General features: G+C 69.2%; 47 protein-coding genes, 1 tRNA gene, 2 pseudogenes and 1 riboswitch (1 of these 51 running past the window's edge). Of the genes and pseudogenes, 28 read left to right on the top strand and 22 right to left on the bottom strand.

Going from position 1 to position 57,671, the window contains the following annotated elements; genetic code table 11:
• A protein-coding gene (locus tag AW271_RS36990) for an MBL fold metallo-hydrolase (RefSeq protein WP_062342828.1) crosses the window boundary here: on the bottom strand, positions 1-446 show its 5' portion. 322 nt of this gene lie to the left of the window's left edge; 446 of the gene's 768 nt are visible here — the first part of the coding sequence; it begins with the start codon at positions 444-446; its stop codon lies beyond the left edge, outside the window.
• Positions 447-482: 36 nt separating this feature from the next.
• On the opposite strand from AW271_RS36990, the gene AW271_RS39260 reads away from it, so the two are divergent.
• A complete protein-coding gene (locus AW271_RS39260; RefSeq protein WP_062436544.1) occupies positions 483-662 on the top strand; it encodes a hypothetical protein in 180 nt (59 codons plus the stop codon).
• A 9-nt stretch (positions 663-671) separates the two neighbouring features.
• Here AW271_RS39260 and AW271_RS36985 read toward each other — a convergent pair whose 3' ends face one another.
• The 4 genes from AW271_RS36985 to AW271_RS36970 all read right to left on the bottom strand — a co-directional run bounded on the left by AW271_RS36985 (position 672) and on the right by AW271_RS36970 (position 9,959).
• On the bottom strand, positions 672-1,877 hold the full coding sequence (locus tag AW271_RS36985) for a L,D-transpeptidase (protein WP_062342826.1): 1,206 nt from the start codon (positions 1,875-1,877) through the stop codon (positions 672-674).
• Between the two features lie 133 nt (positions 1,878-2,010).
• Positions 2,011-4,218: an SF1B family DNA helicase RecD2 gene (gene recD2 / locus AW271_RS36980; RefSeq protein ID WP_062342873.1), complete on the bottom strand. Its 2,208-nt coding sequence runs from the start codon at positions 4,216-4,218 to the stop codon at positions 2,011-2,013.
• A 776-nt stretch (positions 4,219-4,994) separates the two neighbouring features.
• Entirely contained in the window at positions 4,995-5,600 is a 606-nt protein-coding gene (locus AW271_RS36975) for a response regulator transcription factor (RefSeq protein WP_062342824.1), read from the bottom strand.
• Between the two features lie 243 nt (positions 5,601-5,843).
• Positions 5,844-9,959 carry an AAA family ATPase gene (locus AW271_RS36970; protein WP_157555030.1) on the bottom strand — a complete coding sequence of 1,372 codons (4,116 nt, stop codon included), beginning with the start codon at positions 9,957-9,959 and terminating at the stop codon, positions 5,844-5,846.
• 96 nt (positions 9,960-10,055) lie between these two features.
• Between AW271_RS36970 and AW271_RS36965 the strand changes: the two genes are divergently transcribed.
• The 3 genes from AW271_RS36965 (at position 10,056) to AW271_RS36955 (ending at position 13,195) form a co-directional block, all read left to right on the top strand.
• Positions 10,056-10,553, top strand: coding sequence for a hypothetical protein (locus tag AW271_RS36965; RefSeq protein WP_062342820.1), 498 nt, complete (start codon positions 10,056-10,058; stop codon positions 10,551-10,553).
• A 268-nt stretch (positions 10,554-10,821) separates the two neighbouring features.
• Positions 10,822-12,165, top strand: coding sequence for a serine hydrolase domain-containing protein (locus AW271_RS36960; protein WP_062342818.1), 1,344 nt, complete (start codon positions 10,822-10,824; stop codon positions 12,163-12,165).
• Positions 12,166-12,285: 120 nt separating this feature from the next.
• Positions 12,286-12,490, top strand: a riboswitch (cyclic di-AMP (ydaO/yuaA leader).
• 12 nt (positions 12,491-12,502) lie between these two features.
• Positions 12,503-13,195 (top strand): CHAP domain-containing protein, encoded by a 693-nt coding sequence (locus AW271_RS36955; protein WP_062342816.1) that lies wholly within the window; start codon positions 12,503-12,505, stop codon positions 13,193-13,195.
• Here AW271_RS36955 and AW271_RS41960 read toward each other — a convergent pair.
• The 3 genes from AW271_RS41960 to AW271_RS36940 are packed head-to-tail and all read right to left on the bottom strand — an operon-like array spanning position 13,192 to position 15,687.
• Positions 13,192-13,926, bottom strand: coding sequence for an SRPBCC family protein (locus tag AW271_RS41960; RefSeq protein WP_062342814.1), 735 nt, complete (start codon positions 13,924-13,926; stop codon positions 13,192-13,194). The genes AW271_RS36955 and AW271_RS41960 overlap by 4 nt on opposite strands.
• Positions 13,927-13,936: 10 nt before the next feature.
• Positions 13,937-14,725: an ABC transporter permease gene (locus tag AW271_RS36945; RefSeq protein WP_157555028.1), complete on the bottom strand. Its 789-nt coding sequence runs from the start codon at positions 14,723-14,725 to the stop codon at positions 13,937-13,939.
• Entirely contained in the window at positions 14,722-15,687 is a 966-nt protein-coding gene (locus tag AW271_RS36940) for an ATP-binding cassette domain-containing protein (RefSeq protein WP_245653386.1), read from the bottom strand. The genes AW271_RS36945 and AW271_RS36940 overlap by 4 nt, the downstream gene beginning before the upstream one ends.
• Before the next feature lie 34 nt (positions 15,688-15,721).
• Between AW271_RS36940 and AW271_RS36935 the strand changes: the two genes are divergently transcribed.
• From AW271_RS36935 to AW271_RS36925, 3 genes are read left to right on the top strand one after another with little or no spacing between them, the layout of a single operon-like run.
• Positions 15,722-16,492 carry a TetR/AcrR family transcriptional regulator gene (locus AW271_RS36935; protein ID WP_062342811.1) on the top strand — a complete coding sequence of 257 codons (771 nt, stop codon included), beginning with the start codon at positions 15,722-15,724 and terminating at the stop codon, positions 16,490-16,492.
• Between the two features lie 7 nt (positions 16,493-16,499).
• On the top strand, positions 16,500-17,369 hold the full coding sequence (gene sigJ / locus AW271_RS36930; RefSeq protein ID WP_062342809.1) for an RNA polymerase sigma factor SigJ: 870 nt from the start codon (positions 16,500-16,502) through the stop codon (positions 17,367-17,369).
• 52 nt (positions 17,370-17,421) lie between these two features.
• Positions 17,422-18,552, top strand: coding sequence for an NAD(P)/FAD-dependent oxidoreductase (locus AW271_RS36925; RefSeq protein ID WP_062342806.1), 1,131 nt, complete (start codon positions 17,422-17,424; stop codon positions 18,550-18,552).
• A gap of 6 nt (positions 18,553-18,558) precedes the next feature.
• Here the strand turns inward: AW271_RS36925 and AW271_RS36920 are convergent, their stop codons facing one another.
• Together AW271_RS36920 and AW271_RS36915 are read right to left on the bottom strand one after the other, a co-directional pair.
• Positions 18,559-19,866, bottom strand: a complete 1,308-nt coding sequence (locus AW271_RS36920; RefSeq protein ID WP_157555027.1) for a PP2C family protein-serine/threonine phosphatase — start codon at positions 19,864-19,866, stop codon at positions 18,559-18,561.
• 53 nt (positions 19,867-19,919) lie between these two features.
• Positions 19,920-20,594, bottom strand: a complete 675-nt coding sequence (locus tag AW271_RS36915; protein ID WP_062342802.1) for an NAD(P)-dependent oxidoreductase — start codon at positions 20,592-20,594, stop codon at positions 19,920-19,922.
• Positions 20,595-20,673: 79 nt separating this feature from the next.
• Between AW271_RS36915 and AW271_RS36910 the strand changes: the two genes are divergently transcribed.
• Positions 20,674-21,072, top strand: coding sequence for a MarR family transcriptional regulator (locus tag AW271_RS36910; RefSeq protein ID WP_218008276.1), 399 nt, complete (start codon positions 20,674-20,676; stop codon positions 21,070-21,072).
• Positions 21,073-21,104: 32 nt separating this feature from the next.
• Entirely contained in the window at positions 21,105-21,926 is an 822-nt protein-coding gene (locus AW271_RS36905; RefSeq protein ID WP_062342798.1) for an alpha/beta fold hydrolase, read from the top strand.
• 21 nt (positions 21,927-21,947) lie between these two features.
• Here the strand turns inward: AW271_RS36905 and AW271_RS42720 are convergent.
• Together AW271_RS42720 and AW271_RS36900 are read right to left on the bottom strand one after the other, a co-directional pair.
• A pseudogene (locus AW271_RS42720) lies at positions 21,948-22,634 on the bottom strand (enoyl-CoA hydratase/isomerase family protein); the annotation flags it as partial.
• A complete protein-coding gene (locus AW271_RS36900; RefSeq protein ID WP_062342796.1) occupies positions 22,631-23,851 on the bottom strand; it encodes a cytochrome P450 in 1,221 nt (406 codons plus the stop codon). The pseudogene AW271_RS42720 and the gene AW271_RS36900, both read right to left, overlap by 4 nt.
• 237 nt (positions 23,852-24,088) lie before the next feature.
• Here AW271_RS36900 and AW271_RS36895 point away from each other — a divergent pair, with 237 nt between their 5' ends.
• Together AW271_RS36895 and AW271_RS40430 are read left to right on the top strand one after the other, a co-directional pair.
• Positions 24,089-24,820: a DUF7873 family protein gene (locus AW271_RS36895; RefSeq protein ID WP_062342867.1), complete on the top strand. Its 732-nt coding sequence runs from the start codon at positions 24,089-24,091 to the stop codon at positions 24,818-24,820.
• 43 nt (positions 24,821-24,863) lie between these two features.
• Positions 24,864-24,931: transfer RNA gene (locus tag AW271_RS40430), tRNA-OTHER, on the top strand.
• Between the two features lie 247 nt (positions 24,932-25,178).
• On the opposite strand, the gene AW271_RS36890 is transcribed toward AW271_RS40430, so the two are convergent.
• A complete protein-coding gene (locus tag AW271_RS36890) occupies positions 25,179-25,664 on the bottom strand; it encodes a MarR family winged helix-turn-helix transcriptional regulator (protein ID WP_062342795.1) in 486 nt (161 codons plus the stop codon).
• Between the two features lie 60 nt (positions 25,665-25,724).
• Here AW271_RS36890 and AW271_RS36885 point away from each other — a divergent pair, with 60 nt between their 5' ends.
• From AW271_RS36885 to AW271_RS36875, 3 genes are read left to right on the top strand one after another with little or no spacing between them, the layout of a single operon-like run.
• The gene (locus tag AW271_RS36885) at positions 25,725-26,777 is read left to right on the top strand and encodes an LLM class flavin-dependent oxidoreductase (RefSeq protein WP_218008275.1); all 1,053 of its coding nucleotides are present in this window, start codon (positions 25,725-25,727) and stop codon (positions 26,775-26,777) included.
• On the top strand, positions 26,774-27,811 hold the full coding sequence (locus AW271_RS36880) for an LLM class flavin-dependent oxidoreductase (RefSeq protein WP_062342791.1): 1,038 nt from the start codon (positions 26,774-26,776) through the stop codon (positions 27,809-27,811). Before AW271_RS36885 ends, AW271_RS36880 begins: the two co-directional genes overlap by 4 nt.
• Entirely contained in the window at positions 27,808-28,485 is a 678-nt protein-coding gene (locus AW271_RS36875) for an NADPH-dependent F420 reductase (protein ID WP_062342789.1), read from the top strand. The genes AW271_RS36880 and AW271_RS36875 overlap by 4 nt, the downstream gene beginning before the upstream one ends.
• 135 nt (positions 28,486-28,620) lie before the next feature.
• Here the strand turns inward: AW271_RS36875 and AW271_RS36870 are convergent, their stop codons facing one another.
• The 3 genes from AW271_RS36870 to AW271_RS36860 all read right to left on the bottom strand — a co-directional run bounded on the left by AW271_RS36870 (position 28,621) and on the right by AW271_RS36860 (position 31,127).
• Entirely contained in the window at positions 28,621-29,295 is a 675-nt protein-coding gene (locus tag AW271_RS36870; protein ID WP_062342787.1) for a GntR family transcriptional regulator, read from the bottom strand.
• 17 nt (positions 29,296-29,312) lie between these two features.
• Positions 29,313-30,284, bottom strand: coding sequence for an SPFH domain-containing protein (locus AW271_RS36865; RefSeq protein WP_062342780.1), 972 nt, complete (start codon positions 30,282-30,284; stop codon positions 29,313-29,315).
• Positions 30,285-30,362: 78 nt separating this feature from the next.
• Complete coding sequence (locus tag AW271_RS36860) at positions 30,363-31,127, bottom strand: SDR family NAD(P)-dependent oxidoreductase (protein ID WP_062342778.1); 765 nt, start codon at positions 31,125-31,127, stop codon at positions 30,363-30,365.
• A gap of 75 nt (positions 31,128-31,202) precedes the next feature.
• On the opposite strand from AW271_RS36860, the gene AW271_RS36855 reads away from it, so the two are divergent.
• On the top strand, positions 31,203-31,649 hold the full coding sequence (locus AW271_RS36855; protein WP_218008274.1) for a MarR family winged helix-turn-helix transcriptional regulator: 447 nt from the start codon (positions 31,203-31,205) through the stop codon (positions 31,647-31,649).
• Positions 31,650-31,701: 52 nt separating this feature from the next.
• Positions 31,702-32,298: an ATP-binding protein gene (locus AW271_RS36850; RefSeq protein WP_245653384.1), complete on the top strand. Its 597-nt coding sequence runs from the start codon at positions 31,702-31,704 to the stop codon at positions 32,296-32,298.
• Here the strand turns inward: AW271_RS36850 and AW271_RS39250 are convergent.
• On the bottom strand, positions 32,282-32,752 hold the full coding sequence (locus AW271_RS39250; RefSeq protein WP_245653383.1) for a DUF5946 family protein: 471 nt from the start codon (positions 32,750-32,752) through the stop codon (positions 32,282-32,284). The genes AW271_RS36850 and AW271_RS39250 overlap by 17 nt on opposite strands.
• An 18-nt stretch (positions 32,753-32,770) precedes the next feature.
• Between AW271_RS39250 and AW271_RS36840 the strand changes: the two genes are divergently transcribed.
• Entirely contained in the window at positions 32,771-33,535 is a 765-nt protein-coding gene (locus AW271_RS36840) for a GntR family transcriptional regulator (protein ID WP_062342774.1), read from the top strand.
• Here the strand turns inward: AW271_RS36840 and tmpA are convergent.
• A complete protein-coding gene (gene tmpA, locus AW271_RS36835) occupies positions 33,509-35,065 on the bottom strand; it encodes a 2-trimethylaminoethylphosphonate dioxygenase (RefSeq protein ID WP_062342772.1) in 1,557 nt (518 codons plus the stop codon). The genes AW271_RS36840 and tmpA overlap by 27 nt on opposite strands.
• Positions 35,066-35,193: 128 nt before the next feature.
• A complete protein-coding gene (locus AW271_RS36830) occupies positions 35,194-35,835 on the bottom strand; it encodes a class I SAM-dependent methyltransferase (protein WP_062342771.1) in 642 nt (213 codons plus the stop codon).
• 33 nt (positions 35,836-35,868) lie between these two features.
• Here AW271_RS36830 and AW271_RS36825 point away from each other — a divergent pair, with 33 nt between their 5' ends.
• The 4 genes from AW271_RS36825 to AW271_RS36810 all read left to right on the top strand — a co-directional run bounded on the left by AW271_RS36825 (position 35,869) and on the right by AW271_RS36810 (position 38,767).
• Entirely contained in the window at positions 35,869-36,606 is a 738-nt protein-coding gene (locus tag AW271_RS36825; protein ID WP_062342769.1) for a VOC family protein, read from the top strand.
• A 241-nt stretch (positions 36,607-36,847) separates the two neighbouring features.
• Entirely contained in the window at positions 36,848-37,387 is a 540-nt protein-coding gene (locus tag AW271_RS36820) for a DUF1062 domain-containing protein (protein ID WP_245653382.1), read from the top strand.
• Between the two features lie 71 nt (positions 37,388-37,458).
• Complete coding sequence (locus AW271_RS36815; protein ID WP_062342764.1) at positions 37,459-37,974, top strand: DUF1697 domain-containing protein; 516 nt, start codon at positions 37,459-37,461, stop codon at positions 37,972-37,974.
• A 298-nt stretch (positions 37,975-38,272) separates the two neighbouring features.
• Complete coding sequence (locus tag AW271_RS36810) at positions 38,273-38,767, top strand: hypothetical protein (RefSeq protein WP_062342762.1); 495 nt, start codon at positions 38,273-38,275, stop codon at positions 38,765-38,767.
• 79 nt (positions 38,768-38,846) lie between these two features.
• Here AW271_RS36810 and AW271_RS36805 read toward each other — a convergent pair whose 3' ends face one another.
• A complete protein-coding gene (locus AW271_RS36805; RefSeq protein WP_245653381.1) occupies positions 38,847-40,013 on the bottom strand; it encodes a coiled-coil domain-containing protein in 1,167 nt (388 codons plus the stop codon).
• A 255-nt stretch (positions 40,014-40,268) separates the two neighbouring features.
• Between AW271_RS36805 and AW271_RS36800 the strand changes: the two genes are divergently transcribed.
• The 6 genes from AW271_RS36800 to AW271_RS39245 all read left to right on the top strand — a co-directional run bounded on the left by AW271_RS36800 (position 40,269) and on the right by AW271_RS39245 (position 54,284).
• Positions 40,269-40,493 carry a hypothetical protein gene (locus AW271_RS36800; RefSeq protein WP_062342760.1) on the top strand — a complete coding sequence of 75 codons (225 nt, stop codon included), beginning with the start codon at positions 40,269-40,271 and terminating at the stop codon, positions 40,491-40,493.
• 23 nt (positions 40,494-40,516) lie between these two features.
• The gene (locus AW271_RS40425) at positions 40,517-41,248 is read left to right on the top strand and encodes a WD40 repeat domain-containing protein (RefSeq protein ID WP_157555018.1); all 732 of its coding nucleotides are present in this window, start codon (positions 40,517-40,519) and stop codon (positions 41,246-41,248) included.
• Positions 41,208-41,873, top strand: a complete 666-nt coding sequence (locus AW271_RS36795) for a hypothetical protein (protein ID WP_062342758.1) — start codon at positions 41,208-41,210, stop codon at positions 41,871-41,873. The genes AW271_RS40425 and AW271_RS36795 overlap by 41 nt, the downstream gene beginning before the upstream one ends.
• Positions 41,870-42,301, top strand: coding sequence for a hypothetical protein (locus tag AW271_RS36790; RefSeq protein ID WP_157555015.1), 432 nt, complete (start codon positions 41,870-41,872; stop codon positions 42,299-42,301). Before AW271_RS36795 ends, AW271_RS36790 begins: the two co-directional genes overlap by 4 nt.
• 552 nt (positions 42,302-42,853) lie before the next feature.
• Positions 42,854-53,752: a DNRLRE domain-containing protein gene (locus tag AW271_RS36785; RefSeq protein ID WP_169806458.1), complete on the top strand. Its 10,899-nt coding sequence runs from the start codon at positions 42,854-42,856 to the stop codon at positions 53,750-53,752.
• 109 nt (positions 53,753-53,861) lie between these two features.
• A complete protein-coding gene (locus AW271_RS39245; protein ID WP_083977775.1) occupies positions 53,862-54,284 on the top strand; it encodes a DUF4259 domain-containing protein in 423 nt (140 codons plus the stop codon).
• Positions 54,285-54,491: 207 nt separating this feature from the next.
• On the opposite strand, the pseudogene AW271_RS36780 reads toward AW271_RS39245, so the two are convergent.
• A pseudogene (locus AW271_RS36780) lies at positions 54,492-55,192 on the bottom strand (transposase family protein); the annotation flags it as partial.
• Positions 55,193-55,223: 31 nt separating this feature from the next.
• Here AW271_RS36780 and AW271_RS40415 point away from each other — a divergent pair.
• Positions 55,224-55,775 carry a hypothetical protein gene (locus AW271_RS40415; protein ID WP_157555003.1) on the top strand — a complete coding sequence of 184 codons (552 nt, stop codon included), beginning with the start codon at positions 55,224-55,226 and terminating at the stop codon, positions 55,773-55,775.
• A 1,066-nt stretch (positions 55,776-56,841) separates the two neighbouring features.
• Here the strand turns inward: AW271_RS40415 and AW271_RS36775 are convergent.
• The coding region (locus tag AW271_RS36775; RefSeq protein ID WP_062342752.1) for a site-specific integrase at positions 56,842-57,671 on the bottom strand (830 nt) is incomplete at its 5' end.

Genomic DNA, 57,671 nt, shown 5'->3' with positions numbered 1-57,671 from the left:
AGGCTCTCGCCGCCCCGGTCGTCGTAGGTCATCCAGTCGACGCCGTGCGCCCACTGCCTGGCCCGGTAGCGTCCCTTGTCGGCCGAGGTCGACGGCCGGGTCGCGGCGGCGTGCTCACGGGCGTGCAGGTGGACGCGGGCCCAGGGGAAGTCGCGCAGGCCGCCCGCGTGGTCGACGTCCAGGTGGGTCACCACGACGTCGCGCACGTCACGCGGGTCGTAGCCCAGCGCGATCACCTGGTTGTACGCCGCCTCCGAATCGAGCAGGACGGGGCGGACCAGGGGGCGGTAGAAGCCGGGCAGCGCGCCGAAGGACGCCTCTCCGATGCCGAACCCCGTGTCCACCAGGCACAGGCCGCGCGGGGTTTCCAGGAGCAGGCAGTGGCAGACGATGGCGAAACCGCCCGCAGGGCGCATCGTGCCGCAGTTGAGGTGATGGACCTTCACCGCCCCATAGTGGCGGCCAACGGTAACGTTGGGGTCATGTTTGCGCGTAAGCCCCTCGAGGAGCGGATCGCCGACCGCGTCGCCAAACGGCCCCCATTGAAAGAGGGCCGGCACTTCGAGCACCGGCCCGCCTTCATCGTCTTCTGCATCGTGCTGGGAGTCGTCGTCGTCAAGTTCGCGGGGGCGCTGCTGCTGATGCAGCTCGGGGTGCGCTAGGCCGCCCGGTCACGCCTCCAGGGCGCTGCCCTGCTTCCACTTGGCGAACGACATCTGCCAGAAGCCCCAGCCGTTGTTCCACTCCAGCTCGCGGTCGGTGCCGACGATGTCGACCACGTCGCCGCGCTGGAAGTTGTCGTAGTACCACTTGGCCTGCGCCGGGCCGGCGTTGAGGCAGCCGTGGCTGACGTTGGCGCGGCCCTGCGAGCCGACCGACCACGGGGCCGAGTGCACGTACTCGCCCGAGTTGGAGATCCGCACCGCGTGGTTGACGATCTCCTTGTAGTAGCCGGGGTCGCCCTCCTTCTTGCCGGGCGAGATCATGATCTCCGGGTTGTGCCGCGACATCGTCAGGTGCACGCCGCTGGTGGTGGTGTACTCGCGGGTGTCGCCCTTGCCGGCGCTGATCGGCATGCGCTGCTTCACCTTGCCGTCGACGCGCACGACCATCTGGTGGGTGCGGGTGTCGACCTTGCTGATCTGCGCGGCGCCGATCTTGATGGTCTGGGTGAAGGACTTGGTGCCCCACATGTCGCCCGCGCCGCGCACACCCGCGAGGTCGGCGGTGAAGACGACCTTCTGGTGGGCCTGCCAGTACTTGGCGGTGCGGTAGATGACCAGGCGGTCGGAGATCCACCGCCAGGCGCCGGTCGCCTTCTTCTCCGCCTCCACCGTCAGGGCGGCCTCGACGGCGGCCTTGTTGGTGACGTCGTTGTTGAACGTCACCATGATCGGCATGCCGACGCCGACGGTCTCGCCCTTGATGCCGGGGGTGATGTCGATGACGGCCAGTTCCCGCTTGGGCTTGAGCGTGGTGAACTCGCTGGTCAGCGCGGCGGGGCCGCCCGCGCCGGTCGCCTTGGCCGACACCGTGTAGGTGGTGGAGGGCTTCAGCGGCCTGCTGGAGGTCCACTTGGTGCGGGTGGCGTCGAACTCGCCCTCGACCGGCTGGCCCTGGGACTGCACGGTGACCTCGTCGAGTTCACCGCCGGCGGCGGTCACCACGACGTTCTTGTCGGGGCGGACCTTCTGCGCCCCTTCGGCGGGAGACACCTTGATCGCGGGCGCGGCCACGGCCGGCTTGTCGCCGCCTGTCACGTTCCCGCCGCCGCCGGGCGCCGGCGTCGTCCCCCCCGAGCATGCCGTCAGCACCGCCGTCATCACGACGGCGGCCGTGACGAAAGGCAGTTTCCGGCGACCTGTCTTGCTGTTCACAACTACTCCCCCACAGTGGCAAAGCGCATCTAAAACCCTATTAGGGCTTACCTGGCTTGTGAGCCACTTTCACCTGACTTGACTCACAATTCGGTAGCGATGCCACTTGAGACGTCTGACGATCTAGTAAGGTTCACGATCTGATCAGTCGATTTGTCAGACCCGTGTGGCGGCGTCCGGCGCCCTTCACCCTGACCGCCTGTCCGAGCGCCCTGCGGGAGCCCACCACGACGACCAGGCGCTTGGCCCGGGTGATCGCCGTGTAGAGCAGGTTCCGCTGCAGCATCATCCACGCGGACGTCGCCAACGGAATCACCACCGCCGGATATTCCGACCCCTGCGAGCGGTGGATGGACACGGCGTAGGCGTGCGCGAGTTCGTCCAGCTCGTCGAAGGCGTAGTCGACGCTCTCGTCCTCGTCGGTGGAAACGGTCAGTTTGTGATCGTCGGGGGTGATCGCGGTCACCACGCCGACCGTTCCGTTGAACACCCCGGCGGCGCCTTTGTCATAGTTGTTGCGCAACTGGGTGACCTTGTCGCCGACGCGGAAGACCCGGCCGCCGTACCGGCGTTCGGGCAGGCCCTCCCGGAAGGGCGTGAGCGCCTCCTGCAGCGCCGCGTTCAGCGCGCCCGCCCCGGCCGCGCCCCGGTGCATGGGGGCCAGGACCTGCACGTCGCGGCGCGGGTTGAGGCCGAACTTGGCCGGGATGCGCTTGGCGACGACCTCGACGGTCAGGGCGGCGATCTCCTCGGGGTCCTCGGCCGGGAACAGGAAGAAGTCGGGGAACTCCCGCACCAGCGGCAGCTGCCCGGCGTTGACGCGGTGGGCGTTGACGACCACGCCCGACTGCTGGGCCTGCCGGAAGATCTGGGTCAGCCGCACCCGCGGCACGTCGGGGGCGGCCAGCAGGTCGCGCAGCACCTCCCCGGCCCCGACCGAGGGCAGCTGGTCGACGTCGCCCACGAACAGCAGGTGCGCGCCCGGCGCGACCGCCTTGGCCAGCTTGTTGGCCAGCAGCAGGTCGAGCATCGAGGCCTCGTCGACGACCACCAGGTCGGCGTCCAGCGGGTTGTCGCGGTCGAAGGTCGGCTCCCCGCCGGGCCGCAGCTGCAGCAGCCGGTGGACGGTGGTCGCCTCGTGGCCGGTCAGCTCCGACAGGCGTTTGGCGGCCCGGCCCGTCGGGGCGGCCAGGATCACCTTGGCGCGCTTGGCGCGGGCCAGCGTGACCACCGACCGCACGGTGAAGCTCTTGCCGCAGCCGGGGCCGCCGGTCAGCACCGCGACCTTCTCGGTCAGCGCCAGCCGGACCGCCTGGTCCTGCTCTTTGGCCAGGTCGGCGCCGGTCTGCGTCTTCAGCCACGCCAACGCCTGCGGCCAGTCGACGTCGGCGAAGGCGCGCAGCCGGTCACGGGAGGAGTGCAGCAGGCTCAGCACCGTGCCCGCCAGGGACCGTTCGGCGCGGTGGAAGGGCACCAGGTAGACCGCCGGGACGCTCCCCTCGGCGACCGCGACCTCCTCGCGGACCACCCCTTCCTCGGCGACGAGGTCGTCCAGGCAGGCGGAGACGAGCTCGGCCGGCACCGCGAGGATCTTGACGGCGTCGGCGACCAGGTTGGGGGCCGGGAGGTAGACGTGGCCGTCGTCGGCCGCCTGCGACAGCGTGTAGCGCAGGCCCGCCTTGACGCGTTCGGGGCTGTCGGCGGCGATGCCGACCGCCTGGGCGATGGTGTCGGCGGTCTTGAAGCCGATGCCCCACACGTCGTCGGCCAGCCGGTAGGGCTCGGCGCGCACGACGTCGATGGAGGTCTCGCCGTACTGCTTGAAGATCCGCACCGCGATGGACGTCGAGACGCCCACCCCCTGCAGGAAGATCATCACCTCCTTGATGACCTTCTGCTCCTCCCACGCGACCGCGATCATCCGGGTGCGCTTGGGCCCCAGCCCCGGCACCTCCACCAGCTTGGCGGGCTCCTCCTCGATGACGCGCAGGGTGTCGACGCCGAAGTGCAGGGTGATGCGCTCGGCCATCTTCGGGCCGATGCCCTTGATCAGCCCCGAGCCCAGGTAGCGCTGGATGCCCTGGATCGTCGCCGGCAGGACGGTGGTGTACGACCAGACCTCGAACTGCCTGCCATACCGAGGATGGGAGGTCCAGCGGCCGGTCAGCCGCAGCGACTCGCCCGGCTGCGCGCCCAGCAGCGGGCCCACCACCGTCAGCAGGTCGGGGCCCGACCGTTCGGTGGCCACGCGCGCGATGGTGTAGCCGGTCTCCTCGTTGGCGTAGGTGATCCGTTCGAGGACACACGCCAGACCGGTAACGGATTTTTCTGGACCCTCCACAGGGGCCTGGTGCGCCGAGCCCACCCGAGCGAGGGTAGACGTACGCCTGAACAAGTGCATCTTCGAAGCCCTGTACGACCCAGCACCTGCACAGCAGGGACGCGGCCGCGGATTCGCTCATCACCCAGCGGCGAGGCCCGCGATGGTGAGGTCACCTGCGACGATGTCGGCATCGGCTGAGATCAGTCCCAGATCACGGCCTGACGGACCATGCGCGGACCGTCTCGGCCCTACCGATGTCCAGCTTCGCCGACCGTCTCCACGACGACTGCACGCCCGAGGAACTCTGCCGGCTGGGATGACGGACATGCCATGACTCGAACCTCCATCGGCTCCGGGTCGCTTCAAGATCGTTATTTCAGGGGTTTCCGTCACGGCGATCAGGAACGGCTCTCGCCCGCGTTCATAGCCATCCCTCCTTCCTGGCGAGCTGAAGTGCGTCGTCACAGTCACGCACTTGTAATCGGTCATAGAGGTCTTGGAGTCGGCGAAACATCGTCTGTTCCGAACATCCGGTGCGCACGGCAAGCTTGGCCACCGTGGAATTGAAAGACAATTCCCGTAACCAGTCCACCTCCTGTGGCGATGGTTGGTAGGCGGGGTCCTGGCCGCGTGGGGCAAGGGGCGGTGGTTCCCCCATGCCGTCACCCCAGCGAGTCATCATGGCGGTCGCCTCCCTTTCCTTGGCGGGCTTGCAATCTTGACGCTAGGTACGGTTCCGCAGCGGGTCCATGACGCAATGCCTATGTCAGACCCCTGCCACATACCGGCGTGATTCAGATCCAGCCGTGCTCGCGGGCCAGCAGGAGGGCCTCAGTCCGATTTCCCGCCCGCATGCGTTTGTAGAGGTCGCGGAGAAGGCGAAACATCATCCGTTCCGAGTAGCCGGCGCGTTCCGCCAGATCAGCGACGGTGGCGCCGGTGGATAGGTGGCGCAGCCATTCCAGCTCACGCGGCGACAGCAGGGCGGGTTCCGGCGTCGTCGCGGCGTCATGGGACGTCAGACCACGCAGGACGCCGATAGGAAGCACAGTCCGTCCGCTGATGACGGCTTCCACCGTCGCTCGCACGGCGGATGGTTCAGCTTCACGAGGCAATGTCGCGACCGCGCCGGAGGCCAGCGCGCGGACATGTGTCGCTATGGCGTCGTCCGGCAGTAATGCGATGACGAGGAGGTTGCTGCGGGTGCGGCACAGCCGTTCGAGCAGTTCCCAGTCGTCGCTCGCCTGCAAGGAGAGCACTACGAGGGGGAAGTGATCATTGTCCATCCAGGCGAAGACCTCTTCCGGCGCTTCACTGCTCAGCCCGGCCTCGCGGAGGATGGCGATGATGCCATGTCGGTAGAGCGGCAGCGGATCGAAGACGGCAATCCGAATGAACACCGCGGTAGTCTGCCAGTCGGACGGCGCGGGGGCTGAGATACATGCCGGAGACCGCCGGATGTTGCGGCAAAGCGACGGGAAAGTTCCTCATGGACGAGTCCGCATGGCCTCGCGTCGGGACACGAACGCGCTGACAATCTCAGGAACGAGATCCATGATGACGCCCTGCGAAAAAAGCCGACTGACCTGGTGGTTGTTCCGCGACGGCGATGATCTGCAATGGCAGATGTCGAAGAGGGCCGGTCACGCGTAACTGTCGGGGAAAGGCCCGCTGGCAGCGGCGAGAACGGGTTGAATCCGCGAATCCGAAGTCGGTGGCAGCTGCCGTAGCAGCCGCTGCACTCTCAGGACAATGGTCTGGTTACTGGCGATTTTCCGCGCGCGCAGAAATGACTCCTCGGCCTCGCCGAAGTATTGTTCGGGGTTCTCGCAGACGCCGAGTGCGCAGCTGGCCAGGCCCAGCAGGTCAGCCGCTTCGAAATTTTTTCGATCAAGGCGTGAGAGGGCGTACGCGCGACGATGGGCTGAGTGGAAAGACACGCACGCCTCACCGGTCTCGCCCATACGCAGCGCGGCAATGCCCTGCAGCACGAAGGCCACGCCTGCGCGGTTCGTCTGGCTGAGCCATACAGCGTTGTCAGCGGCTACCCGCGCCTCCCGAAGACTGTCCATGTCCCCGTCTTTGCTCATCAAAAGAATGGCCTGAGCCAAGATGGTCGCCGCCTCCCGCTTGAGGGGGATGTTGTTCGTTCTTTCACCGACGTCAACGGCCTCCTTCGCCAGTTCGAAAGCCTTGACTGGTTCGCCCGTGTCGAGGCAGATCAGCGCACGCTGTCCGAGGAAGGCGCCCACCAATTCTGTCAAATTGAGTTTCCGGGCTGATCGTTCTCCTCTGTTGAGAATCTCCAAGGCTCTGAGCAGATCCCCGCGGGCGGCGTGTATGAGGCCGAGCCGCAGGTCGAGATACGGACCGGAGCGCGCCTCCTTGTCGGGATCGCCGCTCCGGGCGAATGCTTTTCTTGCCTGCGCGTCAAGCTTCTCTGCCTTCACGAATCTGCCATGCTCGTAATAGCAGTACATGAGCCCTGCCAAGGCGCTGCCGTGCGGCTGGTGCCAGCCGTTTTGCGTGCTCGCCTTGACGGCGTAGTTGTACCAGTTCAGCGCCTCGGCGCAGTTGCCGAAGTCATAGTGGGCATCGCCGAGCTGAACGGCTATGTGGCAGGCGTCTTGGGGATCGTATCGGTGGGGTTCGAGGTTGCGCTCCCACGCCTGCATCAGATCGTTGATTGCTCGGCCGGCGTCGTCTTGGCGGAGTGAATCCCAGCCCAGTGACGCGAGGTTGTGAATGTCGAGATAATCGCTCACGTGAGGAACCCGGCGTCGCAGATTCGCCAGTGAACCCGAGGCCTGCGCCCCATAACCGCTCCTGGCCAGCATGTCCATGACCACGAGCGCTTTCTCTCGCTCTCCGCCTGCTATGCGCATCTCCACCTCGGCGATCCGGCGGAACATGTCATGCTCACTGCGCAGATAGGGGGCGGACTCCGCGAAGTAACCGGCTGCGAGCGAGTAGAGGGCTTGCTTCGACAACCGATGGCTCTGCTTGCTACTGGTCAGCATTCCCAGAAGAAACTCTCCATCGGGCTTGCGTGGGAGGGCGAAGCGGGGCCCGTCTTTACGGATCAGCCGTCGCCGCACCAGCTCCTCAAGAGTGGGCTGGTTGTTCTGGAAAGGAAGGAACGGCTCGAGCACGGCGTCTACGGCTTCGGCCGGCACGGGCCTGTCGAGTATGGCCAGCGCATACAGAACGCGCCGTTCGGTACGGTCGAGCCCGGCCAGCGCCCGCACCAGGAGCGAGGTCAGCAGTTCCGGCCCGCTTAGCCCTTCCCGCCGCAGGACTTCGACAAGGCTGGTCAGGTTAAGGGTGAGGTCGCAGTGGAGTACGGCGACGAGCAGCTCCAGTACGCGCGGGTGCCCGGCGGTCAACGTCGCCAGGTCGTGGCCGATGCCCCGGTGGGAGGTGAAGTCCAGATGGTCGTCGGGATCCATCGCGCGCAGAAAGTCCCAGGCGCCGTCCTCATTCAGCCCATGGTTGAGCGTGAACTCCTTAATTCCGGGTCCCGCCACCGATCGACTGGATACCAGGAGCAGTTGAACCTTCCGCCCCCGCTCTGTGGCGACGGCGAGGGTGTCGCCAAGTTGTCTGTCGATGAAGGAGCCGTTGCCGTCGATCAGGTCTTGGACATCGTCGAGGACGAGCAGGACACGCGTGTTCTCGTTTATCGCGTCGAGCACCTCACGCACCGTCTCCGGCCACCGCAACGTCGAGTCCTTACGGACGTCCTTCGCCCGAGGCGAGCCAGGGGTGACCTGGGCGATCGCGCTCAGAACGCGCATTGCGTTGATCAGATATGGGCCGCGCGCGGCCAGGTAGACGAAACCGTTGATGGGCAGCGCACTGCGATCCTCGCAGACGCGGAGACGCAGCCGGGAGATCATCGCAGTCTTGCCGAAGCCCGAAGGTCCTATGAGCGCGACCGGCCCGTTTCTGCTCCTGAGCAGGGTGATCAGCTGCTCAGTTTCGCTGAATCGGTCCACCGGTTCCAGCGGCGGCGCGGGCAGTGGCTGGCCGTAACATACCAATCCGTTGTTTGAACCACCGGACGACGTTCCCTGGTGGGCGGGGGCTGACGTGCGAGTGGCGGGGCGGTTGGTCCGGCGTAGCTTCTGGGCTGTGATGCGATTCTCCAGCAGTTCGCACGCTTGGTGGAGGCGGTCTCGATCCGCTCTGCTGGCCCCGTTCTTGTACTGGACGTCGAGAAGTTTCAGGCGCTTTTGGTAGACGCTGATCAGGTATGAGGGCGACCCCAGCCGGCGCAGGTCAGACCTCAGATCGTCCCAGGTGTCCTGCTTGGCCGCAGAGAAGTCGTAGCTGTCTTGCTGCACCTCTACTGGGTGAACCCGCAACCCAAAAACCGGCAGGTCGGGCACTTCGGGCACTTCGGGTAGTCGAGGAAGATCTGTGGTGAGAACGACCGCCAGCGCATCGGCCTGAGCGATCTCGCTCAAGGCCAAGGCATGAACAGGACGAACATCCACCGGCAGGTCGTTCAGGTGATCGGTCAACGTCATCACGAAGTCGGAGCCGTCCGGTGCGTGCAGGACGACCAGCCGGAGTGTGTCGATCGGCTCGCCTGTCGTCGGAACCGGCTGGGGCTCAGATGCCGGCGGGACGTGGCGTCGCGGCAAGAAGGCGTCATCGGAATGGGCGAGATAGCCCTGAGTTGCCGCGGAGGCCAGTCGGAGGCACCACTCCTTGTCCTCCTCGCTGAACCATTTGCGACCCACATGCATGAGTGCGGCCGCTACCAGAGCGAGCGTGCTCTGCTCGTGCCACTCCTTGCCATGGCCGGAACTCCGCGCCCAGCCCGCGGCGCCCTCGTGAATTGCGGCGCTGATACGGCTGAAGTGCGGCACGATGCCGTTGCCGCTGTGCGCCTGCGGTTCGACGATGACCTTGATGAGGTGTTCACGCTCAGCCGCGCCTGGGCGCGCGACGGCCAGTAGATCCATGGCAAGGGCGACCAGCAGGTGCATCGGGTCTTGAGCGAGCGGAGCTGCCGGGTCAAAACGGTCGAGGTCGATGAGGATGTACTGTTCCGGGCGCTGCCGGGGTCGCATCGGCAGCAGGATGTTGCGCCCGCTCAGATCGCCGTGGGCTCTCCCGGTTGCCATCGAGTCCAGGGCCCGCCGGGCATGGGCACGGTCGCGCAGCAGCATGAAAGGATCGGGCGTGACCTCGCACCCACCACGTGCGTCTGCCCAGCGCAGAATGGGGCCTTCAGGGTCGATCCGCTTGCCGAGGATCCGCCGCATAAAGTCTTCGACGGTTACCTGTCCCCACTGTCGCGGGGTCGTGGAGTTCCAGTCTCGGATGATCGAACCGATGATCTGCTCACAAAACGCCGCAGCTTCCGGATTGCGGTCCAGTACGGGCTCCACCAAAGGGCGTACCGTTTTGAGGTCGCCACGGGCGATCTCCTGAAATACCAACTGCCAGTCACCTAATGGCACGGGTCTGCCATATGGCTGCGCAAGGTGCGGAAACGTGGCAGCCGACCGTCTAGCGGCGTCGACGTTGCCTACTTTGTACTCGGCAGGTGAGCGGTAGAACTTCGCGATTAGGTTGCGCTGGTCCTCGCCATTGACGAGCTCCACAAGACAGACAGGGTCGCGTCCGCGACCTGCTGTGAACCAGCCCTTGTGAACAAGCGCGAAGCCCTGGTCTTCGAGCCAGGCTTCGAGCGGCAGCAAAACCTGGGATGGCAATTCGCGCCATTCGGGTACATTGCCCAGCATCTGACCCCCATCCTCGGCGCCAGGGCAACTCCTTTACAGCGTCCGCCGGATAGGCATGAATGTGAAGTAGCGGGCATGTGGAATCTTGGGGGTCGCGTGAGCGAAGTCGCCGACAGAGATAAGGCTCAGCGGGACCTGCTCTGGGGGATGTACACCGATACACGCGCACATGCTCGGCACGCGGAGACCTTGCGGGCGAACGCCGTCAACATCGTCATCGTGGTGTCGTCGGCGATGGTGGCGGTGATCACCTCCACCGGCGGGGAAGTGAACCGTGATGACCTGCCGCTCACCCTGCTGCTGGTCTTGGTCGGCTTCATCGGGCTGGCTTTCGCCGCTGCCTACACCGAGCTCTACCATCGCAACCGGCTCCGGGCCGAATGGCTGCGCGCCATCCTCGACGAGCGGTTCTTCGCCATGGGCGATCCGACGATCACTGAGGCCCTCGCCGCTTCAGACAAGCGTCACCAGGGGACCCGACTCTACCGATGGAGCCGGCGCCTGACCGGTAGCACTCACCGCTTCTGGCGATGGGTGCCCATTCTCGTCTTTCTCGCTGGTGTCGGGCTGACCGCCATTGCTCTTCGGACTTGACCTCGACGACTCGACCGAGTGTTCGACCGAGTGTTCCGGTGCCGGGATCCGGCCTGCCAGCCGACTTGATGAAAAACGGCAGTCACGTCGAACCCGCCGGGTGTCGCCCGCCGCAGCGCCTGCGGCGAGATCTTCGACTCGGCCGATGTGCGTCAGCGCTGGAGGACCGGGGTCATCACGTTCTTCATGTGGAGGTGATCCGTTCGAGGACGGCCTCGATGACGGAGCCCGATTCCACGCGCCAGACTGTAGACCATAGCCTGACCCCATGGTCTTGGAGAGTACGGCGCGGGCCCTCGCGCTACGGGTGGCCACCGAGCAGGCCACCGCCCGCATCCCCGCCCTGGCGGTCGCGCTGACCCGCGGCGGCGAGCTGATCTGGTCGGGCTACCGGGGCCGCGTCGGCGACGCCCCGCCCACCGCCTCGACGCAGTTCCGGGTGGGGTCGATCACCAAGAGCATGGTCGCCGTCATGATCATGCGGCTGCGCGACGAGGGGCTGCTCGACCTGCTCGACCCGCTCGACAAGCACCTGCCCGGCACCCCGGCCGGCGAGGTGACGATCGCCCAGCTGCTGTCCCACACCGGCGGCCTGACCGCCGAGCCGCCCGGGCAGTGGTGGGAGCGCACGCCCGGCGTGCCGATGCCCGAGCTGATCGGGATGCTCGACCCGATGACCGGCCGCCACCGGCCCGGCCGCCGCTTCCACTACTCCAACCTCGGATTCGGCTTCCTCGGCGAGGTGGTGGCGCGCAAACGCGGCCGGGGCTGGGCCCAGGCCGTCCACGACGAGGTGCTCGCGCCCTTGGGCATGCGCGACACCACCGAGCGGCCCCGCGCCCCGCACGCCACCGGCTACGCCGTGCACCCGTGGGCCGACGTGCTGCTGCCCGAACCCGAGCACGACGCGGTCGCGCTGGCCCCGGCCGGGCAGATGTGGTGCTCGGCGGCCGACCTGGCCCGGTGGGCGATCTTCGTCGGCGGCGACGGCGCCGGCGTGCTGCGCCCGGCCACGATGGCCGAGATGCGCGAACCGGCCACCGTCGAAGACGGCCCGTCGTGGACCTCCGGCTACGGGCTGGGCCTGCAGCTGCGCCGCCACAACGGCCGCCGCCTGGCCGGGCACACCGGGTCGATGCCCGGCTTCCTGGCCACCGTGTGGGCCGACCCCTCCGACGGCGTCGGCGTGCTGTTCCTGGCCAACACCACCAGCGGCGTCAAGGGCAACGCGCTGACCGGCGACCTGCTCGACCTGCTCGACGAGCACGAGCCCGCGCTGCCGGCCGAATGGCGGCCCGCCCCGGTCGACGACGACCTGCTGGCCCTGACCGGCCCTTGGTACTGGGGCCCGGCCGCCTACGTGATGCGGGCCCTGCCGGGCCGCGGCCTGGCGCTGACCCCGGTCGGCGAGACCGGGCGCGCCTCCCGGTTCGCCGCGCTCGCCGACGGAACCTGGCTGGGCCTGGACGGTTACTACGCCGGCGAGACGCTCCGCGTGGTGCGCACCGGCGAGGGCGTTCACCTCGATCTCAACACGTTCGTCTTCACTCGTGAGCCCTACGGGCCGGCCGGTCCGGTGCCCGGCGGGGTCGACCCCGAAGGCTGGCGCTGACGTTACTCCCACAATGTGTTGATTGTCCAAGTTTGACCGATTCTGGGAGTTGTACTACCTTCTGGGGAACTCGAGGCGGTGTGACCTACGTAACCGCAGGTCAGCCGCCAAAAGGAAGACAACTAGAGATCGCCGAATCCGCGCGCCCCGCGCGGAACCGGGGAACCAGCGAGGACCCGGTGATCACCTGACTCTCCCGATCACCATGCACACCCACCGGGTCCTCTGGGGTGAATCGGCCTGTCTGCCCCTCATCGACAGGCCGTAGGGCGGCTTCCACGCCCGAGTCCGTCAGCTAACCCGGTAGGCGCATGGAAGCAAGGAGTCAACCCCACCCATGCGAGCCCCCAACCCTGGAATCCGCGCTGTCCTGGCCACCGGCCTGATGACGGCGGCCCTGGTCACCGGCGGCACCGTCGCCGCCGTCGACCTGACCCCCGTCGCCCACGCCGAAGCCGCCGCCCCCGCGGGGGCGGCCCCCGAGGGCGTCGCCCTGGCCTACAGCCCCCTGCTGGAGGTCGCCAAGCGGCTCCCCAGGGTCAGCGCCCAGCAGGTGCTCCACCTCGCCACCAGTCAGGTCGGCGTCAGCGAGAACATGTACGGCGGCGGGACCAAGTTCCACGACTGGTACATGAACTCCGACCGCGCGGCCGAGACCATCGCCCGCGACGGCGGAACCCGCCTCGGGTACCGCAACGCGGCCTGGTGCGACATGTTCGTCAGCTGGGTCGGCGATCAGCTCGGCATCAGCCCCGTGCTCGGCGAGGACGCCTACACCGTCCGCCACGCCGAGTGGTTCGCGCAGAACAACCGCTGGGGCACCACCCCGAGCCCCGGCGCGGTCGTGTTCTTCGACTGGAACGGCGGAAAGGACATCCACGACATCCAGCACGTCGGCTTCGTCATCAAGGACAACGGCGACGGCACCATCGAGACCGTGGAAGGCAACACCGGCAACGGCGTGGTCGAGGTCCGCGAGCGGCAGACCGCCGACGTCGTGGGCTACGGCTACCCCGTGTACACGGCTTAGAAGTTCTCCCCCAGCCAGGCCCGCCAGGCGTGCTCCGCCAGGGGCCTGGCGATCTCCCCCGGAAAGGCGTGGTGTTCCGCGACGACGGCGTCGCGGTACCCGTGGACGAGCGTGATCATCGACGTCGCGGTCACCACGCACAGGAACCCCGACTCGGCGAACACGACCTGCGCGTCGTCGGGGTTCAAGCCCGGCACCGCGACGCGGCCCTTCTCCGGTGGCTGCCCCAGAGAGAAGGCGTCGAGAAAGGCCGCCCACACCCTCGCGGCATCGGGGGTGGGGCGGCCGATCTCGAACAGCGCGTAGTCGGCCGTGACGCCCGGGAAGTGCGTCAGATAGGCGTGCAGCTTGCGCAGATAGAGGGCGTCGCCCGAGGACAGGGCGTCGTACTGGTCCTCCCAGTCGCCGGTCAGCAGCCCCGAGTGCACGAACCGCAGGACCGTGCTGCCGCCCGCGCGGCCCTCCAGCAGGTATTCGAACGCCATGAACGACCCGTCGGCCGCCGTGTCGGTCGTGAACGCCAGCCGCTCGCCCGGATCCCAGCCGGTGACGGTGGCGTGGGTGGTGAACCCGGCCACCGTCTGACGGCCCGCGCCGCCGACCCCGGGCTCGAAGTCGTTGGCGCCCATGAACCACGAGTCGACCCCCGGCCCGGTCGCGATCGCCTCCCACACCTCCTCGGTGGTGGCGGGCAGGACGATTTCCTCACGGACCTCGAACTCGTAGGACATGGCGGCCAGCCTAGCGAGACAGATTCCGGTAGGCCCTCACCGACAGCGGCGCGAAGATCGCCGTGATGACCAGCGGCCAGGCCAGCGACAGCTCCAGCGCGTGCGCGGCCGCCCAGGTGTCGTTGGCCCAGCCGGGATTGCCGAACAGCTCCCGCGTGGCCGCCGCCGTCGACGACAGCGGGTTCCAGTCGGCGATGACGCCCAGCCAGCCCGGCATCGTGGCCGGCGAGGTGATGGCGTTGGACAGGAAGGCGATCGGCCACACCAGGATCTGCAGCGCCATCACCGCCTCCGGGTTGCGGATCTTCAGCCCGAGCCAGATCCCCATCCACAGCAGCGCGAAGCGCAACCACAACAACAGCCCGACGGCCGCCAGCGCGCCGCCCAGGCCGTTGTGGGCGCGCCAGCCGACGGCCAGCCCGCTGGCCAGCAGCACCGCCAGCGCCAGCACCGTGGTGAGCATGTCGGCCGCCGCCCGGCCCGACACCACCGCCGAGGAGGCCATCGGCAGCGACCGGAACCGGTCGGTGACCCCCTTGGTGACGTCGGTGCTGATCGCGGTGAAGGTGCCCTCCAGGCCGAAGATCATCGTCATGGCGAACATGCCGGGCAGCAGGAACTCCCGGTAGTCGCCGCCGGGCACCTCGATGCCGCCGCCCAGCAGGTAGGCGAACAGCAGCAGCACCATGACGGGGAACAGCAGCCCCGCGACGAGCTGGCCGGGGTTGGCGGTCCAGTGGGTGACCTCACGCCGGGTGACGGTCCAGCCGTCGGCGAGGGCCCAGGTCAGTCGGTTCACGCGTGACTCCTCGGTGCGGCGCTGCGGGTGAGGTGCAGGAAGACCTCGTCGAGGGTGGGGCGGCGGATCGCGACGTCGTCGGCGGCGATGCCGCCGGCCGCCAGGTCGTGGACGACCGCCGTCAGGGTCGCCATGCGGTCGGGGGCCGGCGCGCTGACGCGCCGGGTGTCGTGGTCGGTCTCGGCGCCGGGGCCGAGCAGGGCCGCGACGGCCGGGAGGTCCGCCGGGTCGTGGACGACGATCTCCACCCGGTCGCCGCCGACGGTCTTCTTCAGCTCCTCCGGGGTGCCCTCGGCGACCGGGCGGCCCTCGTGGACGACGCTGATGCGGTGGGCGAGCTGGTCGGCCTCCTCCAGGTACTGCGTGGTCAGCAGCACCGTGGTGCCGTCGGCGACCAGGGCGCGCACCGCCGCCCACACCTCGGCGCGGCCGCGCGGGTCCAGGCCCGTGGTGGGCTCGTCGAGGAACAGCACCGGCGGCGACAGGATCAGCCCGGCCGCCAGGTCCAGGCGGCGGCGCATGCCGCCCGAGTAGTGCTTGACCGCCTTGCGGCCGGTGTCGGCCAGCCCGAACCGGTCGAGCAGCTCCCCGGCCCTGCGCCCGGCGGCCTTCGGGCGCAGGTGGGACAGCCGGCCGAACATCTCCAGGTTGGCGCGGCCCGACAGGGCCTCGTCGAGGGCGGCGTGCTGGCCGACCAGCCCGATGTGGCGGCGCACCTCGCCGCCGTCGCGGGCCACGTCGAACCCCGCCACCCGCGCGCTGCCCGCATCGGCGCGCAGCAGCGTGGTCAGCACCCTGACTGCCGTGGTCTTGCCCGCCCCGTTGGGGCCGAGCAGGCCGTGGACCGTCCCGCGCGGGACGGTCAGGTCGAACCCGTCGAGGGCGGCGCGGTCGCCGTAGCGCTTGACGAGCCCGCGCGCCTCTATCGTGTACGTCATGCCGTACAGCGTACCGTACAGCATACGGTTAAGCGTCCCGAGTACGCTGATCGGCATCATGACGACCGAATACATCGGGCGGGGCGACCCCGCGCGCACGCTCGCGCTGCTGTGGCGCGACCCGTCCCGCGCCCGCGAGCGCGCCCCCCGCAAGGGCCGCCCCGAACTGACCGCCGACCGGGTCATCACCGCCGCGATCGAGGTCGCCGACGCCGAGGGCCTGGCCGCGTTGTCCATGCGCAAGGTCGCCGACCACCTCGGGGTGGGCACGATGTCGCTCTACACCCACGTCCCGGGCAAGGCCGAACTGATCGACGTCATGCTCGACACCGTCTACAAGGAAACCTTCGCCGACGCGCGAGTCCCCGACGGCTGGCGCGCCCGGGTCGAGCGCATCGCCCGCGACAACCTGGCCCTCTACCGCCGCCACCCGTGGATCCTGCAGGTCGCCGTCAGCCGCCCCCCGCTGGGCCCCGGCACCCTGGGCAAGTACGAACACGAACTGTCGGCCCTCGACGGCATCGGCCTGACCGACCTGGAGATGGACAACGTCCTGACCCTCGTCGCCGCCTACGTCCACGGCGCCGCCCGCGGCGTGGTCGAGGCCGCCCGCGCCGCCCAGGAGACCGGCATGACCGACGAGGAGTGGTGGCGCGCCCACGAGCCGTTCCTGGCCGCCGCCGGCGACTTCTCCGCCTACCCGCTGGCCGCCCGGGTCGGCAGCGCCAGCGGCGAGGCCTACAACGCCCCCGCCGACCCGGCCGGCTCCTTCGAGTTCGGGCTGGCCCGCCTCCTCGACGGGATCGCCGTCCTCATCGAGGGGCGGTAGGAGACCCGTGACCCCCGAGCGGCTGGCGCGCTTCGAGGCCAACCGCCGCCGCCTGTTCGGGGTGGCCTACCGGCTGCTCGGCGAGGCCTCGGCGGCCGAGGACGTCGTCCAGGACGCCTATCTGCGCTGGGAGCGCTGCGACAGCGCGGTCGTGCCCGAGGCGTGGCTCACCAAGGTCGTCACCAACCTGTGCCTCGACCGGCTCACCTCCGCGCGGGCCCAGCGCGAACGCTACGTCGGCACCTGGTTGCCCGAGCCGATCCTCACCGGCGGCGCCGGCGACCCGCTGGAGGTCGTGGCCCAACGCGAACTGCTGTCCATCGGGATGCTGGTGCTGCTGGAGCGGCTCACCCCGCCCGAACGCGCGGTGTTCGTGCTGCGCGAGGCGTTCGGCCACAGCCACCGCGAGATCGCCGAGGTCCTCGACGTCACCGAGCCGCACGTCCGCCAGCTCTACCGGCGGGCCCAGCGGCACCTCGCCGAGGAGCGCCGGCGCTTCACCCCCGCCCCCGAGCAGGGCGAGGAACTGCTCAAACGCTTCATGGCCGCCACCCTGGCCGGCGACGTCGCCGCGCTGGAACGGCTGCTCGCCGACGACGTGGTCGCCTGGGCCGACGGCGGCGGCAAGGCCCCCGCCACCCGCGTCGCGGTCTCCGGCCGCGAGCAGGTCCTGCGTCACCTGCTCGCCCTGACCCGCTACGCGCCCCGCGTCCGCCTGGAACCCGAGACCGTCAACGGGCAGCCGGCCCTGGCCTTCTACCTCGACGACGAACTGGCCGGCGTCACGGTCGTCGAGTTCGACGGCGGCCGCGTCACCACCATCCACGCCGTCGCCAACCCCGACAAACTCGCCTACCTGGCACAACAGAAAAGCTGAACATTCTCGCGCCGGGCTGTCACGAAACACGCCCTTCTCCCGTTCATCGCGCATGACGAAAACACCCCGCATCGCGGTCCTGGGAGCCGGATACACCGGGCTGACGATCGCCAAGCTGCTCGCCCGCCGCACCGGCGCGCCGGTCACGCTCGTCAACGACCGCGACCGGTTCGTGGAGCGCATGCGCAACCACCAGGTCGCCGCCGGCCGCACGGTCCGCCACCAGCCGCTGCGCGACCTGGTCGCGGGCAGCGGCGTCCGCCTGGTCGTCGACCGGGTCACCGGCCTCGACCCGGCCGCCCGCCGCGTCGACCTGGCCGGCGGCGACCCGCTCGCCTACGACCTGCTGGTGTACGCCCTGGGCAGCCACGCCGACCTCGACGCCGTCCCCGGCGCCGCCGAACACGCCTACACCGTGGCCGGGATCGAGCAGTCCGAGCGGCTGCGCGAGCGCATGCGCACCGCCGAGTCGGTCGCCGTGATCGGCGCCGGGCCCACCGGCCTGGAGACCGCCGCCGAACTGGCCGAGACCCACCCCGGCCGCACCGTGCGCCTGATCACCGGCGGGCCGCTGGGCCGCCAGCTGACCGAACCCGGCCAGGACCACCTGCGCCGCACCCTGGACCGCCTCGGCGTCCAGGTGCAGGAGAACACCACCGTCGCCAAGGTCGATGCCGACGGCGTGCTGCTCGCCGACGGCCGCCACCTGGCCGTCGACGCGGTGGCCTGGACCGCCGGCTTCCGCGTCGCCGACCTGGCCGCCCGCGCCGGGCTCGCCGTCGACGCCCACGGCCGCCTGCTCGTCGACGGCACCCTGCGCTCCCGCTCCCACCCCGAGGTCTACGGCATCGGCGACGCCGCCGCCGCGCACGCCGAAGGCGGCCAGGTGCTGCGCATGGGCTGCGGCCCCGGCGGCCTGGCGGGCGCCTGCGCCTTCCACGCCATCACCGCCCGCCTGGCCGGACGCGACCCCAAGCCGCTGCGCCTGACAACCGACACCCTGTGCGTGAGCCTCGGCGCGTGGGACGGCGTCCTGCAGCCCGCCGACCTCGACGGCACCCCGCGCGGCAAGCCCATGACCGGCCGCCGGGTCGCGCTGATCAAGAAGGCGGTCCTGCGCGTCACCGGCCGCCACAACCCGCGCCACCCCGGCATCAGCGTGCTCACCGCCCGGCAGGGCTGAGGCGCCTCACCCCTCGGCGGCCGGGACGCGGACCGCCAGCACGACGATGTCGTCGATGTTGCCCTCGGCGCCCGCCATCGCGTCGGTCAGCTTCTCCAGCAGGCCGGGCAGCGGATCGCCGCCGTACTGGGGCAGGGTGGCGAGCAGGCGCGCGGTCGCGGCGTCGAGGTCGACGCCGGGCGACTCGATCAGGCCGTCGGTGAACATCACCAGCAGCGTGCCGGGCGGCAGCAGCCGGGTGGACTCGGTGCGGGCGCCGTGGCTCTCGTGCTGTTCCAGGGTCGGGAAGAACATCATGTCGTGGGCGGTGAGCTCCTCGACCCCGCCGCCGGGGTGGAGCAGGACCGGCGGCGGGTGCCCGGCGTTGGTCCAGGTCAGCTCCCAGCCGCCGGGCCGCGGGGTCAGGTGGCCGTGGACGAGGCTGCCGGTGGCCTGCGGCAGCACCAGCCGGCAGGCGTGTTCGAGCGCCGCCACCGAGGTGGCCGGGCCGCGGCCGGGGTGGTCGATGTCGGCCTGGCGCAACATGCTGCGCAGCTGGCCCATCAGGGTCGCGGCCTGCATGTCGTGGCCGGTGATGTCGCCCACCGTGACGGCCAGCGCCCGGGGGCCCGCGCCGCCGGGCAGGTCGAGGTAGTAGGCGTCGTACCAGTCGCCGCCGACCAGTTCGGCCGTCACCGCCGGGCGGTAGAGCGCCGCGACCTCCAGGCCCGAGACGGCGGGCAGGTCGGTCAGCATGGCCCGTTGCAGCTGGTGGGCGACCGTCACCCGCTCGTGGAGCCGCTGGGCGCGCTCGACCGCGCGGCCGGTGTAGCCGGCCACCGCCAGCAGGACGGCGCGTTCCTCGACGTCGACCACGTGGTGCTGGTCCCAGCCCAGCACCAGCACCCCCACCGGGCCGCTCACGCCCGGCAGCGGGATGCACACCGCCGAGCTCAGCCCCAGTTCGGTGAACGCGGCCAGCGCCGCCTCGCCGTAGCCCTCGCGCAGCATGCCGGGGCCGGTGATCTCGACGATCCGCTGCCGCCGGAACGCCTGGGCGGTCGGCCACTCGGGGCCCACCTCGAACTGCCGGGCCACCGTCTCGACGGTGCGGGGGATCTCGTCGTCGACGAGGCGGCGCAGCCGCCCCTCCTCGGCCAGCACCAGGCCGACGTAGGTCGGCTTCAGGTCGGAGACGACCAGGTCACGGACCCGGCGCCGGATGTCGACGAGGCTGGTCGTGTCGGCCAGGTCCTCCGCGGTGCGCAGCAGCAGCTCCGACCGTGACAACGCGGCCTGAGCCTGAGCGAGCCGGTCTCGTCCTTCCCACGTCACCTCAGCCTCCCGGGGGCGCCGACTTTCTCACCCTCCCCTACCCCGAAAGGGGCTCAGGTTGCCACGCCCATGGCGTGGCCGACGGTCGAGGGCTGGTCGACCATGGCGAGCATCGCCGCGGCCAGGTCGGCGCGCGGGATCGACAGGCCGCCGCGCAGATTGCGGTCGGGGGCGGTGCGGTAGCGGCCGGTGCCGGGCTTGTCGGTCAGGCGGGGCGGGCGCACGGCCGTCCAGTCGAGGCCGCTCTCGCGCAGCACGTCCTCGGCGGCCGACAGGTCGGCGTACACAGAAGGAAGGGCCCGTTTGACGATCGGGGTCAGCACGTAGCGGGCGAACGGTCCCTCGCCCGGGTCGTGCCTGGGGGCGTCGGGGTTGCCCGGGGTGGGGATGGTCGAGACGGGGGCGGCGCTGACGATGATGATCCGGCGGGCGTGGGCGGCGTGCATGGCCGCCACGATCACGCGGGTGGCGGCCGTCACGACGCCGCGGTCGTGCTGGGGCGAGCGCGGGCCGACGCAGGAGATCACCGCGTCGGCGTCCTCGCAGGCGAGGACGAGCTCCTTGGCGTCGGGGGCGATGCGCAGGTCGGCGACCATGACGTGGTGGGGGTCCAGCGACAGGCGGGCGGCGTCGCGCACGACCGCGGTGACCTCGTGGCCGGCCGCCAGGGCAGATCTGATGCATTCACTGCCGACGCCGCCGGTGGCGCCGAATATCGTGATCTTCACGGAATCCTCCGAAACACGAATAGTATGAGAGTCGTATTATATGGTTTCAGTATCTTCTATCCAGGATGCGCTGCGCGCGTTGACCGCCCAGGTGTCGCTGCTCAACCAGCAGGTGGGCGGGCGGCTCGACCTGCGCCCGGTCGACCGTGACTGCCTCTACCTGATCTCGCGCCACGCGCCCATGACGCCCTCGGCGCTGGCCAAGGTGACCGGGCTCCACCCGGCGACGATGACCGGGGTGCTCGACCGGCTGGAGAAGGGCGGCTGGATCGCCCGCGAACGCGATGCCCGCGACCGGCGCGCGGTGCTCATCCGCCCGCTCCCCGACCGGGTCCCCGAGATCGTCTCCCTGTACGCCGGCATGACCCGCGCCCTCGACGGCATCTGCGCCGGTTACACCCCCGAGGAGCGCGCCCTCCTCCTCGACTTCGTCACCAAGGTCACCGATGCCGCTACCGAGGCGAAAAATTCCCTATGACTCCCTATGAAAGGGAGTGATAGGGTGCGTACATGGACATCTACACTTCCCCCGACGCCGGGCGCGCCCTCCTGGACCGCTATGCGGAGCTGCTGGACACCTGGCCCGTCCCGGCCGAGCGGCTGACCGTCGCGACCACGCTCGGCGACACCTTCGCCCTGGCCTCCGGCCCGGCCAACGCGCCGCCCGTGATCCTGGTCCACGGCGCGATGGCCAACTCCCTCAGCTGGTACGGCGACATCGCCGCCTGGTCGCGGCACCACCGCGTCTACGCGATCGACATCCCCGGCGAGCCCGGCCTGTCGGCCCCCAACCGGCCGCCGATCGGCGACTACCCCGCCTGGCTCGGCGAGGTCATGACCGGCCTCGGCATCGAGTCGGCCACCGTCGTCGGGTTGTCGCTGGGCGGCTGGATCGCCACCGGCCTGGCGGTCCGCGAGCCCCGGCGCGTCGAGCGGCTCGTGCTGATCTGCCCCGGCGGCATCGGCAAGGTCAGGCGCGGCATCCTGCTGCTGGCCCTGCTGCTGCTGGCGATCGGGCAGCGCAGGCGCTCGCAGAAACTCATCCTCGGCGCCGACCTGAGCGACACCGGCTGGTTCGGGGAGTTCTTCGACCGGATCAACCGCGACTTCAAGCCCCGCCGGTCCGACCTGCCCATCTACACCGACGCCGAGCTCGCCGGCCTGACGATGCCGCTACTGGTCCTCGCCGGCGACAAGGACGCGCTCATCAACGGGCCCGAGACGGCCCGGCGCGTGCGCGCCCACGTCCCCAAGGCCGACGTCCGGCTGCTGCCCGGAGTCGGGCACCTGGTCACCGGTCAGACCGCGACGGTCGCGGCGTTCCTGGGCTGAGACCAGCCCATGGGCGAACAGTTCGCTGTCGAGCTGGGTGAGGTCGCCCTGGCGGTAGCCGTTCTCCATGGCCCGCAACATCGCCTTGGCGACACGCACCCCGCCGGGGTCGCGGCGGGCGAGCTTGCGGGCCAGGACGTCGGCCGCCCGGGCGAGCCGATCCTCCGGGACGACCTGGTGCAGCAGGCCGTACCGGAGCGCGGTGGCGGCGTCGAGGGCCTCGCAGGTCAGCACCAGGTGACGCAGCCGGGACACCCCGATGTCCATGGCGAGCCGCGCCGCGGTGCCGCCCCACACGGGCGGCACGCCCAGCGCCAGCTCGGGCAGCCGGTAGGTGGCGGTGTCGCTGCTGACGCGCAGGTCGCAGTGGGCGGCCAGGCACAGGCCCGTGCCCGCCACCGTGCCGTGCAGCCGCGCGACGGTGACGGCCGGGCTGCCGGAGATCGCGCGGCACACCCGGTGCCCGAGGTCGGCCGCGCGGCGGACCTCCTCGATCCCGCCCCCGGCCAGGGCGAGCAACTCGGCCACGTCGCCGCCCTGGCAGAAGACCGGCCCCTCCCCCGACAACACGATCACCGCGGCAGATTCGAGGCTCTCGTAGGCGTCGAGGAGCTCGCGCAGCATGCGCAGGGTGATCGTGTGGTGCGGGGGCGCGCAGCGCAGCCGCACGTGGCCGACGCTCCCGTCGCGTTCGACCGTGACGCTCACGTGAGGGTCACCTCCAGCGCGGTGACGTCGCGGAAGGCCAGGCCGCGCGGCCTGACCGGCGGCGCGGCCAGCGCCAGCCGGGTGCCGAAACGCCGCAGCAACAGCGGGAGCACGGCCTCGGCCTCGGTCTGCGCCAGCCGCGACCCCAGGCAGTAGTGCGGGCCGAGCCCGAAGGCCAGCGACCGGCGCGCGGAGGTCCGGGTGACGTCGAAGCGGGCCGGGTCGCCGGCCTCGCCGGGGTCGCGGTGCGCGGCCCCCACCATCAGGTAGACCGCCTGCCCTTCGGCGACCGGCCGCTCGTGCAGGGTGGCGCCGGGCCCGGCCACGCGCACCAGGATCTGCACCGGCGGGTCCCAGCGCAGCACCTCGGCGACCGCCTGGGGCCCGAGGCCGGGGTCTTCCGCCAGTTGCCGGGCCTGGCCGGGGTGCGCGGTCAGGGCCAGGACCATCGAGTTCAGCATCGAGCTGGTGGTCTTCCACCCGGCGATGATCATCGTCTGGGCCTGGATCGCGAGCCAGTGCCGCTGGTCGACACCGACCGTCTCCAGCAGCGCCGCCAGCAGCCCCGGCCGGGGTCGCCGCCGCGTCTCGTCCACCATGGCCAGGCAGTGGTCGTACAGGCGGCGGGTCTGCTCCTCCAGCTCCCGCAGCTCGTGTCGGCCCGGGGAGATCTCCAGCATGAGCTGGCTGTCGCCGGCCAGCTTGCCCAGCGTCGCGGGGTCGCAGAACGGGTCGCCGAGCAGGTCGCACAGCACCTGCAAGGGCACCGCGTCGGCGACCAGCTCGGCGTAGTCGGCGCGGCCCCACTCCGCCAGGCGGCCGGCCAGCCGGTCGACCGCCGCCGCCGCGTGCGCCTCGATCACCGGCCGCAGGTCACGCACCGTCCGGGCGGACAGGTGGCGCAGCACCAGCGCCCGCTGGTCGCCGTGCTCGGGCGGGTTCAGCTGCATGAGCGCCTCGGAGACCACGCCCACCATCGGATAGTCCCGCCACCGGGGCACCCACCGGTCCTTCCACTCCGGATCGGGCATCCGCCACGAAGGCGACCCGGCGATCTCGGCACAGGAGGCGTAGTCGGTCACCAGCAGCGCGCCCAGCGGGGAGGCCACGGCCGGCCCCATCGCGCGCAGCCGCTCGTAGACCGGATAGGGATCCTGCCTGCCCTGGCCCGACCGCAGCCGCACGAGCAGCCGGCCGACCTCTCCTGCCGTCGTCATCGTCCACCCGTCCGTCCGCGCCGCTTCCCCTAGCGGTTGAATCATCAAGTACGTCGTCGGTGACGACCGCGACCTTGATCAAGACCTGGCGAACGTTGATCGGATCTATCCTTCGGGCCTGATCCGGGAGTACCGGTGACCGGCTGGAACCGGCGGGCCGGTGGCAGACGACGCGGAGGACGGGAGCTTGAACAAATCAGCTGAAGTCACCTCGCATCACCCGCTACCGTCATGATCGTGACCAAGCTCAACCAGATCCTGGCCGTCGAGAAAGGCGTCAAGGCCGACGTCCAGCGCAAGGTGACGGACGCCAACACGCTGATCCAGAAGGCGCCGCTGCTGTCCGGCATCTCCCGCACCTACCAGCCGATCGACGACGAGGGCGAGCAACTGCCGCCCGAGTCGACCCGCGTGCAGGTGCAGGCCGAACAGGTGCTGCGCGACGTCACGGTCACCCTGACCCGGCTGTTCGACGTCACCGCGACCAAGGACGTCGCCAACTGCGCGGCCAAGGCCGACGTCGTCGTCGACGGCACGACCCTGGTGCGCGACGTGCCGGTGACCTACCTGCTGTTCCTGGAGAAGCAGCTCACCGACCTGCACGCCCTCATCTCCCGGCTGCCCACGCTCGACCCGTCGGAGACCTGGTCGCTCGACGGCAACACCGACACCTGGCGCACCGAGCCGGTCCGCACCACGCGGACCAAGAAGGTGCCGCGCAACCACGTGCTCGCCGAGGCCACCGAGAAGCACCCGGCGCAGGTCCAGGTGTTCACCGAGGACGTCGTCGTCGGCTACTGGACGCGCGTCGCCTTCTCCGGCGCGCTGCCCCAGCGGCGCGTCAACGAGCTGCTGACCCGGCTGACCAAGCTGCAGGAGGCGGTGAAGTTCGCCCGCGAGGAGGCCAACGGCACCGAGATCACCGACCAGCGGATCGGTGAGGCGCTGTTCGGTTACCTGCTCGGGTGACCCCACAGACCCCCGCCCGGAAGGGATGGGGAGCGCGATGAGCGCAAGCTGAAACTGAAGCATCACGACTGAACGACGGTGACAGCGCAGGTTCGAATCCTGCCCCCTGCACTCCACGCGGGGGTAGCCCAGCCGGTAGAGGCAGCCGTTAAAACTCAGGCTCTCGCTCCAGACTCAGCATTGCCGCCGGTCGCCGGAGCGACCGGTCACGGACGAAAGTCGTCAGGTTGGGGGTTCGAATCCCACCGGGTGCTCTCCCTGCGCCCGTAGCTCAACGGAAGAGCGGACGACATGACCGTGATCCGTGGCCTTCAAAGGCTCCGGCGCCGCGATGTGGCGGCGTAACGGCCCCCGGGATTCAGGGTATTTCCTGGGGGCCACCGCCGTTTCCGAGGTGTTCCCGCAGCGCCGCCGCCAGCTTGCCCGCCGCGGCGACCTGCGCCGGGGTGAGCCCGTCGACGAACAGTTCGCGGATGGCGCGCAGGTGCGGCACGGTCGCCCGGTGGAAGGCCGCCGCGCCCTCCTCGGTCAGCACGGCCTCCGCGCCCCGGTTGTCGCCGGTGCAGTTCTCCCGCCGGATCAGCCCCCGCTTGTCCATACGCCCCAGGTGGTGCGACAGGCGGCTGCGCTCCCAGCCGATCGTCGCCGCCAGCTCCGAGGAGCGAAGCCGCCCGTTCGGCGCCTCGCTCAAGGCGAGCAGGACGCTGTAGTCGCCCGTCGACAACCCCGAGTCGTTCTGCAGCCGGGCCGCCATCGCGGCCCGCAACGCGTCGGTGGTCTCGATGAAATCCCGCCAGATCCGCAGTTCCTCCCGGGTGGGGAACCGGCCCCTGCGCTGCGACAACGTGGTCTCCTCCCCATCGGGAATATAATTGACACGTCAATCATTTCCGATCATATGACGTTGAGGCACGACATGTTCGAACTGGGGCTGAACTCCTTCGGCGAGGTCGCCACGGACGGCGGGCGGACGATGTCCGACGCCGAGACCGTGCGGCTGATCGTCGAGGAGGCCCGGCTCGCCGAGGCGTCCGGGCTCGACGTGTTCAGCCTGGGCGAGCACTACCGCCAGGGCCACACCGACTCGGCCACGCCGGTGCTGCTGGCCGCCATCGCCACGGCCACCGGCCGCATCGCGCTCGGCACCTCGGTGACCGTGCTGAGCACCAACGACCCGGTGCGGCTCCACCACGAGTTCGCCACCCTCGACGCGGTGTCGGACGGCCGGGCCCGCATCGTGCTCGGCCGCGCCTCGGCCACCGAGTCGTTCCCCCTGTTCGGCTACGACCTGGCCGACTACGAGCGATTGTTCGAGGAGAAGCTCGACCTGTTCCTCCGGCTCGAACGCGAGGAGGAGGTGACCTGGTCGGGCACCGTCAGAACCCCGCTGATCCGGTACGCCCCCCGCCCCCGCATGCGCCCCGGAGGCATCCCCACCTGGATCGGCGTCGGCGGCAGCCCCAACTCGGTGCTCCGCGCCGCCCGCTACGGCCTGCCGCTCATGATGGCGATCATCGGCGGCAAGCCCCGGCGCTTCGCCGGCAACGTCGACCTCTACCTGACCGCGCTGCGCCGCGCGGGCCACCCGGAGCTGCCGATCGGGCAGCACTCGCTCGGCCTGGTCGCCGACACCGACGAGGAGGCCCGCGAGACCTGGTGGGAGTACTGGCAGCCGGTCGTGGCCGCGCTGGCGGCCGAACGCGGCTTCTACGCCCCCACCCGCGACCGCTTCGAAGCCGAACTCGACCAGGGCGCCCTGTACGTCGGCTCCCCCGAGACCGTCGCCCAGAAGATCGCCAGAACCGCCCGTGAGCTGCGGCTCAGCCGCTTCGACCTCAAGTACGACATCATGCGTCTCCCCCGCGACGCCCGAGCGCGCACGATCGAGCTGCTCGGCCGCGAGGTCGCCCCCCGTGTCCGCGAACTCCTCTCCTCCCCGAAAAGAAGAAGCGCATGACCGACATCACCTTCGGCCTGGACACCTTCGGCGACGTGCCGGCGGACGACTCCGGCGCCCCGCTGTCCCACGCCGCCGCCATCCGCCAGGTCCTCGACGAGGCGGTGATCGCCGACGAGCTCGGCGTCGACGTGATCGCCCTGGGCGAGCACCACCGGCCCGAATACTCGATCTCCTCGCCCGAGACCGTGCTGGCCGGCATCGCCACCCGCACCTCGCGCATCCGCCTGGCCTCCGGCGTGACCGTGCTGAGCTCCGACGACCCCGTCCGGGTGTTCCAGCGCTTCGCGACCGTCGACGCGTTGTCGAACGGCCGGGCCGAGGTGATCCTCGGACGCGGCTCCTTCACCGAGTCGTTCCCGCTGTTCGGCTACGACCTGGCCGACTACGACAAACTGTTCGAGGAGAAGATCGAGCTGTTCGTGCGGCTCCTCGACGAGAAACCCGTCACCTGGAACGGCACCGTCCGCGCCCCGCTCGACGAGGCCGACGTCTACCCCAAGACCGAGTCGGGCCGCCTGTCGACGTGGGTCGGCGTCGGCGGCTCGCCCCAGTCGGTCGTCCGCACCGCCCACTACGACCTGCCGCTGATGCTGGCCATCATCGGCGGCGCGCCCGACCGCTTCGCGCCCTACATCGACCTCTACCGGCGGGCCGCCGAGCAGTTCGGCACCACCGCCCACCCGGTCGGCATGCACTCGCCCGGCTTCGTCGCCGACACCGACGAGGAGGCGCGCGAGGGCTTCTGGCCCGGCTACAAGATCATGCGCGACCGGATCGGCGCCACCCGGGGCTGGCCGCCGATCAGCCGCTCGGAGTACGACGCCGAGATCGCCCACGGCTCCCTCTACATCGGCTCGCCCGAGACGGTCGCCCGCAAGATCGCTCGAGCGGTCGACGCCCTCGGCGTGGCCCGGTTCGACCTCATCTACAGCGTCGGCCCGCAGCCGGTCGGGGCCCGGACCAAGGCCGTGGAGCTGTTCGGCGGCAAGGTCATCCCGATGGTCCGCGACATCCTGGGCGAGCGCTCATGAGCCCCGTCCACACGCTGGGGATCCTCGGCGCGGGCAAGGTCGGCACCGTCCTGGCCCGGCTGGCGCTGGCGGCCGGATACCGCGTGCTCATCGCGGGCTCCGGCGACCCGGCCAAGATCGCCCTGATCGTCGAGGTGCTCACCCCCGGCGCGACCGTGGTGACCGCGCGCGAGGCGGCGTCGCAGGCCGACGTGACGATCCTGGCGTTGCCGCTCGGCAAGCACCGCGACGTCCCGGCGGAGGCGCTCGACGGCAAGCTCGTGATCGACGCGATGAACTACTGGTGGGAGGTCGACGGCGGGCGCGACGACCTGACCGACCCCCGCACGACCACCAGCGAGATCGTCCAGGAGTTCCTGGCCGGCGCGCGGGTGGTCAAGGCGTTCAACCACATGGGCTACCACGACCTGGAGGACGGCGCGCTGCCCCCGGGCGCGCCCGGCCGCCGGGCCATCGCCGTCGCCGGCGACGACCCCGCCGACGTGGCGGCCGTCGCCGGGATCGTGGACGCCCTCGGCTTCGACCCGGTCGTCGCCGGGCCGCTCGCCGAGGGCGTGCGGATGGAGCCGGGCACCGAGCCGTTCGGCGCCAACGTCGAGGCCGCCGAACTGCGCGCGATGCTGGCCCGCTTCCCGCACTCGGAGCGCGGCCGCGCCCGTCACCAGGCGGTGTAGCGAGGAACAGGCGCGTGATCACCCGCCTGTTCCCTTCTCTCCGTTACGGCTCCGCCCACCCCGGCCCCGCCCGCCGTCTCCGGTGCTGCGCCGTCTCCGGCGCCGGCCCCGCGCTCCCGGCGCGCGCCGGCACGGTCAGTAGGTGGCCAGCAGCACGCGTTCGGCCTGGTCGAGACAGGCCGAGAGCAGGGCCTCGGCGTCGGGGCCGCGACCCGCGTCGAGGAGCGTCAGCAGTTCGCGGTTGAGCGGCAGGAAGGGCGCGTGCAGGGCGTGCGGATCCATGGTGTGGAACACCAGCCGGAGTTCGGCCAGGAGCTGGGCCATCATCATGTTCACCCGCTCGCTGCCGTTGAGGGAGGCGATGACCAGGTGGAAGCGCAGGTCGGCGGTGCCGACGTCGGACCACCGGCCCTCGGCGGCGGCCTTGTCGGCCTCGGCGACCACCTCCCGCAGGGCGGCCAGGGCCGCCGGATCCCGATCCGCGCGGCGGACGGCCGCGCCCTCGATCATCCGCCTGACCCGGTAGATGTCGGCGACGTCGGCCGGTGACAGGACCCGCACGTAGACGCCCCGGTTGAGCCGGTGCTCCAGGAGCCGCTCGTGACCGAGGAGGCTGAAGGCCTCCCGCAGGGTGTTGCGGGAGACCTCCAGCTCGGCGGTCAGTTCGTCTTCGGCCAGGCGGCTGCCTGGGGCCAGGCCGCCCTCGGTGACGCGCTGCCGCAGGATCGCCGCCGCCCATTCGGCCGTGCTGCTGCGGACCCGGAACGGGCGGGTCTCCCCGTAGGCGTCGGAGGGGCCTGGTTCACTCACGGTTGGCAGACAATCATCTACTTGCCGCCGGCGTCCACGCCCTGGGGATTGCCTGGGGCGTAGACGGTGATGCCGTCGGGCAGCGCCCCGATCTTGTCGATCTCCACGCAGGCCGGGCAGGCCTCATAGCCCTTCTGGCGGGCGCGGTTGGCCTCGGCCTCGGCCTCGGCGCCGGTCACCAGGGCGCGGCCGTCGATCTTGGCCTGCTCGGCTCTGGCCTCGGCCTGGCGGATGTCGGCCTGCGCGCCCTGGGCGCTGGTGATGCTCTGCTGGACCTCGTCCGGCAGGGTGATCCGGACCAGGTTGAATCGGAACCCGGTCAGGTAGGGCCCGCCCAGCATCGCCTGGATCTCGCGCTCCAGGCTGGCGTTGACCCCCGACTGCACCTTGGCGAGGTTGGCCAGCCCCGCGCTCGGCTCGGGGAGGTCGGCGCCGTTGAGGAAGGCGCAGGTGGGCACCAGTTCCTCGCAGCGCATGGCCCCGATCTGCACCCGCAGGGTGTTGTAGATGACCGGCCTGACCGCCTGGCTGAAGAAGGCGCTCCAGCCCTCGTCGCCGTCCCAGGCGTAGAGCATGTCATCGCCGTCGCCGATGTAGGTGCGGGTTCCGTAGCGGTCGTCGAAGGCCTTGAGGGTCTCGTGGTCGAGGTTGAGCGAGAAGTAGAACGTGCCCTCCACGCCCACGTTCACGCCGTCGCCGCTCGGCACCACCACCTCGTCGACGCCGAGCGTGGTGGCCCGTTTCGGGTCGGAGGTGATCGTGTAGATGCGCTGCTGCGAAGGATAGGCGTGGGCGGTGGACATGAACCCGGTCCAGGTGGGTCCGGTGGCCGGGTTGAGGATCTGACGAATGCCGCTCTCGTCAAAGGGGCCACCGTCGCGAATGACGGTGACGACTCCCGCGTCCGTTTGGGTGAATCCGGTCGCGTACGTGATCAGCGTGAGCCCGGTCAGGGCGACGGCTAAGACACCGATCAAGGTTTTGGCCATACGTTCAATGTAAGGATTGTTGAACAATTTGATAAGAGGAAAGTTCAAAGATCCTTTGTGTGGCCGGGGGGAGGCGCGTCACCAGGCGGTCGCGCCCCCGTCCACCATGTAGTTGGCCCCGGTGATGTAGGCCGCCCGGTCGGAGGCGAGGAAGACCACCAGCTCGACGATCTCCTCCGGCCGGGCGAACCGCTTGAGCAGCGTCTTGGCGGTGATCGCCGCCCGCGCCGCCTGGTCGTCGCCCAGATCCCGCTCGCTGGCCGGGGTCAGCACCGGCCCCGGGCTGACGGCCACCGCCCGGATCCCGTGCGGGGCCCCTTCGAGCGCGAGCTGGCGGGTCATGCCGACGACCCCGGCGTTCGCGGCGGCGTGCGCGACCATCGGCGGCACCGCTCCGGCGATGGTCGCGGCCATGGACGCGACGTTGACGATGACCCCGCCGCCGCGCTCGACCAGATGCGGCCAGGCGAACTTCGACACGAAGAAGGGGATGTCGAGCTCGCCCGCGATGGTCGTGTGCCAGTCGTCCACCGAGAAGCCGGGCAGCGGCCCGAACCGCGGCAGGGCCGCGTTGTTGTAGACGACGTCGAGCCCGCCGTAGGCGGCGACCGCCTCCTCGACGACCCGGCGCGCCTGGCCGGGGTCGGTCAGGTCGATCGGCGCGACGCCCGTCATCTCCCCGCCCGCCCGGCGCACCAGCTCCACCGTCTCGTCGTTGGCGGCGACCTGGATGTCACAACCGACCACCTGCGCGCCCTCGCGGGCGAAGGCCAGCGCCGCGACGCGTCCCTGCCCGCCGGCGGTGCCGGTGATCAGCACGACCTTTCCGTCCAGTGATCCCATCGGAGCCTCCCCGAGTAATAGTTGCTTCGTCAAAAAAGTACATTACTTCTTTCGTGAAGCAACTACCATGTGGTGGTGACCACACGACCGCTCACCCCCGACGAGGACGCCCTGGTCCGCGCCCTGCCCCGGCTCATGTACGCCCTCCCCCGGGCCATCGACGCCGACATGGTGCGCGACCAGCAACTCCCGCTGACCGAGTGGACCGCCCTGATGCGCCTGGCCGAGGCCCCCGGACGGCGGATGCGGATGGGCGAGCTGGCCACCGCCTGCGAGTTGTCGCTGAGCGGGATGACCCGCATCGCGGGCGTGCTGGAGAAGCAGGGCCTGATCGAACGGGTCAGGAGCGACCACGACGCGCGCGGCTGGAACGCCGTCATCACCGACGCCGGCCTGGCCCGCCTCGAACGCGCCTGGCCGACCAACCTCGCCAGCCTGCGGCGGCACCTGCTCGACCACCTCGACGGCATCGACGTCGCCCGGCTGGCCCGCGCCATCCAGAACGTCGCCCTGACCGACTGAGCCCATCCCCGCGATTTCTTCGCCATCATGAAGGACAACGGGAGGGGACAGCTTGACCCTGGGGGTACCGGCCGCCGGCAGGACGGCCGACACACTGCGTTATCCGCCGGGATCATTGGTGATCCTGACCGGCCTGCCGGGCGCCGGGAAGACCACGCTGCTGCGCCGCCTCTACGCCCTCACCGGCGAGGAGACCCGGCCCGTCGCCCGGGGCGGCCTGACGGTCATCGACAGCTACCAGTCGCGGCTCCACTGGCGGGGCCGCATCCCATGGGCGCCCAAACCGGTGCGCACCGCGATCACCTGGGTCACCCACATGTCCCGCATCTCCCGGGCCATGCGCACCGGCCCGGTGATCGCCCACAACCGGGGCTGCGGCGTCTTCGTCCTGTACGTGCTGGCCTGGCTGGCCGTCCGGCGCGGCACCCGGCTGCACCTGCTGATGCTCGACACCCCGCCCGACCTGGCGATGGCCGGGCAGCAGACCCGGGGGCGGGTGGTGCCCAAGGCCGCCTTCGGCCGGCACATCCGCAGGTGGGGGCGGCTTCTTGGCCGCGTACAGAACGGAGACCCCGCGCCCGCCCTCACGGCCCACGTGGTGACCCGGGCCGGGGCCGACCGGCTCAAAGAGGTCAGGTTCGAGCGCTGAGCCGCTCGACGGTCGCCGCGGCGACGGCCTCGACGCGCCGCCCGTAGGCCTCGACGCCGTCGAACACGAAACTGCCGCCGACCACGGGCAGCGCGCTGAACGAGGCGGCGAAACCGGTCGCCGGCTCGCCCGGCGGCAGCGGCGCGTACTTCTCCAGCGGCGTCATGTCATAGCCCCGGCGCGAGCCGTGCCGGTTGCGCGAGACCTGGTAGGCCGCCACCCGCACCACCGCCTCGACCCCCTGGTCGAGCAGCAGCTGCAACCAGCGGAACTGGACGTCGAAGTGGTTCTGATGACCCTCGGCCGGGTGTTGCAGCAGGTAGCAGCAGACGACGGGGTTGTGCCAGCGGTACATGCCCGGGTCGGCCTGCTCCTCGGCGAGGATCGCGTAGTAGTAGTCGGCGCACCGGCCGAGCGGCCCGGCGGCCGCCCCGCAGTCACATCGGTCCGTCATGCCCTGGATCATAGGTGGGTGGACGACCGTGACGTGCTCTACCGCCGGGTGGCGGCCGACCTCCGCGACGCCGTCGCGGGCGGGGCCTACGGAGCCGACGGGCGGTTGCCGGCCGAGTCGGCGCTGGCCGAGCACTACGGCGTCTCCCGGGGCACGATCCGGCAGGCGCTGGCCCTGCTGCGGGCCGGGGGCGTGGTCACCTCGCGGCGCGGCACCCGGCGGGTCGTGCTCGGCGCCGCGCCGGTGCAGAGCTTCGCCGAACTGCTGAGCTTCACCAACTGGGCCCGCTCGATCGGCGAGGAGCCGGGCGGGGTGCTCGAATCGCTGACCGTCCGCCCCGCCGACGACGAGGAACAGACCCGCCTGCGGCTGCGCCCCGGCGCGCAGGTGTACGCCGCCCTGCGGGTGCGCACCCTGTCGGGACGCCCCGTGATGATCGAGCGCACCTGCTACCCGTCGCGGGTCGGCCGCATCGTGGCCGCGCTGCCCCCCGACACCGTCTCCTACACCGAACGGCTGCTCGACCACGGCATCGTCTTCGCCGACGCCGAGCACACCATCGACCTGGCCTTCGCCGACCCCGACGACGCCCGGCTTCTCGGCTGTCCCGAGGGGGCCGCGCTGCTGCGCGAACGCCGCCGCACCACCGACCCGGCCGGGCAGCCGGTGGAGTGGTCAGAAGACCGCTACCTGCCCGGGACGGTGGCCTTCACCGTGCACAACTCGATCGCGACCTCCACGTTGTCGCGCCTGCCGTCAGCGGCGCAGCAGCCGGGCCAGTAGCGGGCGGTAGTGGCCGAATCCGGGGGTCGGCGCGCCCGCGACCTTCGCCTCGTCGTCCCAGCGCCGCACCGCCACCGCGTCGGCCGCGCCCGGCAGCGCCGCGAACACGGCCGCCTCCTCCTGGCTCATCGGGCCGCCCTGCACCTGGAGGGTGAACTCCGACGCCTCCGAGAGCCGGGCCCGGTAGCCGGGTTCGACCGCGCACAGGTAGCGCTTGGCGGCGACGTGCAGCCGGACCGGCTCGGTCACCTCCGGCCCGAACCAGCGGCCCAGCACCTCGGCCCCGGTGTGGCTGTGGCGGTTGTCGACGCCCGACATGAGCTCGGCTCCCCCTTCGAGGTGACCGAGGTCGTGCAGCAGCGCCGCCGCGACCAGGTGCGCGGGCGCTCCGGACGCCTCGGCGAGCGCGGCGGCCTGGAGCATGTGCTCGGCCATGGTGACCGGTTCGCCCAGGTAGTCGCCCGTCCCGGGGCCGGTGAACAGCGCTTCGAGCTCGTCCAGCGCCGCGGTCCGGCGCAGCACCGCCAGCGTGCTGGCCAGGCCGTCGAGGTCGGCGTACGCGCCCTGCAGGTGCCGGGCGCCGCTCTGCTCGAAGGCGGTGCGGGCGTGCAGGAGCCGGGTGTTGTCGAAGATGAGGCAGTCGCCCGGTCCCAGGCGGAACGTCAACATCAGTTCGGGGCGCGCGAGCAGCTTCGCGAAGGCGCGGTAGGCGTTGTAGAACGCGCCCGGTGAGCGCAGCGTGCCGAACGAGCGGTTGTTGAACCGCACCTCCCGCACGTGCCCGAGGGGGTCGACGTCGATGAGCGGCCGGAACGCGGTCAGCTCGGTCTGCGCGTCGCGGTAGACGAACGGGACCGGGGTCCGGGTCAGCACCGCGAACGCCTCCGGGTCCTCCGCGCGCAGCAGCGCGGCGGCGTGGAAGCCGTCGACGAGCCCCGAGTCGCCGCCCTCGGCCGCGTTGGCGAGACAGTGCAGCAACTGGATGGTCGGCACGGGGTCGCGGTAGGGGTTGTCGGTGTGTGGGGCGATGGCCCGCGAGGTGAAGGCCAGGTTGCCGGGCGCGGGCTCCACCCGGACGTCGAACAACTGCCCGTAGTTGGTCTCCCGGACGTACCCGAACGACCGCGCGACCTCCAGCACCCGGCCCTCCTCGACGGGCACCCCGCGCAGCAGGGCGAACCCGAGCCGCTGCACGGCCTCCAGCACCCGCACGCGTTCGCCGGGCACGGACAGGTAGGCGTGCCAATCGGCTTCCGGTGCGTGGGCCAGGTCGGCGGCGGCCCACAGGCGCTTGCCGGCTTCGCTGCGGTGGTCGACCGGGGCCGGGGCGGTCAGCCAGTCGCGGCGGTAGACCGACCGGTGGCCGTCGGGGAGCCAGGTCACCTCCACCTCGTCCGGGCGCTCGACCACCGTGCCGACGGCCAGGTCGTCGGGCAGGTCGGTGATCTGGAAGAACTTCTGCCCGCTGTGCGGGTCGCGGCAGTCGGGGCATGGGCAGTTGTCCCGCAGCCACATCGGGTTGTCCAGCATGATCGTCCTCGTCGGTTCGCCAAGTTGTATAGCCAACTTTGCGGGCCGAGATGTCCGGAAGGTGAAATCCCGTCGAGCGGCGCGGGCCCGGTTCGTGAGGCTGAAGCGCGTGGTGCCGGCCGGCGGCCTCACGACGACGGTGAAGGGCCTGTCGGGCTGACGGTCGCGGTCCCGCGCGCGTGGAACGACCACGGGGTGCGGACCGGCGGGAAGTTGTAGCGGTGCACTCCGGTGACCGTGAACCCGCTGCGTTCCAGCGACGCGACGGTGTCACGCCCGGTGTGGCACCCGCCCGCCAGCGGCGGCCAGATCGTGGCGTCGAGGGCGCGCTGCATGCGTACAAGACCAGCGGAATCGGCCCTCCCGTGTTCCAGGAACCGCAGCTCACCCCCCGGCCTGAGCACCCGCCGCGCCTCGGCGAGCGCCTGGCCGACGTCGGGGATCGAGCAGAGCACCAGGCAGAACACCACGGCGTCGACGCTCGCGTCGAGTGCGGGCAACCGCCCCGCCGTGCCCGCGCTCACCTCGACGGGCACCGGCGCGGCGGCGGCAGACGTCGCGGCGTGCCGCCGCAGCAGGGCCTCCGGCTCCACCGCCAGCACCCGCGTCACGGTGGGCGGATAGTGCGCGAAGTTCGCGCCGTCCCCGGCTCCGACCTCCACCACCTGGCCGGACAGTCCGGCGAGCAGCGCGCGGCGGTGCTCGGTCATGCCACGGCGGTCCATGGTCTGCCGCAGACGCGGCCACATTCGGGCGAAGAGCTTCGGCATGAGTCCATTAGACCCACGCATAAGATCGTCCGCATGGCGACGAGGCTGGTACAGATCCACATGAAAGCCACCGACGACGAAGCGGTCGGCCGCTTCTGGGCGCAGGCCCTCGGATGGGGCCTGTCCAGCGAGGGCCCCGGCGTGACCAACCTCGAACCCGAGCGCTTCGCCTACCCCGACCCGACGGCCGTGTGCATCGACGTCGTGCACGACCCGAACCCCAAGACGGTCAAGAACCGCGTCCACCTCGACCTCGCCACCACCTCGGCGGCCCACCACGCCGACCTGGTCGCCCGCCTCCGCAGTCTCGGCGCGACGTCCATCGACATCGGCCAGGGCGAGGTGCCGTGGACGGTGCTCGCCGACCCCGAGGGCAACGAGTTCTGCGTGCTCGAACCCCGCGAGATCTACCGCGACACGGGCCCGGTGGCCGCCGTGGTCGTCGACTGCGCCGACCCGCGCGCCATGGCCCGGTTCTGGGACGCCGCCATCGACTGGACCCTCCACGAGGTGACCGACGACCACGCCCGGCTGCGCTCGGCCAAGGGCGTCGGCCCCTACCTGGAGTTCATCCGCACCCCCGACGCGAAGACGGTGAAGAACCGCGTCCACCTCGACCTGCGGCCCTACCCGGGCGAGGAGCAGGCCGCCGAGGCGGCCCGCATCCGCGCCCTCGGGGCCGTCGACATCAACATCGGGCAGGTCGACGTGCCGTGGACGGTCTTCGCCGACCCCGAGGGCAACGAGTTCTGCGTGCTGACCCCGATGTAGAAAACCGTTTGTCCTCCTTGTTCGCGGGGCCGTAGGTTGCCTGCGGCCCCCCGCCGTGAAGACAGAGGACGACCGCGTGACCCCGCCTGCTTTCCAGATCTGACACGTACTTCCGCGCACCGTCAGCCGACCCTTCGCCGTCGGCTCCGCCGGGCTGCCCCCGGCTGAAACGGCGTTTGAGGCCGCGCGTAATCGGCCTCGTGTCAGATCCAGAGAGATCATGTCTTCACAACCTCATATCGTGCTGCCCTGGACCGTCCGCCGGACCCGGCTGCCACTGCTGTCACTGCGCTGCGTCGACTGCGGGACGGCGTCAGCGACCACCGGGGAGGGCCGGTTCCGGGTCAACGCCAACGGGAAACTGCTCGACGTGTGGCTGCTCGTGCGGTGCGTCCGCTGCGACCGGACGAACAAGCTGACCGTCCACGAGCGGGTGCCGGTGCGGGAGGTGGACGCGGTGGCGCTGCGCGGATATCGGGACAACGACCCCGGCCTGGTGGCCGAGACGCTGCTCAACCCTCTCTTCGCGCACCGGAACGGGTTCGGCCTCGACTGGGCGGGGGCGTGGCGGCTCCTCGGCCCCCCGGTCCCGCTCGACGGTGACTGGCCGGTGCGGGTGGAGGTGAGCTTCGACGACCCGGCGCCGGTCCGGCCGGATCGCCTCATCGCCCACGGGCTCGGCCTGAGCCGGGGCGAGGTGGTGCGGCGGGTCAAATGCGAGGTTTCGCTGCGTCGTACGACGAGCCGTGCGTTCTCCTTCACCGTGCTGGCCGGAGACTAGCGGTGGTCCGGGGGCGGTCCGCTGACCGGGCCGCCCCCTGCATCACCCGATGAGCTGCCAGCATGAGACGTGTGACCCGATACGTGGCCCTGTTGCGCGCCGTGAACCTCGGCAGCCACAAGAAGATCGCCATGCCCGACCTGCGCGCGGTCTGCGCGGGCCTGGGGCACGACGACGTCCGGACCTATCTGCAGAGCGGCAACGTCGTCTTCTCCACCGCCGAACCCGTGGCCGAGAAGGTCGCCCACGACCTCGAGGAGGCGCTCACCGCCCGGCTCGGCCTGACGACGGAGGTCATCCTGCGGACCACGGACCAGATGCGGGCCCTGGTCGACGGCTGCCCCGTCGAGGTGAGCGACCCGACCAAGGTGTCGGTGCTCTTCCTGCGCGAGGCGCCCGCGCCCGGCTGGCTCGACGGGTTCGACGCCGGCTCGTTCGCCCCGGAAGAATTGTGGACGGCGGGCCGCGACATCTACTTCCACCTGCCCAACGGCACCGGCCGGGCGAAACTGCCGCCCGCCGTCGGACGCCGTCTCAGGACCCCGGCGACCATGCGCAACTGGCGGACCGTCACCAACCTCACCTGACGGGAACGGTCACGGACCGGCGGTACGGAGTATTCCGCCACAGGTTGCCCCGCGAGAGTGGGAACCGAAGGTGCTTGCGCGGGCGGATCGGGCAACAGCCACCACGGGGTGCCGCCGCCCGGGGCGTCTGGGGCGAGGAAATGTGCTCTCAGGGCGTGGAGCATGTCCCCGCCCTGGCCGTCACCACGCTCCTGCTCTGCGGCGGGGTCTTGCATCGGTCAGACAGGTGTCGTGAAGGCGCGTTGAAAGCAGACCGGCTTTTACTGCGGACAGCATCGTCCTCACCAAGGAGATTCCGGTGAACCGCATCGTCCGTTTTCTCGGCCTCGGCGCCACCGCCGGAGCCCTTTCCCTGGCCCTCGCCGCACCTGCCGCCCAGGCGTCCGCCCTGGCTGATCGGACCGCGACCGGCACCATCACGTTCGACATGATGGACTACGAGAACTTCGGCAAGAACGAGCGCTGCCGCTACACCCTCCCGCTCAGCAAAACCGGCCGCATCGGCGGGCCGGCCAGGAGCTTCAAGGCCTGGGCGAAGTGCGGTGGAGAGATCCGCACGGAGATCTACTACCGGCTCCAGTGGGCCGCCTCGGGCATCCTGACCGTCGACAACATCGTCGTCTGGTTCTTCGAGGGTGACAGCGCGGACACTCCCTGGCTGAAGGGCAAGGGGAGCATCGGCACGTTCCTGCTCTGGCCAGGGCAGGCCGCCACCAGGCAGATCCGCGTGCAGAACGACGCCGACGGGCAACCTGACGACCGCACCATCCTGACGTTCACCATGCGCAACTGACAGCGGGCTCCTGGTGCGGCGCGGATCTTGTCAGCGGTGTGGCCGCCGCCCAGACCTCCTGCGTGCCCTACATTCGACCTCAACCATCGGCGGCAGGCGCGGACCTGAGCTCGGCCGCGACCGCCCGCTCCCTGAGCACGGCCGCCTCTGTACGAGCCGACTCCAGCTCCGACCGCAGGTCACCCAGCCGAGCCCGCTCAAGGGCGAGTTCGGCGCGCAACGTGGCGACGCTTTCCTGAACAGCCGCGTGCTCGGCACGAAGCCGGGTCACCTCGGCCTGGGCCGCCTCCCCCGATGTCCTGAGCACGGCCGCCTCGGCCCGGCTGGTGCTCAGATCCGCGGCCAACACGTCGCGCTCCTTATGAGCTGCGGCCATGGCCTGCTCTGACGTGGCCAGCAACCCGGTGACCCGGGACACCTCCGCCTTGGCCTCGGCCGCACTCGCGGCGGCATCGGCCCGCGCCTGATCGGCGGCCTCCGCCCGCGTGACGGCCCGGTCACGCTCGGCCTCGGCCGCGTCGGCCCGCGCGGTCGCCGCGGCGGTCGCCTTCTCGGCGGTGGCCACGTCTTTGCGCGCCTCCAGAACGTCCCGCTGCGCCGCGGCCGCCTTGGCCTCCGCGCGCCGGGCCTTCTTCTCGGCCTCCGTGGCGGCCGCCCGCGCCTCCTGCGTCTCGGCTTCGGCGTGATCGCGCCGCGCCTCGGCCTGTTCTGTACGCCGGCGAGCCTCGTCGGCGGCCTGCTTGGCGACCCGCTCGGTCGCCGCCGCCTCGCGGAGCGCGGCCAGCGCCTGCTCCCGGGCGTTTTCGGCGTCGGTGAACGCGTTGTCCCGCTCGGCGGCCGCTTCTTCGGCGCGCTGCTCGGCCTGCTGGGCGTTCCTGCGCGCGTCTTCGGTGGCGGCCTGGGCCAGGCGTACCTGCTCGAAGGCCTGTTCCCGCTCGGCCCGGGCGACGGCAACGCGGGTGTGGGCCTCGGCTTGCACGGCGCTGAGGCGGGCTTCGACGCCTGCCGGCGACAGTTCGTCGGCCAGCACTTGGGCCAGGGGGGCTATGGCTGCGGCCAGTCCTTTTTCCATGCGCTCGTAGAGCTCTTCGGCGCGGGCCAGGGAGCCGTCCAGGCCAGGGGTGGAACGGCGCAGCTCCCGGGATTTTTTGGCGGCGGCCTGGCAGTCGCTCTCGGGACAGTACTCCTTCGGGCGGCCCCGTCCTTGGCGTACTTCCAAGGGCCTGCCGCAGTGCTTGCACGTCACGAAGATCACCCTAGCATTTCTGATTTTCTGGAAACAGAAAATCAGAAATAGAGATCCGTTGTGTCGGAGGTGTAGATGATCTTCCAACATAATCCTCGTTATGTTGGAAGCTACATGGACGCGGCGACCTGGCATCAGAGGATCCACGACCACATCGTCGCCGCGCACCGGGCTCGGGGGACCTGGCTGTAGGAGGATGACTACGCTGGCCGTCATGCCGCCACACACGGCGCGGCCTGCGGCGGGCTGGACACCGTGCTCGACGATGTGAGCCTGATCATGGTGACTGACCTGAACCGTATGCTCAGGGCGCTCGGTCGTTCGGACTCCACACGTGCCCGGCAGTTGACCGAGATTCTCATCCGCGGCATTTATGCGGTCCGCGACGCGGCGTTATCCGATCGAGCCGCTCATTTCGCGCTCATCGCGCGGCAGACAGGCGCGGACGCCATAGCCGAAGAGATCGCGGAACTGGCCTGACGACCTGGTGGTCGCCTCGATGGGTGCGCTGGAGCAAAGGGCCGGCGAAGCGCGTCATCGGCGTGCCCGGCAACGGGATTCGACTGGTGGCCTGCACGGAACTGGACGGGCACCCGACCTTCGTCTCCCTAGGCAAGGACAACGGCGTGCTTCACCTGCACGACGTCTCCGGGCGGCTGGTACGCGAACTGCGACTGCCGGCCGCCGGGGAGATCACCGCATTCGCCTGCGGGCTGTTCGACGGGCGGCGGGTCGCGGCGATCGGGCGCAGGAATCACACCGTCGCATTGGTCGATCTGGCTACCGGCACGGTGCTGTCCGACAACCACGATGCCCACGCACATCCACTGAGCGGGCTGGCGGTCGCAGACGTGGATGGCGAGTCGGTCGTCGTCTCGGCCGACGACCAGAGCGTGGTGGCCGCCTGGAATGCCGTCGACGCGGAGCCCGCTGACGGACTGCCTGGCGTCGCGGCGGTGCGGGGCTGCTACGGCACCCCGGCCGCGGATGACTGGGTCACCCGCGTTATGTCGATACCCACATCCGCCTCGCCGCCCGGCAGTGCGATCGAAGGCCGAATCACCCGCCCTGTGGTCTTGGACGTCAAGCGCTCCGGCGGACGTCATGTCATCGCGTCGGCATGCGGAATCCGAGTGCACGCACACGATCTGCGCACCGGAGCGAAAACTCTGCGACATACCAGCCCAAACAGGTGTGGCGGTCGCGGTCGCCGTATTGGCCGGTCGTGGCGATGAAGCCGGAGCAGTCGCCGTCGCCTCCTCGTCCACGATCCGCGTGCACTCACTGGCCGACGGCTCGATCGTCAACGAACTGCGCCTTGATCACGGAGAGGGAGTGGAGTCCCTCGCAGCGGCGGAGATCGAGGGGACCGGCTTCGTCGTGTACGTCAACCGGGTGGGCCAGGTGTGTCTATGGGAGCCATTCCCAGGAAACAGGGAGCAGCCGCGTGACACCGGTCAGCGCCGATATGTCACCGGGTTGGAGTCCGCGACGACTGGGTACGGTGACCGCGCGGTGGCGGTGGCGGATTGCGCGAATATCGTCAGCAGCAACATCGTCCTGCCTTATGGAACCAAAGCCGATGACGGCCGGTTGTTCGCCTTCGAGTTGAGTTCGGGCCGACCGGTGGAGGACTTCGAGATCACCCTCCGCGGCGTCGCCGGTATCACAGCGTTCGACGCGAACGGTGACGGGCTCATCGCCATGGGCGGGCTGATGTCCGGCTCGATCTTCGTCTCCGACATGAACGCGCGAGAGGTACGGGAGATCCCCCTCCCGGAGGGGAGCAGCGTGGTGACGCTGGCGTGGGCCAAGGCCAATGATCGTGACGCGATTTTGCCGGCGGGATGGGGGCGATGAGGATATTCCTGCTCGACGCGCACACCGGTGAGCTCATTGAGGACTATGCGACCGGGGAGGGCGGCTGGCCTCTCAAGCTGGCCACCTCAGCGGAGGGATTGCTCTTCTACATTGAGGCGGGCTGCAAGCACATCGGGATGATCGACTTCCGCAATCATGGTGAGGAGATGACGCGGGTGGAGCCCGGCCATCTGGTGCCGGTGACCGCCTGTGAGACTCTCCGGCTGAAGGGTGAGCTGACGCTGATCTCCGGTGACGAGGGAGGTCTCGTACGGTTCTCCAACCTCGCCACTGGAGAAGTCTGGGGTGCCATTCATGTCGGGGCGAGGATCACCGATATCGGAATCGTGCACGACTGCCTCGGCGTCGCCACGACGTCGGGATTGCGATGCTCGACTTTCACCCGTGAGCGCTCTCGTACTGATTAGGTCCCGTCTCACCCTCTACGCGAAGGAATCCGACCCCAGCGCATCGACTTGGTACACAGATCGTGAAAGCGATTGGTCTGTGTCCACGACCGTCTTAGTCCTCGACACGGCGGGCCGTCGGTCCAGGGTGGCAGGCAGTCCCTGCCAGGTCATGAGCGCCGTCCGAAGGCTGTTCACCTCCCGGGTGTGGCCCCCGGAGACATCGTCGCGTATGTGCCGGAAACGAGAGGCTGCCCGTCCGGCGGCCCTTCGCAGCGGATGCGCTCCAGGGCGGAACGGCGTTCTCCCAGCTCGCGGCATGATCATGGTCTACCGGGCCGGCCCGAGCTCAATTGAACTGACAGGCGGGTGAACGCGGAGCAAATCGCGGGAGCGATCCAAGAGTGACCTTACTCACACCCGAAATCGATCAAAGTGCTCCTGACGTCCACTCATCACACCATGTGCATCTTAAGTCACTTATGTCCACTTTGGTCACTCTTTATCTTTTTCTTACCTCCCGGCATCATCCCTCTGTCATCTGACAAGGTCTTAGGTGTTGAGGGGTGTCCCGTGGTCAGGGCGCGAGGCAAGATCGCGGGAACCGCGCTCGCGGTCGTCGTGTCGGTGTTCGTCTCGACGATCGGTGTCCCGGATGGGCTGGTCACGGCCGCCTCCGCCGCCGAGTTGCCGGAGCCGATGACGGAACCTTCGGTGGAGGGCAGGCCTGTCGCGGCAGCGCCGGTTGTCAAGGGCGCCGAAGATGCCCCGGCCGCGCCGCAGCCCCCCGCTCCGGTCTGGCCCAAAGCGGGCAGCGCCGACCTGGTGGTCCCTGCGCCTGGAGCTCAGGCGGTGGCGGTCGCCGGGTTGCCGGTGAAGATCAGCGCCCCCGGCCCGTTGGAGCGTGCCGTCGGCGGGGAGAAGGCGTCAGCCCCAGAGGCCACCCACGAGGGTGAGCGCGCCGCGTCGGCCGCTCCTTCCAAGGTCCGGGTGGAGAGCCTCGGCCGCGACGCGGCCGCGAAAGCGGGCGGTGTCGGTGTGGCGCTGCGTCTGTCCCGGGCCGATGGAGGTAGCGAGCGCGCTCCCGTCACGGTGAGCGTCGACTACTCCTCCTTCCGTAGTGCCGGGAAGCGCGGATCCGCTTCCTTCCTGACGCTGGTGGAGCAGCCCGCGTGTGTGCTCCAGACGCCGCTGACCGACGAGTGCTGGCTGAAGGCCGCCGGCCAGCGGCGGCAGTTGCCGGTCGTCAACGATGTGAAGGCGGGCACGCTGACCGCGGTCGCCGAGGCGGGTTCGGGTGAGTCGGTGCTGGCGGTCGCCCAGGCGGCGGCGGCCACCGACGGTTCGGCCTCAGGGTCGTTCGCGGTGACCGACCTCAAGCCGGCGGGCGACTGGCAGGTGGGTCTGTCGGGCGGGGCCTTCTCCTACTCCTACCCGATCGCGGTCCCTCCGCCGCTGGCGGGCAAGGCTCCTGACCTGGCGCTGAGCTATTCCTCCTCGATGGTCGACGGGATGACCACGCTGACCAACAACCAGAGCTCGGCGGCTGGCCTGGGCTGGGATCTGGAGACCAGCTACATCGAGCAGTCCTTCTACGACTGCGAGGACTGGTGCTGGGACACCGGCTCGGCCGAGGACTACGAGGACACCTCGGTGATTCATCTGACACTGTCGCTGGCCGGGGTGTCCACGAAGATCGTGAAAGACAAGACCAGCGGCACCTGGAAGACGGTCGAGGACCACGGCTGGAAGATCGAGCAGATCGCCTCGGGCGCGGAGTCGGCCAAGCCGTACTGGAAGATCACCACGCAGGACGGCACCGTCTACCGCCTGGGCTACCGCCGCGACGCCAGCCTGCAGATCCCCTACTTCGCGCCGGAGCCGGGGCAGCCATGCCACCAGTACTGGGTGGAACTCGGGGAGGGCTATGCCAGCACGGTGTGCACCGCCCCATACCGGTGGATGCTCGACCAGGAGGTCGACCCGCAGGGCAACGTGATCGACTACGCCTACCAGCGGGGAACCGACGCCTACTGCTCCAACCGGCGGCAGTTCTCCAACTGCTGGCTGGACTACGACACCTCGGCCGTCCTGTCGTCCATCAGCTACGGGTGGAACCTGAACGTGGCCGGCTCGGTCCCCACCGCCCGGGTGCAGTTCGGCCTGAGCTCCCGGGTGATCGGCGGCGACAGCGACCTGCCGGACTGGGATCTGTGCAGCGACTTCTACCCGTGCGGCGACAACATGATGTTCTACCTGGACAAGCGGATCACCTCGATCACCACCCAGGTAGCCGACGGGACCGGGTGGGCCGATGTCACCCGCTATGACCTGACGCACAAGTACATCGAATCCCCCGACGAACTGATGCCGACGCTGTGGCTGGACCAGATCAAACAGACGGGGCTGGCCGGGAACGGCCCGGACATCGCGCTACCGCCGGTGAAGTTCACCTCGGTGCTGCAGGACAGCCTGTGGAACACCTTCGACTACGGCCGCTCCCGCCTGCCGCGCCTGATCGCGATCGACAACGAACTCGGCGGACGGACCGAGATCACCTACGGGCTCCCCTCGGGCTGTGATCTGGAGACCACCAGCGACCCTGACACGCGCGACGATGAGGGCAACGACTGTTACTGGATCTACCAGGGCGAGGTGTGGGAAGGCAACGGCTTCGTCCCGGCCGGCAGCATCTGGCTCAAATGGGTGGTCACCAAAGTAGTCGACAAAGACCTGGTCGGGGGCTCCCCCGACCTGATCACCAGCTACCAGTACGTAGGCACGCCCGGCTGGACTCGGCCCGAGCGTGACCCGCGGTCACTTCCCTCGCTCGTCCCTCAATGGACCAGATACCGCGGTTACCCCACCGTCCGGGTACTCAAAGGAACCGGCACTGATCCCGCCGGGTACACCGCGACCAGCTCCACCTTCTTCCGGGGCATGTACGAGGACCGTATCGGCGGCTTCGGGCTCGCAATCCGCGGCACCCAGGTCACCGACTTCGAAGGCAACACCTTCCCCGACCGCAAGCTCCTGGCCGGAAAGCCGCTGATGGAGCAGACGCTCCGTGTACTGACGATGAGCGGCTCCACCCCCGCGACGTTCTCCGAGGAGGAAGGCGCCCGGTACGAGTACCAGATCGTCAGCTCCGGCAATGGCCCCGACTCTGACGACCCCGCCTACGTCAACCAGACCAGGCAGGTCGGCCGGGAGAAGGTAACCTCGGGCTGGCGCTACAGCGACACGGCGACCACCTACAACGGCGACGCGCTGCCGATCCGCGTCAACGACTACGGTCAGCGCGGCCTGGCCTCCGACAACACCTGCACCGCCACGACGTACGCGAAGAACACCAGCGGCGGGGCGTGGATGATCTCCTACCCGGGCGCGGAAGAGCGCCGCAAGGGCGACGACTGCGCGGCGGGTGAGTTCATGGGCCGCACGGTCACCCTCTACGACGGAGCGACCAGCGAGGCCGCGAACGCGCCCACCAAGGGCAACGCGACCCAGAGCCGCGCCTACACCAGCGCGACCGAGTTCACCTCGACCAAGGTGACCTACGACGGCTACGGCCGCTCCGCCTCCTCGACCGACCCTCTGAACAAGACGACAACCACCACCTACACCCCGGCCACCGGCTGGCCCACGGGCGGCGTCGCGGTCACCAACCCGCTCGGCCAGACGACCAGCACCTGGGCCAACCCGGAGTTCGGCCAGCCGATCGGCACCCGCAACGAGGCCGGGTACGACACCAACATCGACTACGACGCCCTGGGCCGTACCCTCGCGCTGTGGACCCCGGCCCAGCCGAAGAGCGGCGGGGTGGCGGCCGCGACGGTGGCGTACACGATCCCGGTCGACGCCTCCGGGGTGGTGAACGGGCCCGCGCGCACGGCGCTGTCGAAGATCCAGACGGCGAGCACGTACGTGACCACCTACACCTACGACGACGGCCTGGGCCGCGCCCGCGAGACGCAGGTCGCCTCCCCGGCGGGCGGCCGGATCGTCAACGCGACCGTCTACGACTCGCGTGGCCTGACCTCGGCCACCAGCGGGGCCGCGCACAACAGCGCCGCGCCCGGCAGCGGGCTGCTCAACGCGGCGATGACGACGCTGCCGCAGTGGACCAAGCAGACCTACGACGGCGTCGGTCGTGTGGTCGTCTCGGCCGACATGACGGGCTCGAGCGAACTGCGGCGCACGACCACGAACTACTACGGCGACAAGACCGAGGTCATCCCGCCGGTCGGCGGCAAGACCGTCAGCTACACCGACGCCGAGGACAAGGTCACCAAGATCGAGGAGTGGCTGACCGGCGCGGGCACCGCCCCCGCCGCGATGCAGGGCCCGGCCCTGATGCAGGCGGCTGCGGGCACGTCATCGGCGAACAAGGCCGTCACCGGCCGCACCCTGCTGGACGACCGCACGACCGTCGACTCCCAGACCTTCCGCAACCCCGACGGCACCTTCACCACCGAGTACTCCTCCGGTCCCGTCCGGGTGAAGCAGACCGACGGCAGTTGGGCGGCCATCGACACGACCCTGGTCGAGGTCGGCGGTGTGCTGAGGCCCAAGGTCTCCGCCGCGACCGTCGAACTGTCGGCGGGCGGGCAAGGCACCCTGGCCCGGCTGGAGGGGATGTCCGGCGAGCGGTTCGCCCTTCAATGGCCCAGTTCACTGCCCAAGCCGCAGGTCAACGGCAACGTCGCCACGTACGTGGACGCGGCCGGCCCCGGCGCCGACCTGGTGATCACCGCGCTGAGCTCCGGCTTCCGGCACGACGTGGTGCTGCGCAAGCCCCCGGCCGGGGCGATGGAATACCGCCTTCCGGTCGTCGCCGAGGGCATGACCCTGACGGCATCGGCCCAGGGCGCGCTGGCGCTCAAGGACGGCAACGGCAGAACCACCGCCTCGGCCCCCGCGCCGATGATGTGGGACTCCAGCGGCAAGCGCGGACGTACCGGGAAGATCTCCACCCAGGTCGTCAACGACAGCGGCAAGCAGGTCCTGGTGCTGCGGCCCGACCCGGCCTTCCTGGCCGACAAGGCCACCGTCTACCCGGTGACCGTCGACCCGACGACCACTCTGCCGAACCTCACCGACACCTGGATCGGCACCAGCGGGCCGGACGGATCCGACGTGCAGTCCGACCCCGACCTGTATGCCGGTAGCTACGAGAGTTTCCCCGGTTTCCGGACCTACGAGCGGACCTACCTCAACTTCAACACCGCCTCGCTGGCCGGCACCACGGTGACCGACGCGACGCTGATTCTGCGCAAACTCGCCGCGGACGGTTGCGGCGACACCAACTCCGGCATCCGCGCCCAGCGCGTCACCGGAAGCTGGACCAGCGGCGGCATCACCTGGTCAGGGCAACCGGCACTCGCCACGACCGACCAGGTCACCACGAAGGACACTTCCTGCTCCCCCACCGGCACCATGAGCTGGAACGTCCTGCCCTTCGCCCAGGCCTGGGCCTCCGGCACCGCCAACTACGGCATCATGCTGCGCGGCGTCGACGAGACCACCAGCCGGCCCCTGTTCGACCGGGGCTTCCACTCCAACGAGACGACCTCCGGCTCACAGAACAAGCCGTCTCTGGCGGTCACCTACACCCCCGCAGGCTCGACCCCGGGCACGGCCGGTCTCGCCGTCGCCCCGTTCCGGACCGTGTCCGGGACGACCACCGCCACCTCACTGACCCCGCAACTGGCCGCCACCGTCAGCGACCCCTACGGCGGCACCCTGACCGGGGAGTTCGAGGTCGAACACGACCCATCAGTGCCCGCCCAGGGCAGCGGCCAGATCTGGACCGGCAGCGCCGCCGGGATCACCGCGGGCCAGTCGGCCGCGGTCGTCGTCCCCGGTCTCCAGCAGGGCTGGCTGGTGCGGTGGCGGGCCCGGGCGGTCAACCCAGGCCAGTCCACCGCATCGGCCTGGTCGTCCTGGCAGACCCTGCGCATCGACCCGACCGCCGCGCAGGCGCCCACCTCCACCCCGATCGCCCACTGGAAGTTCGACGGCACCGGCGGCGAGGCGACCGGAACCTCCGGCCGCACCGCCACCCTCGGCGGGACCGCCGCCTGGACGACCGGCGTGTTCGGCGGAGCACTCGAGGCCGGCGGCGGAGCCAACAGCGCCTCGACCCCGACATGGGTGATGCGCACCGACCAGTCATTCACGATCTCGGCCTGGATGCGGGTCGAGAACGCCAACGGCTGGTACGAGCCCATCCGCCAGGAGGGCACCAACAAGCCGCCCTTCTACATGGGCATCAACCCCAGCGGCCAGCTCCAGATGGTGCTCAACGCCAGCGACACCGCCGGCGCGATCGCCTACGGCACCTGGTCGGGCAGCTATCCGATCAAGCGCTGGTTCCACATCACCGGCGTCTACGACAAGGCCAACGGCCGCGTCCGCGTCTACCGCGACGGCGTCGAGCAGGGCAACAACACCGTCCCGATGTCCGGCTTCCAAGGAAACGGCCAGGTCAAGTTCGGCGCCAACTACACCGGCCAGATCGACGACGTCCGCGTCTACCAGAAGGTCCTGACCGCCACCGAGATCGCCGCCATCGCGGCCGGCTCCCCCGCACCCGACCGCACCCCCATCGCCGACCAGTTCGGCGCGACCGGCACCACCACCCTCACCCCGACCCTGTCGGCGCGCGTGTCCGAGCCGGGCGGCCAGGTGGTCCGGGCGGAGTTCCAGGCCGAGCACGACGTCACCCAGGTGTGGACCGGCGCCAAGGACAACATCACCTCCGGCACCACCACCACGATCCAGATCCCGTCCGGCACCCTGCAGGACGGCTGGGAGATCCGCTGGCGGGCCCGCGCGGTCCGCGGCGACACCTCCTCGGCCTGGGGCGCCTGGCAGACCTTCACCGTCAACACCCCCAAACCCACCGTCAGTGCCCTCCAGCTGACCCCCTCCACGGTGGTCGGCGGCCAGAGCGTGACCTCGACCGTGACGCCGCAGCTCAAGGCCACCGTCACCGACCCCGGCGGCGCGGCGGTGCGGGCCGAGTTCGAGGTCGAGCAGCCCCATGGCACCTCGGCCTGGACCGGCAACCTCGCCACGGTCGCCTCCGGCGCCCAGGCCTCCATCACCGTCCCGTCCGGCGAGCTGGTCGACGGCGTGGCCGCGCGGTGGCGTGTGCGGGCGGTCAACCCGAACGGCAACGTCGCCGGGGCCTGGTCGTCGTGGCAGGACTTCGCCATCGACACCCCGGACCCGACGATCGGCAGTCTTCAGACCGACCCTTCCGTGGTGTCCGGGACAGACACGCTGACGCAGACCCTGACCCCCAACCTGCGCGCGACCGTCGCGGAACCCGGCAACGGCCAGGTCAAGGCCGAATTCGAGCTGGAACACGACGGCCAGCAGATCTGGACCGGCGCCTCCGGCGCCGTGGCCTCGGGTGCGGTGGCATCCGTCGGGGTGCCGTCCGGGGAACTGAGCAACGGCTGGACCGTCCGCTGGCGGGCCCGCGCCGTCACCGTCGCCACGGCGGCCACCTCCGGGTGGTCGGACTGGCAGACGGTGAAGGTGCAGACCGAGCCGATCGACCCCGCCCCGGCGGTCGGCGCGCTGCAGATCTCCCCGTCCGAGCTGATCGCCGGCGAACGCGTCACCACCAGCATCACCCCGACCCTGGCCGCGCAGGTCAGCGACCCCGCAGGCGGGACACTGCGGACCGAGTTCGCGATCGAGCACGACGGCACCCAGGTCTGGACCGGAGCCGACGCCGATACCCCCGCCGGCCAGCAGGCCTCCGTTGTCGTCCCCCCCGGTGAACTGACCGACGGCTGGACCATCCGCTGGCGCGCCCGCGCCCTGAACGGCACGATCGCCTCCGACTGGTCGGCGTGGCAGGACGTCCGCATCGACCGGCCCGACCCCACGGTCAGCGACCTGTCGGCCACCGAATCACTGACACCCGAACTCAAGGCCAAGGTCGTCCACCCCGACGGCGGGACGCTGAACGCCGAGTTCGAGGTCGAACACGACCCGTCGGTCCCCGCCCAGGGCACCGGCCAGATCTGGGCCGGCACCGACAACGACGTCCCCTCCGGGCAGACGGCGACGGTCGCGACGTCGGCGATGACCGAAGGCTGGAAGGTCCGTTGGCGCGTCCGCGCCGTCACCGCCGACGTCGGGGCCTCGGCCTGGTCGGCCTGGCAGCCGCTCACCGTCACCGACGGAACCTCCATCCCGACCGTCACCGGCCCCCGCACCCAGCCCGCCGACTTCCGCACCCTCACGCCCGCGCTGATCGCGACCTTCTCAGCGGCGCAGAACCAGGTCGGCGGCGAGTTCCAGGTCGAACACGACCCGACCGCCACCGGCCAGGGAACCGGGCTCATCTGGTCGGGCGACGTCACCGGCGCGACCTCCGGCAAAGAGGCCGCGGTGACCGTGCCGTCCGGGCTGCTGCAGGACGGGTGGAAGATCCGCTGGCGCACCCGCGCTGTGCGGGGAGCGGCCGCCTCGGAATGGACCGCATGGCAGAGCGGCACAGCCGACGCGCCGGAGTTCTACACGACGACATTTGAGTACGACCTGCTTGGCAACATGACCAAGCAGACCGACGCCAACGGCAACGTGCGGACCTTCACTTCTGATTTGATGGGGCGCCGCATCGCCAGCACCGATCCGGACTCTGGAGACTCGACATCGGGTTATGACGCGGCTGGCCAGTTGCTCTGGACGATCGACGCCATGAACCACAAAACGTCTTATGTCTACGACGAGCTCGGACGGAAGACGTCGGCGTGGTCAGGCGAGCCGACAGCAGGTACGAAGATCGCCGAGTGGAAGTACGACTCTGTCCAGGTCGGCCAGCTGACCTCCGCGACTCGCTATGTCAACGGCAACCCATATGTCAGCGCAACGACCGCCTACGACAACATGGGCCGATCCACCGGATCGTCAATCACGATCCCGAACGTGGAAGGACTACTCGGCGGCACCTACGCTTTCGAATCCAGCTACACCCCGGCGGGCCAGGTCGGCACCTACACGATGCCTGCGGTTGGAGATCTGGCCAGGGAAACGGTCACTTCGACGTACAACGACCTTGGTCTGGCTCAAGGGCTCACCTCCGACCTGGCTGGCGGCTTCACCTACGTGAAGTCCACTACCTACTCTTCGACGGGATTCCTGTCAGAACGCGAGTACGGCTCGGCGGGCAAGATCAAACGCTCCATGACCTGGGACACCAGCACCGGCTGGTTGAGCAGACTCACGACCGACAACGACACCGCCGCGCCGGGCCTCGCTCAAGACGATCAATTCTTCTACGACCCCACCGGCGAGATCACCCGTGTGCTCGACGCGGCCTCAGCAGTCCCTGGTTCGACAGTCGGGCAATCGGAATGCTTCTCCTACGACGGTCTGTATCGCCTGACCTCGGCCTACACCACAACGGGGAACACTTGTACAGCGGCTCCTGACGGGCTCGGCATCGACCCGTACAACGAGAAATACGCATACGACCAGGTCGGCAACATCGCGGCGTTGACAAGGGACGCTCAGACCTCGACATATGCCTATCCGCCCAAGGACGGCGAACTCCCCAACGCCGTCCGCACCGTCACCCACCCAGGGGGGATGGACACCTACGGATACGACGCCGCGGGACAACTCATCAACCGTACCGATGGCGGCTTCGAGTGGAACGCCCAAGGCCAACTCATCAAGGCCACCGTCGACGGCTCTGACACCTCGATGGTCTACGGGGCCGACGGTGAACGTCTGATCCGGCGCGAGCCCGGGGGGGAAGTCACCCTCTACCTCGGCTCGATGGAAGTCGAGGTGACCGGCGACGAGATCAACGCCACCCGCTACTACGACTCCCCGGACGGTGCAACGGCGGCGATGCGCTCGTCGGAGGCAGGGCTGAAGTGGCTGATGTCCGGACTCCACGGCAGCGCCCAACTCGCCATTGATGACGACAATGGCGCGATCAGCCGCGAACGCTATCTCCCCTTCGGCGACCGCCGAGGCGCGGACGATCTGGACTTCACCGACAGAGGCTTCCTTGGCAAGACCGAGGACGAGTCCACGAGCCTCACCTATCTTTCGGCCCGCTATTACGACCCGAGCCTGGGTAAATTCATTTCCACCGACCCCCTGCTCGACCTCAGGTTTCCGCAGTGGGCAAACGCATTCGCGTACTCCGGTAACAACCCCATCGGCATGTCCGACCCGACGGGACTTAATCCCGACGCCGGCGGCGGCACCTATGGCTGCACGACCGTCGCGGCATGCGCGGCAAGCAATTACGACGTCTGTATTCAAAAATTCGGAAGAATCGCCTGTGCGGATGCGAGGGCCGATCAATCCGAGGCAGGCTCCAACAGCGCCGAAGACGCGTTTCTTGACGCGCTCAAACTGGTCGGCAAACTGGCTATCGCAGCGCTTGGATTCGAAAGCGAACTGAATTGCCTCCTCAAGGGCGACCCGGCGGCATGCGGAGATGCGGCTCTGAACGTCCTGGCCTCCGTCGCGGGAGGCCTTGCGGGAAGGCTGATCAAAAAGTACGGCTTGCCCTGGGAATGGAAAGAGGCATTCAAGGTCGGCAAGAAGCTCGCGAACGCAATCGGGGATGCGATTGGAAAGTTCAAGAGCTGGGGCAGGGCTGAAAAGCGTGCGCTTGCGGATCGAAAAGTCTCCAAGGGCATCAACGCCACCTGCGGAGTAACTAATAGTTTCGTCGCCGGTACCCTGGTCCTGATGGGTGACGGTTCGTATAAGCCCATCGAACGCGTCGAAGACGGCGACCGGGTGGTGGCGACCGACCCGATCACCGGGAAAACCGCATCCCGGCTAGTGATCAACGCTCGCAGCAACCGAGGGGAAAAGCATCTAGTCCGCATCTCTACCGACGACAGGACCAGCTCCCTCACCGCTACCGAATCGCATCCATTCTGGACGTCGGACGGTCGCTGGTTCAACGCACAGGACCTTGAGCCTGGCCAGTTGCTGCAAACCACCGGGGGAAGTTACGCCCGGATCGGTTCGGTAAAGCCGGAGACCCGATTTGACCTTCCGGTCTTCAACCTCACCGTTGACGGTGACAGCACCTACTACGTGCTCTTCGGTGGATCTCCCGTTCTCACCCACAATTCTGGCTGTACCCTTGGCTGGGTATTCAACGTGCCCAAGGGGCCCGGAGTCTACACCATTCACCTGAAAAACGGGCAAAAATACGTCGGAATGTCAACGGCGGATATTAGCGGCAGGGTTTCCGCTTCCATGAGCAAGGGGCATGCCGTAGGTTCCAGAGGGTTCGGCATTAACGATGTCGCCAGCGTCACTTGGATGACCCTTCCGAAGGGCGTGAAGAGCAGCGTTGCCCGCCGTGTCGAACAAACGGTCATGGAGGGATGGAAGAAGCAGGGCGTGAAGCTTCTCAACCGTAGAGACCCAGAAATCGACACCTCTCCGGGCGACTACTTCAACTGATAGAATCAGCGGAATGGGGCCGGCTGTAGGATAGTTCCCCCTAGCAGTGGACGCCATCCTTTTATGGCTTCCAATTTGAGTCTGCAAGTAAATCTCACATGGAGTCAACATGGGTACTTGGGGTGCCAGCCTCTTTGGTAGTGATTCAGCTCAGGACTTCCTCGACATCGTAGCTTCTATGAGCGAGAGCGAACGGCTGGAACACGTTATCCAGATATTCGAGGAGGCCGATCGCTCGGGCGATTCATCTACCGCCGAGGTGACTCCCGAAGAGATAATCGCAGCGGCATCGATAGTCGCCGGGTCCCTTCCGGGGGGTGAGTTCGTGCTGCTGAGCGATGACTATGAAGGTCTTTCCGATATTGCATTCTCATCGGTATCGCCAGCTGTCCGGGATTCGGCGCTCAGAGCGCTAAGCTCTTCTATTCCCCCAGGTGGATGGTGGTGGAATAGCTGGGTAGACCCGGAAGATCGAGCACAAATGGAAGGCGCGATCGAAAGAATTCGCGCCGTACTGAATACCGGGGCGTGATCACACGCCCGGACTTCCCTGCTAGGGCCGCCTGGCGGCTGAAGCGGGTGGCGATCCAGACGACGGGTCCCAGCCGTCATAAGGCAGCATCGCCAGCAGGGTTGCCAGCCGGGAGGCGTTCAGCGTCTTTTCGTGCTCGATCGGTATCCCGTTCCGGGGATACCGATCGTGGCGCGGAGTCTCTGTCCGGCCTTCACTGAGCCTTTTTCATCCTCGGGCGACTCGGTGGTTTTGAAGGACGGCGATGGCCTTGACCAGGTGACCGGCCTTGGATGGGCTGCACCGTAACCGGTGCAGGATGCGCCAGCTTTTGAGCTGGGCGTTGGCGCGTTCTCCCGGTCCGCGTAGCCGGGCGTGAGACCGGTTGGCCGCCTTCTGCGGTTCGGGTTTGTTCTTGCCCTTGTACGGGGTGATCACCACGGCCGCTTCCTTGTGGATGCCCTGGTAGGCCGTGTCGGCCAGGGTGAGGATCCCTCCCGTGCGCAGGTGGCGCGGGATGCCCCAGATCCAGGCGGCGGTCAGGTCGTGGGTCTTACCCGGTAAGGCGCCCGACGTCCACACCAGCTCACCGCCGAGACCGGCGATGACCTGGATGTTCATCCCGTTCGTGCGATGTTTGGCCGAGTAGTACGGCCGGTCGGCCCGCACGCGGTCGGTACGGATCAGGGTGCCGTCCAGGATCAGGTGCCGCAGCCCGTCCTTGCCAGCCCTGCGCCGCGCGGCGGCCAGTTTCGGGGAGCGGGCCGACAGCAGGTTCACGACTTCCCGCACATACCGCCAGGCGGTTGCTCTGACACGCCGAACCCTGCTGCGAGCTGGTCGAACGTCTCGCCCTTACGGAGATGGACCAGCACCAGGAGTGCATGACGGCCGGGATTGAGCGCCCGCCACACCGACCTGATCGCCTTAAAGTTTGTCCCACGATGAATTGGTTCGTTCATGGATGGAATCGATGAGCTAGTAGCAAGGGCCAAGGACGGCGCCCTGAACGATGAGGAGCTCGAGGCGGTGGCCCGCAGGCTGGAGGCTCGGCCACCGCAGTCTTACAAGTTGCTTTACGTCCTCGCCCGCTCCGGATATAGACCTGGAGAAGATCTGATCGCAAGCTTTCTGGAAAGCCCAGAAGATCCCATGTTGGCCCGTCTGGCACTACAGACTCTGTGTGACCAATGGGGGCTTGCTCACAAATACATGGAGCGACTGAAAGACTTTCTCCAAGGAGTGGAATGGGACATTTTTGATGAAGTGAAGCAAGTCGCCTGCTCGGCCGCCGGATATGTTCTCGCGACGGAGAGTAAGTGCGATTTGCTGACCCTTCTCATCAATATCGCCGTCGGAGACTCCAGTGATCTCACCAGAATTTGCGCCGTAGAAGCACTGGCCTCTGCCCTCGGACGGCCTTCCATGGGAATTCCACGGGGAGAGGTTGATGAGTGGCAGGAAGACGTCGTACTTTCGGCAATGTTCAGAAGAGATGCAGAGTACGGCTAGTTTGACAGCAATCGGATGAATTGCCCGCAAATCGTCTCGAATAAATTGCGAGATCGCATACGAAAGCACAGTGGGTAGTTGCGCTAGAGGGCTGGTTCCCAAGTAGCTGTGGCGAGTGAGTGTGACACGTCCGGAACGAACTCTGTGAATGTGAGGCCAAAGCAACCAGGGCGCATGCGTGCAGGAGATCCGTCGGACGGTCCACCGCCGGCGGCGCCGTGAGAGCATCGGCCGCATTGAAGGAGCAACCGACCAACCCCTGACGTCGAACGCCCTAGCGATCACCTGCGGTGATCAGTCGGGTGCTCCCAACGTACTGGAGCATGACGGGCCTCGCGCTCCAGAAATGAGGGAGAGCGCCGTGTCCGGGCTGCCCACGCCGAATGAGCCGTGCCCTGCATGAGTGAGGCCGCGGCCACTGGATCACCCTTCAACGTGTTGTCCCAGTGTTCGGTGCGCAGGCATATGGCGTATCGCCGCGACTCCATGACCACCACATAGCTACGGCGACCGCGCCGGAAACCATCGATTGGGGCCAGCGGTCGGCCGCGACTCTGCGAACACTCGACGCCGACGGATGCCGCCCGTGCCCAGCTCTATCGTGAAGCGCCGCACAGACTCCAGTGACATCAACTCTGCGCCGCAGTGACAGAAAAGTTGCGCCTCCGTGCCAACAATTCTGCGTCCCTGATCGAGGAGCTTCCTGGAGCAGTACAAGCTTCCCCTGGTTGGACCAGTAGTGCCCTTGCAATCGCGCAGCTGGCCCGCGTCGGGCGATCACATGCCAGTGACATCAACTCTGCGCTGCGGTGACAGAAAATCTGCGCTGCAGTGTCAACAATTCGGCGTCAGGCCACAGGACTCGGCTTGTGGTGGCGTCTGCCTCTCCAGAGGTCCGTCACGAAGATCGCAGGTTCAACGAGCGACCTTCGACCCCCACTTATGGTCGTGTGGAGAGCTGCACCTCGGTCGGGCGACATCGCAAAAGTGATGAAAGATGGCATATTGACGCTAGGGCGGGCCCGTGATCGGTGCGAGTGACAAAAAATCGGCGTTCGTAGTGTCATTAATTCGGCGTTCTACAGGCGCGCAGGCTGTGCGCGGTCACCGCCTCGGCGTTGGGAACATCCGCGCGGACGGCCAGGCCTGCGACGATGACGTTCACCGACTCGCCGGTCAGCGAGGGGCCGATGATGCCGTGCCGGTCGATCCGGCGCAGCAGCCGCCCGCCGCCGGGGGCGGTGTCCTGGCCGTCCGCGGCCGCGGCCTGATCCAGGATGTGCAGCCAGTCCCGGCAGACGATGACCGGGTCGGTGAGCGGGTGGCTGCCGCGCGGGATGGCGACGATCTGCCCGGCGGAGTTCTTGTCGGTCTTGGAGGTGCCGATCCGTACCTCCAGGCCGTCCCTGACCTCGCGGACGTCGGCGCGGGTCAGCGCGACCAGTTCGCTGCGCCGTCCCATCAGGGCCAGGCCGAGGACCAGCAGCAGCCGGTCGCGCAGCCCGGTCACGGTGCCCAGATCACAGACTTCGATCATGGCGCGCAGGTCGGGGATGGTCAGTGGCGGCGCCTGGCGGCGCCCGTTGCCGGCGGTGGCGCGGCGGCGCTTATGGGCGCGCAGGGCCAGCCGGGCGGCCTCGGTGTCGGGCTGGCCGCGGTGGCCGGACAGCCGGTGCATGGTCCGGATCGCCGAGATGGCCTGCTCGATGCTGGCCGGGGCCTGGTCCAGGGCACACAGCGCCGCGGTGTATTCGGCCAGCGTGTGGCTGGTGGCTGGGAGCGGCAGTCGGCCCTGGTCGGCGCACCAGGCGGTGAAGGCGGCCCACTGCCGGGTGTAGGCGCGCTGGGTGTTGGCCGGCACGCCCTCGGCGATCAGCGCCCGGGCGGCGTCGCTGA

The sequence above is a fragment of the Herbidospora sakaeratensis genome, from assembly GCF_001570525.1.
Classification (GTDB): domain Bacteria; phylum Actinomycetota; class Actinomycetes; order Streptosporangiales; family Streptosporangiaceae; genus Herbidospora; species Herbidospora sakaeratensis.
Note: the sequence above shows the minus strand (reverse complement) of the source record. Positions and strands in the feature narration are given on the sequence as shown.

Excerpts from the sequence above, each read along its gene's own strand:
- AW271_RS39245 (WP_083977775.1), top strand. The coding sequence starts at position 53,862 with ATGGGTACTTGGGGTGCCAGCCTCTTTGGTAGTGATTCAGCTCAGGAC.
- AW271_RS36830 (WP_062342771.1), bottom strand. The coding sequence starts at position 35,835 with ATGCCGAAGCTCTTCGCCCGAATGTGGCCGCGTCTGCGGCAGACCATG.
- AW271_RS36865 (WP_062342780.1), bottom strand. The coding sequence starts at position 30,284 with ATGGCCAAAACCTTGATCGGTGTCTTAGCCGTCGCCCTGACCGGGCTC.
- AW271_RS36925 (WP_062342806.1), top strand. The coding sequence starts at position 17,422 with ATGACGAAAACACCCCGCATCGCGGTCCTGGGAGCCGGATACACCGGG.
- AW271_RS36970 (WP_157555030.1), bottom strand. The coding sequence starts at position 9,959 with ATGCTGGGCAATGTACCCGAATGGCGCGAATTGCCATCCCAGGTTTTG.
- AW271_RS36900 (WP_062342796.1), bottom strand. The coding sequence starts at position 23,851 with ATGACGACGGCAGGAGAGGTCGGCCGGCTGCTCGTGCGGCTGCGGTCG.
- AW271_RS36880 (WP_062342791.1), top strand. The coding sequence starts at position 26,774 with ATGACCGACATCACCTTCGGCCTGGACACCTTCGGCGACGTGCCGGCG.
- AW271_RS36960 (WP_062342818.1), top strand. The coding sequence starts at position 10,822 with ATGGTCTTGGAGAGTACGGCGCGGGCCCTCGCGCTACGGGTGGCCACC.
- AW271_RS36790 (WP_157555015.1), top strand. The coding sequence starts at position 41,870 with ATGAGGATATTCCTGCTCGACGCGCACACCGGTGAGCTCATTGAGGAC.
- AW271_RS40415 (WP_157555003.1), top strand. The coding sequence starts at position 55,224 with ATGGATGGAATCGATGAGCTAGTAGCAAGGGCCAAGGACGGCGCCCTG.
- AW271_RS36935 (WP_062342811.1), top strand. The coding sequence starts at position 15,722 with ATGACGACCGAATACATCGGGCGGGGCGACCCCGCGCGCACGCTCGCG.
- AW271_RS39250 (WP_245653383.1), bottom strand. The coding sequence starts at position 32,752 with ATGACGGACCGATGTGACTGCGGGGCGGCCGCCGGGCCGCTCGGCCGG.
- AW271_RS36825 (WP_062342769.1), top strand. The coding sequence starts at position 35,869 with ATGGCGACGAGGCTGGTACAGATCCACATGAAAGCCACCGACGACGAA.
- AW271_RS36955 (WP_062342816.1), top strand. The coding sequence starts at position 12,503 with ATGCGAGCCCCCAACCCTGGAATCCGCGCTGTCCTGGCCACCGGCCTG.
- AW271_RS41960 (WP_062342814.1), bottom strand. The coding sequence starts at position 13,926 with ATGTCCTACGAGTTCGAGGTCCGTGAGGAAATCGTCCTGCCCGCCACC.
- AW271_RS36875 (WP_062342789.1), top strand. The coding sequence starts at position 27,808 with ATGAGCCCCGTCCACACGCTGGGGATCCTCGGCGCGGGCAAGGTCGGC.
- AW271_RS36860 (WP_062342778.1), bottom strand. The coding sequence starts at position 31,127 with ATGGGATCACTGGACGGAAAGGTCGTGCTGATCACCGGCACCGCCGGC.
- AW271_RS36940 (WP_245653386.1), bottom strand. The coding sequence starts at position 15,687 with ATGCTGTACGGTACGCTGTACGGCATGACGTACACGATAGAGGCGCGC.
- AW271_RS39260 (WP_062436544.1), top strand. The coding sequence starts at position 483 with ATGTTTGCGCGTAAGCCCCTCGAGGAGCGGATCGCCGACCGCGTCGCC.
- tmpA (WP_062342772.1), bottom strand. The coding sequence starts at position 35,065 with ATGCTGGACAACCCGATGTGGCTGCGGGACAACTGCCCATGCCCCGAC.
- AW271_RS36905 (WP_062342798.1), top strand. The coding sequence starts at position 21,105 with ATGGACATCTACACTTCCCCCGACGCCGGGCGCGCCCTCCTGGACCGC.